We start from the raw sequence: 57,671 nt of genomic DNA, 5'->3' as shown, positions 1-57,671 counted from the left end.
GTGGGAGCTGTATGGATCCACAGAGGTTCCGGGAGTACTTATGCACAGAGCAGGGGATGGTATGCCGGGATCACTGGGCGGTAGCTGTGACAGAACAAATGCATTTCTCTATGATGACGAGGGAAATGCGATAGCTGATACAGATATAATTGGGGAGCTGCGGGTATCAGGCTCATATGTGGCACTTGGATACTGCGGCCTTGAAGAAGAAACGAAAAAAAGGTTTTTAAGAGATCCTGAGAATAAAGAGCATGCGCTGTTCTGCACAGGAGACTACATGGCATATGGCGAAGATGGCAGCTTTATATTCCATGGCAGGAAGGACCGCATGGTGAAGATCCGTGGATACCGTGTAGAGCTTGGAGAAGTGGAACAGGTACTTAGAAACTATGATGGGATGGAAGAGATCGCCTGCGTTGATGCAAGGGTTAACGGCAATGATAATATTTGCTGTTATTATACCGGGGCAGAGGCATCCCCGGAGGCTGTTAAGAATTATGCAGGCAAAACTCTTCCTGAATACATGATACCGGAGTTTATTGTGCATCTGGATGAGATGCCAAGAAATGAAAGAAACAAAATAGATTATCCTGCCCTTAAGAATCGGGAAATAATTACCGCTGAGGCTGAATACGAACCGCCATGTACAGAACTTGAAGAGATAATCTGTGATGCCTTTGCGTCTGTTCTTGAGGTGGACAGAGTCAGTGTCCTTGCGGATTTCTTTGAATTTGGCGGAACATCCTTAAGCGCTGCCCTTCTTATCAGTAAGCTGGGTGAAAAGGGTTATGCTCCTTCATTTCAGGATATATTGGCGAATCCCACACCGAGAGATCTTGGCACTTTTCTGGATTCACACAGGTCAGCCTACAGACCGTCCATGGACAGAGAGTATTATCCTCTTACAAAGACTCAGCTTGGAATCTATCTTGAAAGTCTGACAGGTGGTAGTAAGGAGACCTATTCTTCTTCATATCTTGCAAGGGCTGCTGAGGGAGTTGAAGCTGGAGCACTGATAAATGCAGTTCGCAGGGTTATAGAGGCACACCCCTGCGTAAAATATATTATTAAGAATGATAAAGATGGTATGCCCCATATGGTGCTGGCACCTGATGCGCAGATAGACATACCTGTTATAGAAGGCAGGGATGAGGACAGGCTGGATTTTATGAAGAATTTTATACCTGTTGTCCCCATGATGAATGAGCTTTTATTCCATTTTGCGGTATACAGGACAGAGAGCAGATGCTATCTGGCGATAAAGTCCCACCTTATTTTCTTTGACGGAACAGCTATCAGCCTCTTTATTGCGGAGATGAACAGAGTCCTGTCAGGAGGTGAGCCCATAGGTGAGGATTTCTCCATACAGCAGGTTGGTATGTATGAAGAAAGGCTCCTTGCTGATGGTTCCCACGATAAGGCAAGGCAATACTACCTGGATCTTTTCAAGGATTTTGAAGATGTTCCTGCTCTTATGGGTGACCTTAATGGTCAGCTTACCCCCGGCGTTAGTGAAAATCTAAGGTTTGAGCCGGGAGACCTTAAGGCTTCAGAAGTGAAGGCATTCTGTGACAGGCTTCATATATCTGAGAGCAGCTTCTTCCAGGGGGCTATGGCAATTTTGCTTGGCAAATATCTAAACAGTAAATATGTGTCATTTTCCACCGTATATAATGGCAGAGGTCTCTCTGAGATGAATAACACCATGGGTACGCTTATTAAACGTATTCCGGTATGCGGTGATCTAAGTAAGGACATTCCCGTAGACGAATTCCTTAAGAAGATCAGTAAGCAGCTGTTTTCATCCATGTCAAATGACATATATTCTTTTGATGAAGTATTAAAGAACTGCCCTGTGAATGAGGATGTGGAATTCATATATCAGGGTGATCTTTTTACGGATAAGATGGGTACAGCTGCAGGAAAAAGCCTTCTTGAGGGCGACAAGTGGTTTATGGAGCATTACCATACAGGAATGGTAACAGGCTGCATGTCTATCCAGTTTTTCTCTACAGACGGGCTCTATAACATGACCTTGGAATATAGGAATGAAAGGTTCTCTGCTGATTATGTGAGACGATTTGCAAAAGATCTCTTTGCAGTTGCCAGGGGGCTTATGAAGGCTCACTCTATAGGTGAAATATCTATTTTATCTGATGAGGATAAAGGGAAACTTGCATCCTTTAATGACACGGCCGTTGATATCGGCTTTAAGCCTGTGCATATACAGATTCATGAGCATGCTGTAAATAAGCCTGATAAGATTGCCGTTATAGCAGATGGTAAAAAGCTATCATTCCGTGAACTTGATCTTATAACTAACAGGTTATCTCAGATTCTGCGAAAAGAGAAGGTTCAGGCTGACAGTCTTGTGGGAGTTCTTTTTGACAGGCAGATATGGGCATATGTGGCTGAAATTGCAATACTTAAGGCAGGCGGAGCCTTTGTGCCCTTTATTACGGATTATCCGGATGACAGAATCCTTTTCTGTATGGATGATGCAGACAGTAATACACTGCTGACCACAAAAGCTGCCGTGAAGGATCGTGACCTTGATAATAAGGGCTTTAAGCTTCTGACTCTTGAAGCGCTGCTTGGATCTGAACTGGAAGAGATAGCTTGTGATGATAGCTATGATAATGTAGAACTGGCAGATTCAGATAAAACAGATCTTGCATACTGTATCTATACCTCCGGTTCCACAGGTCGTCCTAAAGGTGTAATGATAGAACACCAAAATATAGCTAACTACGTGCACCGGAATGAGAAATCCCTTGAGATCATGTATTATGCAGAGCCTGAACGGGTGAATCTGGCTATAGCGGCATTTTCCTTTGATGTCTCCGTTGTGGAGGAATTTGTTCCCCTTTGTAACGGCAATACGGTTGTTATCGCTACAGAGACGGAGATCCATAATCCGGGCGACTTTGCAAAACTTGTCAGAGAAACAGGGGCAAATGGTATAACCTGTACCCCGACTTATCTTCTAAGTCTCCTGGAGATTCCGGAAAGCAGAGAGGCTATAGGTCAGTTTACATTTTTTGATATAGGAGCTGAGGCTTTCCCTATACAGCTATACAGTAAGCTCAGGGAACTTAGAGATGACAGTGTAATACTAAATGTCTATGGCCCGACGGAATGTACTATGGGCTGCGCTGCTGTAGTGATGGATGGAAGCGAAGTGGTAACGGTTGGACCACCTATAGCCAATACATATTTTTATGTATCAGATACCTTTGGAAATGAGCTTCCTGTGGGAATGAAGGGTGAGCTCATAATATGCGGCGATCAGGTTGGAAGGGGATATGTAAAACTTCCGGATAAGACGGCAGCAGCCTTCTTTACCCATGACGGGATGAGGGCGTATCACAGCGGAGATCTGGCTGCATGGACTGAAGACGGCGAAGTAAGGATATTTGGAAGACTTGATAATCAGATAAAACTAAGAGGCTTCAGAATCGAACTGGATGAGATAGAGAAGGTTATGTCTGAGTATCCCGGAGTTGCGACAGGTGCTGCGGTAGTTAAAAAGAATGGAAGCCTGGAGTATCTGGCAGGCTACTATACTGCTTCTGCGTCAGTTTCTGAAGCAGAGTTAAAAAAGCATATGATGGATAAGCTTCCGGAGTATATGGTTCCGTCAGTTATCATACAGCTTGATAAGATGCCTCAGACCAGTAATGGCAAGGTGGACAGGAAGGCTTTGCCTAATCCTGATATTCAGGAAATGAAAGCTGAATATGTTGCGCCGAATACGCCTGAGGAAAAGGCCTTGTGCGCTGCATTTGCAAAAGCGCTTTCTCTGGAGAATGGCAGCGTTGGCATACTGGATGATTTCTTTGATCTTGGCGGCGATTCACTTAAAGCTATGGTAGCTCTGGCGGAGAGTCACCTTGATGGACTTACTGCAGCAGATATCTTTCAGCTTAGGACTCCTTCAAACATTGCCAGGGAACTGGAAAACAGATCTGCAATGGAAAATCTTGATGACAGGGATACCAGAGCCAGGGGAGAATCTCATATGCTGACTCCCATGCAGGTGGAAATGGTTGATCTGCAGTTGTTTAGCCCTGATTCTACCATGTGGAGCAATACTCATTTCCTTGTGAGGTTCGATGAAAGGATTGATGCAGACAGACTTTGCGATGCAGTAAACAGAGCAATTGATAATCATCCCGGATTGTCCGTTAAGTTTTATTTTGATGAAAACAGCGAACTGAGGCAAAAATATGAGCCAGGGCTTGTACCTAAGGTGGTGGTTAAAGATATCATGCCATCTACAGAAGAAAGTCTGTCCCAGGTACTTGTGCTGCCCTTTAGAAAAATACTGGATTCATGCCTTTGCAAGGTTAATGTATTTAAGGGGCAGAAGGGAACCTACCTGTTTATGGATGTGCACCATCTTCTTATGGATGGTGGATCCCTTGGAGTCATACTGGGAGATATAGTTAATGCTTACTTTGGAAGAGAACTAAAAAGAGATTACTATTTTGCTCTGATTGAACAGGAAGAAGAGCGCATAAAGTCCGGAAAATATGAAGAGGACAGGAAATATTATACGGAGCGGTACGGACAGGATAAGTGGTGCAGGAGTCTTGACACAGATGAGGGCACCAGGGATATCAGTTTAGAAAACAGAATGAAGAGACTTTCTTTTGATGCTGATAAAGTCCAAGCTGCCGAGAAGAGGAGCGGTGTCACCATATCAGTCATGGCAATAGCAGCAGCTTTAAAAGCACTTTCTAAGGCCACAGGTAAAAATAATGTTATGACAAACTGGATATTTAATAACAGACTTTCGCCGGAATCAGAGAGCAGCGTCGGAATGCTTATTAAAAATCTTCCGGTGGCTGTGAGGATGGATGAAATAGAATCTGACAGGGAACTTCTATTGACGGTTAAGGAGCAGGTTGCATCGGGAATTGCCCATAATTCATACGATTACCTTGCAAGTGATCTTCAGCCCTTTAAGAATGAATGGATGGAGGTTAACCTTCAGCTTGGTATTAATGGTTCTGAGCTGGATGAACTTGATCCGGAGCTGATAGAACTGGAGGATGAATTCTCTGTAGCGGCAGGATGCCTGGAACTTGAGCTTCTTGAAAATGAGTATGGAGATGGAGGATATGATTCAGAGATGGAATATGCAGGAAAAATGCATGACAGGGCTGTTATGGAGAGGTTCCACGATCTGTATGTAGAGATTCTTGAAAACATGGTTAATGGTTGATTCACAGAAAAAGTGCCGATGCTGGATGCATCGGCACTTTTGATAGTGCGCCTAGCGGCGCACGTTTATGGTTTATTTTACAGTACCATTTTTCCGGATTGTCTGATAGGTTTCGCCCTTATCATAAAAGATTACATAAGAAGCACTGGTTCTATTGCGCTTTCCGTTTTCATCTCTGTAAGCAGTAACAGCAATCCAGTATTTTCCTTTGGGATTGAATTTCTTCTTATTGTATCTAGCGATGGTTGCCTTTTCAGTGTTCCTGTTTTTTATGGTCTTAACTTTGGTGTACTTGCCGTTCTTCTTGGTTGCAACCCAGATTTCATAGCCGTTTGCATATTTTTCTTTCCACCACTGAACTATCAGCTTCTTTTTCTTGATAGTAACAGCATAGCCATCCTCAGTTTCTTTAACTGTGGGCTGTGCAAATGACTTATAGGAATCTGAATATGCACTGTAGTACTTTGTGCCGTCATATTCAACAATAGAACGAACCTTCACATTTATATATGAGACGTCCTCTGTGTCAAACTCCATCTTCTTTTCTGTTGTATCCTTGGTATAGCCGTCATCTTCGGAATCCTTGACAGCTACTTCAAATCTGTCATATTTATCTGCGCAGTCCCATTCGATTATAAGCTTGTCAGTTCCAAGAGACCAGAATGTAGAATGAACGTTAGTAGGTGTTGGCGGGATAGTAACAGCGGTTGCATTCTTGTACTTGGTATCTACTAATGTTTCATCTTCTGTCGCGTATTTTAAAACTATGAAGTATTTATTACCGGGCTTTAAATTTGTAAAAGTATAGGAAGTTGTGGTTACTACAATTGCTTTACCTACAGCGCAATTAGTAGTAGCTTCGTCCTGAGTTGTGCCGTACCCAATAAAATATTTAGCTGCAGCTGGATCTGCAGGCCAGGAAGCTGTAATGGAATCTGTGGTCGTTGCTGTGATTGTGATAGGGGTTGTGCCTTCTGCTTTGACCTGCATATGCGGAATCAGCAAAAGAGCAAACATCAGGACCGGTAAAATCAGATACTTTAGTGCTTTCTTCATAAACTATTCTCCTTTTTTTGCATGGGCAGTTTATCTGCCCTCCCTCAATAAGTAACACTTTAATTTTATGCTATTAATTTAAAGGAAAAAAGAAAATAAAGATAAACTTTTTATAACTTTATAATGCATTTATGTTCTTGCATGTTTCATGTGATAGAGATCTGAGTCAGCTCTTGCAATAAGAGAAGGGATAGGAACAGGGTTAGCGTAATCGTATTCAGCTATTCCCACACATACGGAGAGGTTATAGGGAACCTCTGCCTTATCGTTGTAGAGCTTAACATTTGAGCGGATCTTTTCAGATAACCAGTTTACTTCGCCTTTGTACTCGGTCTCGGCAATTACTATGAATTCATCGCCGCCAAATCTTGAAACGAAGAATCTGTTGCGGTGCGCCTGACATGCATCCTTCATGGCATTAGCTACTCGTACGAGGGCCTTATCACCTTCAATATGACCATAGGTATCGTTGATCTCCTTGAAATGATCGATATCGATGATCATCAGATACAGCGATAAGTTCGGAGATGGATTCTTCATTTTTCGAATAAGATATTTATGCATCTGATTTCTGTTATTGACCTGTGTCAGTGAATCCATGGAAATCAGATTCTCAAGCGTCGCCAGATAGATCAGCATAATGGAAAAGGTGGCGCCGTAACACATAAAAGGAATATAGATAAATATTACCTGTAAGACGCCTGTTATAATAGGAATAAAAGGGAAAACACCAATTGTGAGATATACGATGTGATCCATGTAGCGTCCCTGAGTAAATGCTCTGTAGAAACCCTTAATGGAAGCATACGCCATGTATCCGAGAGGAACCAGCACAAGTATTCCGTAAAGAGGTCCGTTTTTAATGTGATTGTTCTCATCAAAGTAGAAGACTATTCCTGTAAAAGATGCGGATATAATAAGTATTACGGTAATAAGAATCGGAATTGAAGAAATAAACGCACCCTTTCTTGTCAGAATAAGCTTGTCCTGCTGGAGTATCTCACAATACACAAACCAGAAATATGAACTGCATACTATAAGGACAAATGGAATGATCGAAACAACAATCATTACAGGATGAGGTATATTTACAACACCGCTGTCTAAGAATATCCATATGCTGTCTGAGAAAAAATAAGTCATCAGAACGATAATAAGTCTTCTGAGAATGACAGTAGAAGTCTGCCTGTCGATTCCATGATTTATCTTATAGAGAATAAGTCCTAAAATTAAAAAGCATGCAAGATTTGCCTGAATGTAATAAAAAACTTCTGTCACAAGAATTCTCCCAAATAACGTTTAATTATTTAGAAAATATTTTAGCACGATTAGTATTTGTTTTTTAGATGACCACAAAATATTTTATACAATTTTTATGATTATATCAGGAAAATGAAAAGATATGTAAATTTACGAAATTGAGTTTCGTAACTAACGAAAATTTTCGCAGACAAAAAGAAAAAATTTACGAAAAGACTTTTTCCATTGTACAATAATAGATACTTGTAAAAAATAGGGAGAAATTTTTTAGAAAAGAGGGTATTTATGGGACTTAAAATTGTTGAATGTAAGACGGAGTACAGGTCAAATCCGCTTGGAATTGACACTTCTTCGCCTCGTTTTTCATGGAAACTTGAAAGCGATGAGAACGATACCTTGCAAAAATCTGCGAAAGTTATCGTAAAAAATGAAAATGGGGAGATTGTATGGGATTCAGGTGAAATAGATAGTTCTGAACTGTCAGAAGTGTGCTATAAGGGAAGTGCGCTTAAAGCTAAGACCTGTTACAGCTTTGATGTGACTGTTAGGGATAATCATGGAAGAAGCTCAGAGAGTAAAGGAAACTTTTTTGAGACTGGCTTCATGATGGATCATGAGGATACATTTGGAGGAGCAAAGTGGATTGGACCTACAAAGTGTTCACTCAGCTCAGATGTATATGGTATTTTCGGGCTTACAGCCAGATTTAGGATCCACGAAGGATCATCGGTTTTTGCTGTGGTACTTGGCAGAAACGATAAGAGAATTAAGGACAGGGAAAACTACTTTAAGTTTGAACTTGACGTAAAAGAGATTCCTGCATTGCTCAGAATTTACAGAGTTGGAATACTTCCTGAAGATATTGCGGATAAGCCTCTTGTGGAGGTGCCTGTTAAGGACTGCGACGATCCTGAGAAAAAGGACGTTTTGACAGAAGCCAACAGATATGAAGAGCATGAGCTTTTTCTTGATGTAAGAGGAAATGGCGCATACACAGTCCTTGACGGAAAGCGTATCGACGTATCCAAGGACAGATCATTCTTTGGGGAGATTGAGGCTCCAAGAGCACTTAATCCCATAGGAACAAATGATGTTAATACGTTCCCCAGACTAAATGAGATAGGTGTATTTGTACCAAAGGGACAGGGAGCTGATCTCTATAGTCTTGAGGTTAAGAACCTCAGAAAGCCCTACAGCGTGGTATACAGTGATACGAACACTTATGTTTTTGATGAGAACAGAAGTGATAGGGATGAAGATTCACATATCTACGGAACAGCTAATGATGATCTTATGCTTACCAAGGACCCCAGCCACACTTCAATTCCTATGTTGAGAAAAGAGTTCGATATTGTGGATAAGAAGATTAAAAAGGCAAGGCTCTATGCTACCGCAAGAGGTATCTATGAGTGCAGGGTAAACGGAAATAAGGTTACTGATACCTGGTTTAATCCGGGAGCTACTCAGTACGACAGACATCTTTACTATCAGACCTATGATATTACAGAGCAGATAAAAGAAGGCAAAAATGCCATCGGTGTAATTCTGGCATCAGGCTGGTGGAGTGATGCTCAGACCTTTGTACTTGGCAATTACAACTACTATGGCGATAGGGAATCCTTCCTTGGCCTTATTGAGGTTACATACGAGGATGGAACCGTAGTAAGTATTCCTACAGACACAGATACCTGGAAATACTATGGCGAAGGTCCATACACATACGCAGGATTTTTCCATGGTGAGCATTATGATGCCACAAGAGATGAAAAGGTTAAGGGCTTCTCTGAAGCAGGTTTTGCAGATGGCGATTGGGAAAAGCCTGCCGAGATAGAGCCTACACCCATTTATCATGAAGAAACCATGTCATCAGGACCTGTAGTATGGCCCGAAGTTAATATAGATAAGACTTCCCTTATAGGACAGGTGGGAGATGGGGTTAAGGTATCCTACGAGCTTACAGCACTTTCAGTAAGCGAGGTTTCAGAGGGCGTCTATATCTATGATATGGGTGTAAACGTAGCAGGTGTTCCAAAGCTGCGACTCTATGGAGAAAAGGGAGCTACAGCTACCCTGAGATATGCAGAGCTTCTGTATCCCGATATCCCTGAGTTTACAGGTAAAGCCGGAACCATGATGGTTGAGAACCTGCGTGATGCTGATTGTACAGATCTTTATACCTTTAAGGGAGATGATAACGGCGAAGAGTATACACCGGCATTTACCTTTAGAGGTTATAGATATATAGAGATATCAGGAGTCTCAAAAAAGCCGGAGCTTTCTGATGTGAAGATGCTTGTTTTATCATCGGCATTTGATATGACATCATCTCTTGAGACTTCGGATGAGCTTACTAACAAATTTATACAGAACGTAAGAAGGTCGCAGCAGTCCAACTTTATCAGCATTCCCACAGATTGCCCTCAGAGAAATGAGAGAATGGGATGGGACGGCGATACTTCCATATTTGCAAGAACAGCAATGTTCCATGCTGACACCAGACTTTTCTACGAAAACTGGCTCATGTGTATGAGAGACCTTCAGGATAAAAACGGAAAATTCCCTGATATTGCTCCTGTAGGCGGAGGCTTTGGCGGCTATACCTATGAGAGCTCAGCTATTCATGTGACATGGGAGCTGTTCCAGCAGTACGGCGATGTGAAGGTGATTCGCGATAACTATGATGCATTAAAGCTTTACATGGACTATTCAGCAGGCTTGTGGGAGCAGGGAGACCTTGGGGGAGGCTTTACTCTTGGAGACTGGCTGGCTCCTGAGGAGACGGATATTTTCCTTATCTGCCATGCATTCTATGGATATAATGCCTACACAATGGCCCGTATGGCAAAGGCTATAGAAAAAGATGCTGATGCGAAAGCATATCAGGCCCTTTACGAGCAGCTGAAGGTTTCCTTTAATGAGAAATATTTTGATAAGGAAACAGGAAAAACAAAGGATGATACCCAGTGTTCCTACGCGCTTCCTCTGTCATTTAAGATGGTTACAGATGAGATGAAGAAGCTTGTGGGCGACAGATTATCAGATGCCACAAAGAAGACAGGATATCTTGTAAAAACAGGATTCTTTGGAACAGCACCGCTTAATCCCATGCTCACTGAGACAGGTCATAGCGATGACGCATATAAGCTCATGTCTCAGACAGGATGTCCTTCATGGCTTTATCCCGTTACCCAGGGGGCTACAAGTATATGGGAGAGATGGGATTCCTTCACAATAGAGAATGGTTTTGGCGGTCACAACAGCATGAATTCCTTCAATCACTATTCACTTGGTGCGGTTATTGAGTGGTTCTACATGTACGCTCTTGGAATAATGAGAGATGAGGATGCGCCGGGTTACAGACATTTTACTGTAAGACCTTACATGGATAAGTCTTACTCTTTCGTAAAGGGACATTTCACAACACCTTATGGTGTCATACGTGCAGGATGGGAACTGTCAGAAGACGGAAGCTATGTATACAAACTGGAAGTTCCTGCAGGTAGCAGCGCAACAGTTATTATGCCCGGAAAAGAGCCTGTAGAAGCAGGAAGCGGTATACACGAATTTAGATAAGAATGGGAGTTATTTCGAAATGGGTTCAGCAGTACTTGAATGTATAAAAGGGGAGAATGGCAACTACGTGTTGCCGTTTTTCTGGCAGCACGGCGAAGATGAGGCTGTGCTTAGAAAATATGTAAATGTAATACATGAAGCCAACATTAAGGAGATGTGCCTTGAAGCAAGGCCCCATCCTGATTATGCAGGAGATGGATGGTTCCATGATGTTGACATAATTATGGATGAAGCTAAAAAGCTCGATATGAAGCTGTGGATTTTGGATGATGCTCATTTTCCCAGCGGACAGGCAGCAGGCAAAATGGCAGATGCTGATCCGGAGCTTTGCAAGCAGTTCCTCGAATATGCCTGCGTTGATGCTGCAGGACCAAAGAAGCAGGTTACGATTGATATTGCAACAGCCGCAAAGCATTACGACAATCCATTTGCACCTGCAAGCCCCTTTGGCGGCGGTGAGAAAAGAAAGTTCGATGATGATGAACTTTTTGCTGTGATCGCATCAAGGGTTGATGGCAAAGAGGATGACATTTATCACTTGGATGACAGCCTTATCGATCTTACCGATGAAGTAAAGGATGGCATGCTTAGTTTTGACGTGCCTGCAGGTGTATGGCGTATTTTTATAATCTATGCCACAAGAAACGGCGGCGGAAGAGGTGGCTATGTTAATTTCCTCAGCAAAAAGTCCTGCCGAATTCAGATAGATGCCTGTTATGAGCCTCATTATGCTCACTATAAGGACGAATTTGGCAAGACGATTCTCGGATTTTTCTCAGATGAGCCTGAAATCGGTAATGTGGCAGGTTATAACGGAAGTGACGCTGCAATAGGTAACATGAATATGCCTCTTCCCTGGAGTGAGGAGATGCCCGGGGAGATGACAGAGAGGTTTGGAGCTGATTACAGAAAGTTTATCCCCGCGCTTTGGATGCCTGTTGGAAGTGATGAATTCACTGCAGATATCCGTACAGGCTTTATGGATATAGTTACAAAGCTGTGCAGCCGGAATTTTGGCGGGCAGATAGGACAGTGGTGCAGAGAGCATGGAGTTAAGTATATCGGTCACATAGTTGAAGATAACGATAACAGCACAAAGCTTGGTTCATCACAGGGACACTATTTCCGTTCACTTTGGGGACAGGACTTTGCAGGTATTGATGATATCGGAGGTCAGGTTACTGAAGGTGGTGCGGATATAAGCCATAAGGGACTTATGGGACTTGGCGCTGACGGAGAGTTCTATCATCACGTTCTTGGAAGACTTGGAACATCCTTAGCTGATCTTGATGAGAAAAAGCATGGTGATACCATGTGCGAGATATTCGGAGCTTACGGCTGGGAAGAAGGAACAAGACTCATGAAATATGAGCTTGATCATTTCCTTGTAAGAGGTGTGAACCACTTTGTACCTCATGCCTTCAGTCCCAAGGATTTCCCGGATTTTGACTGTCCGCCGCATTTTTATGCCCATGGTAAGAATCCTTTATATAAGCCATTTGGAGAGCTTATGCTTTACCTTAACAGGGTGGCTCACCTTATTTCAGGTGGAAAGCATCTTACTGAAACAGCGGTTTTATATCATGCTGAGGCTGAATGGTCCGGAATGAAATACATGGACTGCGCAAAAGTGGCTAGAAAGCTTGATGAAGCTCAGATCGATTTTGACATTATTCCCGTGGATGCCCTTGCCTTTGATGGAGAGTATAAGCCGGAGCTTAAAAAAGAGGGGCTTTTGATAAACGGACATCTGTTTAAGACACTGATAATTCCGGGAATGGAATTTGTTCCTGAAGATCTTTTGGCATTTGTCAAAAAGGCAAAAGATACTGACCTTGATGTGGTATTCGCAGGCTTTGGACCAGAAGGCGAAAAAGTATGCAAGCTTACAGACGTAGCTGATATAGCTGCAAAGAATCTTACAGAAAATGCTTCTGTTACATCCGATACCTTTAAAGATCTTAGGATATACAACTACGAAAAGAATGGTGAAAAGCTTTATCTTATTTCTAATGAGAGTATATGCGAGACCTTTGATGGAGAGGTTAAGCTTCCTGTATCAGGAACACCCTATCAGTATGATGCATTTAAGAACAGGATACTAACCACAAGTCACAACAAGGGAGAAGTAAATCTTACACTGCATCCCTACGAGATGGCGATAATAGTGGTTCCTGAGGATAATGCGGAGTTTGAGGCAAAAACCATAACTCTTCCTGAAGTTAACGAAAATGGAATTAAGATAGAGGGACCTTTCAAAGTGTCCTTTACAACCAACGAGGATTATCCTGACTTTAAGGATGAGATTACTGCTTCAGAGCTTAGGAATGTTCTTGAAATACATCCTGATTTCTCAGGAATCATCAGATATGAGACAAGCTTTGAGGGTAAAAAAGAAGCAGCATATCTGCACCTTGAAGATGCATTTGAAGCTGCTGAAGTCTGGGTGAACGATGAATTTGCAGGATCTGCACTCTGTCCGCCCTATGTATATGAGATTGGCGGTCTTGTTAATGACGGTACAAATACCCTCAGAATAGAAGTAAGAACTACTCTTGAGCGCATGGTACATAAAATGACAGGCGGAAGAGGATTCTTTGGCCCTGATATCAAGGCTGTTTCTCCCAGCGGTATCGTGGGAGACATCACTTACTTCTTGTGCTCTGACCGATAAGCATTGGGAGTAAGCCCTGTTGTTTTCTTAAACTGCTTACTAAAATATGATACGTTTGAAAAGCCGGTCTTGTCGGCTATTTCCTGTGAAGAAGCTGCTGTGTTTAACAGTAGCTTCTTTGCTATTGCGATTCTCTCACCATTTATGTAAGAGGATAATACTTCACCTGATTCCTTATGGAAAACATAGGAGAGGTAGTCAGGAGAAATATGAACAGCTTCAGCTATGGTGGTTCTTGAAAGATCGGTATCGTCGATATGATCTTTTATGAAAAGCTTAACCTGTTCTACAACATTCTCCTCAGGACTTTGACTCGTTAGAAGGTCAGAGGCGCTGCGAAGAAGAGAGTTGGCCCACTGAAGAAGTCCCTCGGCAGAAGTGGTGATGGTGCGGGGGTCAGTGGCGTGAGTCATCTGTGATGATACATTCATAGGGGAGCAGTTTTTCTGGACAAGCACGGTAAAGACTGCTGACATAAGACCGTAGTAAATTGACCTTAGAAGTCTTGCTGAAAAGGTTGAATCTGTTTTCATGAGAAGTCCCCTGATGTCTAAAAGAATGTCATCTGCTCTGTTCATGGATAGGAGTTCTTCCCATTTTTGGATATCGATCTGTTCTGAGTCTGATGCAGTCTTTGCAGAGATGGAATCCATAGCCACATTTGTGATGGAGATAACCTTATTCTCTGATGTAAGTATGTTTTTGGAGTAGTGATCCAGGAGTTCAAAGGCATAGGGCGCTGCTGACAGAGGTGCGCCTGAGAACAGATAGAACACGAACCTGAAACTATCATGTTCTTTTTGGAGCTTATCAAGTACAAGTGAAAAGCTGTTATATATTTTCTTTTCCAGTTCGCTGTCAACATCTGCGTAGTCACTTAAGCTTATATTTATCATGAAGCGATTTTTATCAACGGCTGTAACATAGATGCAGGAGTTAAACTGATCCTCCAGGGCGGACAGAACAGCATTGGCACTGAAAACTTCATCAATAGATTCAGCGCGAAGGTAAGCGTAGTAATAGAATATCTCTGCCATTTCTTCAGGGATGGAGTTCATTGCCATGAAGTTTGAAATGGAATCCTGATCGGCGGGAATCGTTCCGTTATATAGACATCTCCATAATTCCTGCTTTGCAGTCTGCAAGCGTTCAGTTTTTTGTTGCTGGTTTTCTTTTACCTTATTAACAGCTCTTTTCATAACTTCACGAAGGCTGTTTTCCTCAACAGGCTTGAGGATATAATCAAGAATCTGAAGAGAGATTCCTTCTCTTGCGTAGTTAAAATTGGCATGACCTGTCAGAAGAATGTTAATGGATTCATAGCCGTTATCTTTTACCCACTTAATCAGTGAAAGACCGTTTTCTCTTGGCATCTCTACATCTGAAAGCAGTATGTCCACGGTATGTTCTTCATAAACAGCTCTTGCCTGATCTGCGCTGTAGGCTGTATATATCTCGTCTATTCCAAGTGCTTCGAAATCGATGGCGTTTTTTACACCCTGCACTAAGTAAAATTCATCATCAACTATAAGTAATGTCATTTAGTCCTCCGGTAATAATCAGGATATAATTCCTTTCATTGTAGTCTTTTCATCTTTTTGCTTCTGATATTCCACATAAGGAATGTCCAGGTCAATGCGGGCACCCATGCCCGGTTCATTTGAGAGCTTCATCACAGCAGACTCATCATAATAGAGTCTGAGTCTTGATACAACATTTTTTATACCTACATGATTTCCATCTTTGTCAGTAATAAGTATGTATTGGTCATTGTTGAACTGCTCTAAGAACTCCTCAGAGAAGCCTTCTCCTGAGTCTACATGGGATATGTGAAGTCTTTTTTCATCATTTTTAAGGTAGACATTTGCACTTACTTTTACGATAAGTTCTTCTCCCATAATAAGATTGAATTTGAAGGTATTCTCCATGAACATAATGAGAATTAAAGGGAAAACTTCAGCGCTTGGTGCCATTTCGTCGATATCCTTTTCATAGGTTATACAACCCGGAAAGCGTATCTTGGTAAGCTCCACATAATTATCAAGATATTCAAGCTCTTTAGAGAGAGGTACATGCTCTGATGTGCTGAGGGTGTAGCGCAGATGTTTGGAAAGAGTCTCGATCATCCTGCGGAGAATAGCTGTATTTTCCTTAGTGCCGTCTGCCAGATAAGTGATCATATTGAGGCAGTTTATAAGGAAGTGAGGAGCAACTTGCGATTTGAGGAAAAACAGCTGGAAGTTTTTCTTATGAATTCGTTCTTCATAAACATCGAGCTTAAGCTTTTGTATATGGTCCACCATACTGTTGTAGGTAGTTGCAACCTCAAGGACCTCATCACATCTTTCATCCGTTACATCTATTCTGTGATCCATATCCCCTGACATAATAGCGTTGTTCATGGATGTAAGCATTTTCATGGTTCCGCCTACAAGCTTATTAAAGAAATAGACCACTATTCCAAACACGATAAGAATGAGGATCATGAACAAAAGAGCATAGCGCCAGAAGGTGTTTACGGACTGGGATATTATCTTCATGGGTATCATGGCTGTTATGTAGTAGTCGCAGTAATCAAGCTCCTGTGTGGTCACCATATATCTTTTGGAGTCTACAGTTATCTCAGAAGATCCATTCAGAGATTTTTTTAATGGAAGCCTTAGCTGGTCCTTTTGTTCTGCAAGATTAGCTGCCATATCCTTCGCAACAGAGGAAGGACTTTCGATACTTATAACGTTACCTTCCTTGTCTGTAAAAATAATGACTGCTTCCATATCATCAAGAGATGTAAGCGATGAGGAGAGGGCGTTTAGGTCAGTCCATGCTCCAATCATACTGTTATCATACATGAAGGTTTTAACAAGGTAGGTCTTATTTTCATAATTATATGGAATCCATTTAAGACCATTGGCATCTTCGATATATCCAAGTATTTCTTCATTCTGAAACTGATTTTTTAAAAATGGCTGAAAGGTCTTTTGAGATTCAGCGGTATTACTGTACCCGACCCAGGTGTTGCTCTTTGGGAAATATGCGTACATACCCTTAATACTGGGAAAAGACCGCAGATTAAATTCAAACATCTGAGAGATGCGAAGGATGCTGCTATAATGACCATTAATGCTTTCGAGTGTTGCGGTGGTGGCAACTTCTGTGCTGTAGTTTTTAAGCTCCATAAGATAATAGTCAACACTCTTAAGGTCCTTGGAAGTTTCTTCATTATATAGGGAAAGAAGCTGGCGTACATCCTTATAGGTACGCTGCTGCATGGAGTAACTGAAAAAGGCTGAATAACCGATCAGTCCTGCCAGTGTTACCCCGAAAAGAAGGTAGAGAATCCTATATAGTCTTTTTCTAAAAGAATAGTTTTTCAAATTGTTTTTTTCTTTTTTCATAATCTAAGAAATTTACATAAACAGCTAATAAAAGTACAACATCCGTGTAACCATTATATTCTATAATTTGCATTAGGTTAAGGCAAGTTGTGTAGAAGGATGGCTTGCACTATAAGATTTAGGAATTGAAAGGGAGGTAACTATTAATGAAAAAACGGTTAATGGCTTTACTTTTAACTGGCGTAATGACTTGTGGAATGCTCGCAGGTTGTGGCGGTGGAGCCGCAGAGAGTACCGGTGCTGATGAGGCTGTAGAAGAGACAGCTGATGAAGCAGGAGAGGCTACTGAGTCCGATGGCGCTGCTGAAGCAGCTGACAGTGCTGAAGCAGATGCAGCTATCCAGGAGAGAAAGGATTCAGGCGAGACACCCACAGTTGTAATCGCATACATGAACTTCGCAGGATCACCTGCAGGTATCGACAGAGTAGCATCAAAGCTTTCTGAGATCACAGAGGAGAAGCTCGGTGTTAAGGTTGAGCTTCAGATTATGGATGCAGCTTCATATTCACAGAACATGAACCTTATGCTTGCATCCGGTGAGCAGGTTGACCTGTTCAACGCAGTTTCAGTTGGATTTATGCCTTGTGTAAACAAGGGTTACACACTTGATCTTGAGGAAGATGACCTTATCCAGAAATATGGTCAGGGAATCCTCAGCGCATTCAGAGAGGATGAGATCAACGGATGCCGTGTAAGCGGAACATTATATGGAACACCTGTAAAGAAGGATGATGCAGCCGGTAAATTTGGCATTTCAATCCCTAAAGCTCTTCTTGATGAGATCGGTTTCGATTACGCATCTCTTTACAAGGATGGCGAGGAATGTATCTATACTGATTTCGATACAATTGAGGATATCTTAGGAAAGCTTCACGAGGCTCATCCCGAGAAGACAACATTCTACATGGATACCTCTTCAGTTGTGAGCCAGTGTCTTGCAATCGATATCCCTTCAGATGTATTCGGTGTACTTCTTGATCCTGTAAACAGCCTTGAGGTTGGTGATCTTTTCACAAGCGATCAGTACAAAGAGCTCTGCTCAAGAATGTATGACTGGAACCAGAGAGGATGGATCTCACCTGACGCTATCACAGAGACAACAGCTACAACAGTTCAGGTTAAGTCCGGAAGCCTTATGGCTTACAAGACAGCTACAAAGCCCGGCATCAAGCAGCAGGAGTCAAACCTTTGCGGCGAAGAGATGATCATCTTCCAGCTTGGTCCTGATTTCAAGGGCTCTAGTGCATACAACACAATGCCTTGGTGCATCAACCAGAACACAGATGATCCGGTTGCTGCAATGCAGGTTCTCAATCTCCTTTACACAGATCCCGAAGCTTCAACAATCCTCTGCTGGGGTGAAGAAGGAAAAGAGTGGAAAGAGACAGACGATGGACACATCACATATGCTGATGGTATCGATGCAAACAGTTCAGAGTACTTCAACAACGTTAACTGGGAAATGCCCAACCAGTTCATCGCTAAGATCTGGGAAGGTAATGAGCTTACAATCTGGGATAGAATGCAGGACTTCAACGACAACGCTACAGCAAGTAAGGCTATGGGCTTCACCTATGATAACAGCGATTACTCAGCAGAGTACACAGCTCTTGCAAACGTTTACTCAGAATATCAGTCACAGCTTGAGCTTGGATTCCTTGATCCTGAAGTAGGTATTCCTGAACTTGAGAGCAGACTTAAGGAAGCAGGTCTTGATGATTATATTGCAGCTAAGCAGGCAGCTCTTGATGAGTGGGCAGCAGCAAATGGTGTTCAGTAATAAGTAATAAATTTGAGAAGGTAATTTAGTATATAAAACGCCATCTCGGATTAAAGAATATTCTGAGATCCGGGATGGCGATTTTCATGGAAAAAAAGAGGAGAAGGGGCTATGGCAGAGCAGAAAAAGTACAAACAGAAATTGTCACCCGCAAAACGCAAGTCACTTTTAAAGCGTTCTATACCGATCTATATCATGGCACTCCCGGGCCTTATTTATATGTTTATCAACAACTATATGCCGATGCCGGGAATCATATTGGCATTTAAAAATTACAAAGCTAAAAACGGAATTTACGGCTCCAAATGGGCGGGCCTTAAGAATTTTAAATATTTGTTTTCAACACAGGATGCATTTATCATTACCAGAAATACTATTTGTTACAATCTTGTGTTCATAATAGTCAATACAGTGTTTGCAATTTTGATCGCGATAATTCTTTCAGAGCTTACGCATAAGATCAAGAAGGTATATCAGTCAGTGATTCTTCTTCCTTATCTGCTTTCAGCGGTTATTATCAGCTACCTGGTATTTGCTTTCCTTTCAGCAGAGAACGGATTTATAAATAACTCAATCTTTAGACTTCTCGGTAAAGATCCAATCAGCTGGTATCAGGAAAAGCAATATTGGCCTTTCATCCTGGTATTTGTAAATCTCTGGAAGGGTATCGGATACAACTGTATCATTTATCTTTCAACCATCATTGGATTTGACAGAAGCTATTATGAGGCAGCAGCTATTGACGGTGCAACCAAGTGGCAGCAGATAAAGAGCATTACACTTCCTTTGCTTAGACCTACGATCATAATGCTCACACTTATGGCTATCGGTAGAATTTTCTATTCAGATTTCGGCCTTTTCTACCAGGTACCTCAGAACTCAGGTGCCCTGTTACAGGTAACAAACACAATCGATACCTATGTATACAGAGGACTTATCGAGCTTGGTGACATCACAATGTCAGCAGCAGCAGGTGTTTATCAGTCAATTGTCGGATTCATTCTTGTTATGGCAGCTAACCTTGCTGTTCGTAAGCTTGATCCCGATAGTGCATTATTCTAAGAAAGGAGGAAATAGTTATGGGACAGGAAAAAAGATTTCAGATCTTTGGTCATATAATAATGACAATCGTTACTCTTTGTGCAGTAATACCGCTTATCCTTCTGGTTATTTCTTCTTTTACAGATAATGCGGTGCTTGTCAGAAACGGATATTCATTCTTCCCTGAAAAATGGAGTTTGGAAGCATATAAGTATATTTTCACCAGCGGTGATTCAGTACCTCATGCATATCTGATTTCAATAGTGCTTACAATTGTTGGAACAACTCTTGGACTTTCTATAACAACACTTATGGGATATGCTCTTTCAAAGACATTCCTTCCCGGAAGAGGAGTACTTACTTTTATCGTATTCTTCACAATGTTGTTTAATGGTGGTCTTGTTCCTACATACATTAACTATACGAATGTTTTCGGACTTAAGAACACATTCTTCGCACTGCTTGTACCCGGACTTCTTATGAATGCATTCAACGTAATGATGATGAAGTCTTACTTCGTAACAGGTGTGCCGGAAGAGATTCTTGAAGCAGCATACATCGATGGAGCCACAGAGTTCCAGGCATTCTTCCGTATAGCTCTTCCTCTTGCAAAGCCTATTGTTGCAACAATTGGTCTTTTCATAGGAATCGCTTATTGGAACGACTGGATGAATGGTTACATTTATCTGACAAAGAGAACAGATCTGTATTCAATTCAGAATCTGCTTAACAGAATGATTCAGAACATTCAGTTCCTGACACAGAACAGTTCAGTATCAAGTAATGCAAGTACAGCGCTTGCATCAATACCGAGTGTAGCTGTTCGTATGTCAATGGCAGTTGTTGGTGTTCTGCCCATCATCATCGTGTACCCCTTCATCCAAAACAATTTCGTTAAGGGCATTACCCTCGGCGGTGTTAAGGGTTAATACGAAAGATACGGCTCTGTATATATATATTAGTGCTCTGCGGACGCCTCTCGGCTCCGTGAAAAACGTAGCGGTACTAAGATGGCAAAAAACGCCATCTAAGTGCCGACGTTTTTCAAGGCCGCTTCGTCCTAATATATATATCCAGAGCCTATTTTTGAATCAGTCCTTAAATCATGTAAGGGCGATGCATTATACCATGTGAGGGTTAAGTAGCTGAAAACTACGTGTGAAATCTGGAAAAGCTATAACATACACGTAAGTACGTATATAGAGTAGGTAAAAACTACGTGTGTAATAAGAATAAGTCGTAGATTCCACGTAAAGTAATGGAAAAATTAAGAAAGTGAGTGAAGAGTATGGAGAGTTTACTTTATCCGGTTAGGAATAGGTTTAGAGATGAGAGGAAGCTGGACGGACTTTGGAGGTTCAGCTTTGATAGAGAAGAAAAAGGTGAAAGTGAAGGCTGGACTAAGGGGCTTCCTAAGAGTGCAATAAATATGCCTGTGCCGGCTTCGTTTAATGACTTTTTTACTGATAAGGAGTCAAGGGATTATTGCGGAACCTTCTGGTATGAGTGCGATTTTTATGTTCCGGCGAAGCAGGAAGGTAAGAAGACCTATATCAGATTTGGAAGTGTTACACACAGGGCAACAGTTTATGTAAATGGCGTAGAGGTTGGAAGTCATGAAGGTGGTTTTCTTCCTTTTGTTCTTGATGTGTCAGATGCGGTTAATTTTGAGGGAAATAATAAACTTGTTGTAAAGGCTAATAATGAGCTGGATGAGACTACGCTTCCTTGCGGAAATGTAAGCACTCTTAAGAATGGTAAAAAGCTGGTAAAGCCCTATTTCGATTTCTTTAACTATGCGGGAATCCATAGATCTGTATGGGTTATGAGTATAGGTGAAGAGAGTATCACCGATTATGATGTGATTACAGATTTAAATGGCGATACTGCTGTTGTAAAGGTAAGACTTGAAGCTGCATCAGCTAGCGGGAAAGCGCTTAAGGGAAGCGCATATCTTACAGACAGATCGGGATGTCAGATTTGTGATGCTGTTTTTGAAATGAAGCATGATGAAGAAAAAGGTGTTTATTCTGGTGAAGCATGCTTTGAAGTAGATGAGCCGAACCTTTGGGATATAAAGAATCCATATCTGTATGGAATAGAATTTAATTTATTGTCTGAAGGACAGGAGATTGATTCATACGAAGATAAGATAGGTATCAGAACAATTGAGGTAAAGGGCACAGATATTCTTCTTAATGGTAGCCCCATTTACCTGAAGGGCTTTGGTAAACATGAGGACTTCGATATTATCGGAAGGGGATTTAACTACGGCATAGCAAAGCGTGACTTTGAGTGCATGAAATGGATAGGTGCCAACTGCTTTAGAACAAGCCATTATCCCTATGCAGAGGAGTGGTACAGATTCGCTGATGAAGAGGGCTTCCTTATTATCGATGAGGTTCCCGCCGTTGGCATGATGCGTTCCTTCTTTAATTTCATGGATGCAGGAAAAGGTGGTAAGTACACATATTTCTTTGAAACTGACACGGTACCGAAGCTTAAGGAAAATCATTTAAATGCAGTAAGGGAGATGATAACAAGAGATAAAAATCATCCTTCGGTTATTTCATTTAGCCTGTTCAATGAGCCTGAGACCATAAGCACTTTTGCGCATGATTATTTTAAGGATATTTTTGAATATGCAAGAGAACTTGATCCTCAAAAGCGCCCTCTTACAGGAGCTCTTGAGAAAACATCTTCTCCGGATAAATGTCAGTGTTATCCTTTCTGCGATTTTATCAGCCTTAACAGATATTATGGCTGGTATATCAGCGGAGGCTCCGAGCTTTCGGATGCAAGAGAGCTTTTCATAGAGGAGATGGATAAGTGGAAGGCGCTTAATCTGAATAAGCCCTTTGTGTTCACAGAGTTTGGTGCAGATACCCTTGCTACGGAGCACAAGCTTCCGTCAGTTATGTGGACTCAGGAGTATCAGAACGAGTACTACGACATGAACTTTGAGATTTTCGATAAGTACGATTTTGTTAAGGGTGAGCTTACCTGGAACTTTGCAGATTTCCAGACTTCTGAGGGAACTTTCCGTGTTGCTGGTAACAAGAAGGGAGTGTTCTCGCGTAACAGGCAGCCCAAGGATATCGCATTTAAACTGAAAGACAGATGGGAAAACACAAATAATCTTCAGTAACAGAACCATCAACTGATGTTACTGCATGTTTGCCTAAGACAATCGAACATAATTGAAAAAGAGGATTGATATTATGAAATATCAGGATGAAAAAGTAAGGTTAAGTTTAGCCAGAGAAATAGCAACAGAGGCTATGGTGCTTCTTAAAAATGATGATGCGGTACTGCCGCTCGAAGCCGGAAAGAAGGTGGCTTTACTTGGAAGAACTCAGAATGCCACGATCATTGGTGGTGGCGGATCAGGGGCTTCTCACAGTGATAATACGCTTCAGATTAGGGATGAGCTTGTAAATGCAGGACTGAAGCTGGACAAAGGTTTTGATAAGTATTATCAAAATGTCCATGAAAAGGAAGTGGAAGAACTTAAGAATAAAGGCGCCGATTTTGCAGCAATGGATTTAGAGGGACTTGTTGCCAGCGGAATTATTTATGAGCTTTTTGGAAAATATCAGGCTGTTACACCTGAACCTGTGCCGGAAAATGAGCTTTTTGAAAGTGCAGCAAAGGACACAGATACGGCTATCATGGTAATAGGCAGACAGACCGGTGGTGAAGAGTGCGACAGAAGAATAGAGGATGACTATCTTTTAACTGATGCGGAAAAATCTCTTGTTGATGCTACCTGCAATAGTTTTGAAAAAGTGATCGTTGTTCTTAATGTAAACGGAATGATAGATACCAGCTGGATTAAGAGTAACGATAGAATCAAGGCTGCAATTTTCATGGGAACATCCGGTGAACAGGCGGCAGGAGCCCTTGCTGATCTGATTTCCGGAAAGGCATATTTTAGCGGAAAGCTTTCTCAGACTGCAGCGTTAGCCTATGAGGATTATCCTACTGCAGAGCATTTTTCTTTTAATAAGGATGAAGGCGGAAATATCAAAACCTACGAAGATTACGGACTTTCCGCATCTGAGAATGGAAGTGAAGGAAAGGATGTAAGCCCTGTCACAGTCTATGCAGAAGATATGTATGTGGGATACAGATATTTTGACAGCTTTGAGAAGAAGGTTGCGTATCCCTTCGGATTTGGACTTACATACGCTGAGTTTGACACTGAAGTTGTGAACTTTGTTAATGTAGGCGGAAGAGCGCTGGTTTCTTGCAATGTTACAAATAAGTCAGATCGTTTTGCAGGAAAAGAAACGATTCAGCTCTACGTTCATAAGCCCTTTGGAAAAGAGAAAAATCCATATAAGGAGCTTGTAGATTTTGAGAAGACTTTTGAACTGGCACCCGGCGCATCAGAAAACATTGCACTTTCTTTTGACTTAGGCGAACTGGCCGTTTTTGTAGAAGATGAAAAGGGCGGCAACTATGTAATAGAAAAGGGAGAGTATATTCTTTTCCTTGGAAACAGCTCTGATAGTGCTAAAGCTATTGCGAAAATTGTTGTCGCAGAAGAGATTGTAACAAAAGAACTTTCTGCTGACATAGGCATGAAGGCCTGCAACAAAGATAAGATTAAGCTTATCTGTCCTGAAAAGGAAAAGACTGTAGAAGATACAGGAAATCTTAAAGAAATCACCATCTCCAAGGATGATGTGATCATTGAAAAGTGTGAGAAAAAGGAATACAGTTTTGAGAATGATTCTCAGGACGCTTCAGGAAAAACAGCAGAAAACGGTAATGTAATACACGCTAATGAGGATAGCACTGATCCAAAGAGCTTCATAACACTTGCAGATGTAATTGCAGGTAGAGCATCTATGGAAGCCCTTGTTAGTCAGATGAGTGTTAAGGAGCTGGCAGTTTTATGTAACGGCTTTGGCCCCGGACTTCCCTTTGGAGGAATTGGTCAGAAGGCTCCTGTTACCATTCAATATGATGACGGAACCGATATAGGCAGAAATTCTCATCCCGAAGCAATGCCCGGATACATAAATCCTGCCATTGATAAGTACGGAATCTTTTCCTGCTATTATAAGGACGGTCCCGCCAGCGTCGGCAAAACTGCGTGGCCTACAGGAATGATGATCGCGTGCACTTTTAATAAAGGACTTGCTTATGAATTTGGAAGTGCATGCGGTAGAGAAGCAGAGGAACTTAAGGTTAGTGCATGGCTTGCTCCCGGACTTAACATAATCCGTAATCCCATCGAAGGAAGAGCTTTCGAGTATTTTTCAGAGGATCCTTTTGTCTGCGGAACAATGGGCACACAGATCTGCAAAGGCGCCATAGAGAATAATCAGGTGACAACCTGCCCCAAGCATTTTGCTTTGAATGAGCAGGAGACCTACAGACGAGGAAGTCTTAAGAAAAATATCGATGCAGTTGACAGCATCGTTTCAGCCAGGGCCGCAAGAGAGATATATTTAAAGCCCTTCGAGATGGTTATAAAGAACTCCGATCCTGTAACTATAATGAGTTCTTTCAACAAAATAAACGGAACATTTGCAGGTGGCAACCACGTGCTGTGCACGGAAATACTGCGCGGTGAATGGGGCTATGAAGGCGTGGTAGTAACAGACTGGGGCGACATGGATTTTGTAGTGGATGGCGCTGATGCGGTTGCGGCAGGAAATGATGTTGTTATGCCCGGTGGACCGCCTGTAATTCAGCAGGTTCTTAAGGGCTACGACGAAGGAAGAGTAACATTGGATGAACTTAGAATTGCTGTCATCCATCTTCTTAACTATGTTAAAATGATGAAGGACTACTCAAAATAGAGTAGGTATAGGGATTATTTTATTGAAGGTATAAGGCAAAAATTTTTTCACAGGAGGAGTTACAGATGAAAATTCGTACAATTATTACTCAGGATGCTGAAGTAGATGATCAGAATTCCTTAAGACATTTTCTTTACTATGCAAATGAAGTTGAGCTTCAGGGTATAGTTCAGACATCTTCAAAATTCCACTGGGTTGGAATCCCCGGTGCTGTTAAGCCTGACAAAAAATCTGATGATGATTTTAGCGGTGAATTTGCTAAAGTTTCAGGACCTTTTGATCAGCCCTACAGATGGCCGGGAACAGACTGGATGATGGAAGAGATTGATGATTACGAGAAGGATTATCCTAATCTTTGCAAGCATGCTGAAGGTTATCCTACACCGGATTATCTAAGGTCAATCACCAAGATCGGAAACATCGGCTACGAAGGTGAGATGGAAAAAGCTACAGAAGGTTCTGATCTTATCAAAGAGCGTATTCTCGATGATGATGAGAGAACTCTTTACATTCAGGTTTGGGGCGGAACCAACACAGTTGCAAGAGCGCTTAAGGACATTCAGGAAGAGTATGAGAATAAGCCTGAGTGGTCAGAACTTTATGCAAAGATTACCAAGAAGGTTGTAATTACAGCCTGCGGCGAGCAGGATCCTGCATACAAGGAATATGTTGCGGAGAACTGGCCCGGCATTCAGTTTGTAAAGACTCTTCAGATGCAAAGCTATGCTTATCCCTGGTTTGTAATGCCTGAGGGCGAGAGCAAAGACACTCTTAAAGCAGACTTTATGGAAAAAGAAATTTTATCTAAAGACAGTGCTCTTATTAAAGGTTACTGCACATGGCTCGACGGACATGAGTATGAAGGAGAGGGTCCGGAAGGTCAGTTTGGAGCAAATCCTAATATTGTTAATGAATGGTTTGGAGCAAGATTCATGAAAGTAGTTCCTCAGAAATATGACTTTTTATCTGAGGGTGATTCTCCTACATTTTTCATACTGCTTCCCTGGGGCACAAGAACTCTTGAGGATGTGACCTATGGCGGTGTAGCAGGAAGATATCACAAGGTTGATTTTAAGAATTCCAAGGGCGAAGCTTGCAATCTGTGGGATGTTTCAAAGGACATCTATACAGATAAGGATGGAAATGAGTCTGAACAGGAATCCATGTGGCTTTATGTTGCAGACATTCAGAGAGATTTCGCAGCAAGAGTTGCCTGGGCTGCAGATGGAAGCTATGAAAAGGGCGAACATTCTCCAAAACTTTCAATTGAGCAGGGCGTTGATATATCCGCATCAAAAGGTGATGTGGTTACCCTCACTGCAAGTGCCGAGAATCCGGATAATCTGGATACAAATATCAGCTTCAGAGTTTATAAGGATGCCAGTGCAGACTGCGCAGCAGAGGTTACCCTTGAAACTACAGATAATACAGCTAAAATAACCATTCCTGAATCAGCAAAGAGCGGAGACTTGATCCACATTTTGGTAAAGGCTGAATCAAAAGGACATTACAGACTATTTGACTATAAACAGGTTATCATTAAAATAGACTGAGGGGGATTACTGTTTATAGGGAGGTTTTATAATAGTATGAAAAAGGAACGGGTATTTGTGCGGATTTTTTCTGCATTTTTGGCAGTCATGTTTTTAGTCATGTCAGTGCCCGGAATGTCAATGTCAGCAAGAGCTGCTGATAACGATTCAGGTGAACTTGTCATTGATATGACAGATGGTTATGCGATGGTTGTTGGTGATTCAGCTATAGGTTTCTCAGCTACTAAATGGTATCTGGGTTTGGAGGGACAGATAAAATACAAATATACCAACAATGGAGATAACATTGATTTGGATGTTGATGGCAATCCGGATATCAGGGTAAAAGAAGGTGAATTATGCTATTTTACTGTGCTTCAGGGGAAAAATATAAGTGGCAGATATTCATTGCAAGTTAAGAATCCAAGAAAAAATCAGGATGAGTACTATTCGAAAGTTACATTTATATTACCTGAATCCGATATTCTCCAATGTGACAGGGGAGTAAAAATTGTTGATCTCAGTAAGGGCAGACAAAACTATTATAAAGATGAAATGCTCATATTGCTGGATACGATTTTTGATGGGATGGATTATTTGGACGAAGTAGTTACAGAATCGGATAAAAATCAGATAGATTTCTATAGGTATAGTGGCAAATTTGATTTTGATAAAACTGCTCCCCCTGAGATTTCTGTTACATATGATATATATGATTTATCATCAAGTATCATTCCTCTGGAAACAAGATCCTTTAATGGTACCTATAAGTATGTGATGAGCGAAAAGGCTAAGAAGTTCCTGGTAGAGGGAGCAGTAGTATTCTATAATACTGTATATTTTGTTTTCACAGCTGAAGATATGGATCAAGTAGAAAAAGAGACTCAGACAGGGAAATATGCACTTCGTCAGATTGGTGAGACTATTATATATGAAGGTGCGTATTACGAGATCACATCTGTAGCAGAGTCAAACAGAACGGTTAAATACTTAAGACCTGAGTCAAAGAATATTAAGAACGGTATTGTTCCTGATGAAATTCCTATTGGTGCGTATAAGTATAAAGTAACCGAGATAGCTGAAAAAGCCTTCAAAAATCACAAGCAGATGACAAAGGCCACCATAGGTAAGAATGTCAAAAAGATTGGAACTAATGCCTATAACGGATGTAAGAAGCTTAAAAAGCTTACAGTAAAGACCACGCTTCTGAAAAAGAAGAATGTGGGAAAGAATGCCTTCAAGGGACTTCATTCAAAAGCAAAGGCAAAGGTTAAAAAGAATGTTGTCAAAAGCTATACAAAGATCTTCAGTGCAAAAGGATTTAACGGAAAGAATCAGAAAGTAACAAAGTAAAATAAAGACTTCTTGTGGGATAAGAAAATGTCCTCAAGAAGTCTTTTTACGTGTATTTAAAATAGGAATTCTGATTGTTGTGATATGGCTAAAAAAGGTATGTTATTCTGTTTTTTAATTTTAAAATCATACCGAGTATCTGTCCACCAGACTTGAGGTAATCTGAATTCTGGTGTAGGCAAGCTTTGGATCCTGAATCCTCATAATTAGTCTTTTAACAGCTTCACCGCCAAGGGCTGCTTTGGGGACATTGATTGTTGAAAGTGAGGGTTCAATAATCTGGCTTATTGGAAGATTATCAAAACCTACAACAGCGATGTCATCCGGTATGCGGTAGCCGAATTCTTTAAAGGCCCTGATGGCTCCGGCAGCGATAAGGTCATTATCAGCGAAATAGCATCTGGCAAGATAGTCTTTGTTTTTTAAAATGTCGCACATATCAAGATAGGCGCCTTCGATAGAGGGAGAGAGTTCATGGATGATACTTTGAGAACGGGACATGCCATTTTCGTGGACTGCTTTTCTAAAGCCTTCCTGGCGCTCTTTAAAATTTTGTATGCGATAGCTGCCCATAAGATAACCGGGCTGAGACTTTACTTTTCGTATTAAATATTGAGTGGCCCTGTAGGCTCCCTGCACATTGTTGATGGTGACAAAATCCCTGTCTATGGTCTCGTAGTAGCTGTCCAGTATTACCACAGGAACAGGCAGTGTGAGAAATGGTTTTAGATCAGAAGGTGTCAGCTCTGTTGCAAGAATTATTACGCCTATACAATCAGAGTATTGTATAGCTTCAAGGTCTGCCGTTGTAAAATCGGATTCATAATAGTATTGGACTTTAAGCTTATAACCCTGAGCTTTACATTCATTGGAGATACCTTCAGAGAGCTCAGCATAAAAAGGCGTATCAGCAACAACTACGCCGTTCTTTTTGTAAATCACAAAATATATGCTTCCGTTCTTGATGGCGGAAGCTTTTATTTTACTGAAATCATATCCGTATTTTTCAGCTTCATGCTTGATCTTCTTCCTTGTAGCTGCACTTACTCCCGGCTTATCATTAAGCGCCATACTTACCGCAGCAGCACTTATCCCCATTTTCTTTGCCAGTTCTTTTGCCGTAATTCCCATGATCGTTCCTCGATAGTGTTTATTTGCTACATTATAAGGTGCTTTGCGTTTTGTATTTATCCTATGTGTCGTCGATATTTCAGTTTTTGACGTAATTTTCAGGTGATTTTCATTTTGCGTGTCGGCTGCAAAATAAGATACTAAAATATGTGACGCATATTTTTATTGTGCGCTAAAATGCGTGTTCTGTAATAAGCTATCAGACACGCATTTTGCAAATAATCATAAAAGGCGTGCAAGATAATAGAGATTTATACACGCATATTTCTTAAATGTATAAAAAACGTGTCAAGTCATTGAAAACGTTACACGCAGAAAGAACAAATGTCTGAAATGCGTGTCTGCTTCTGGAAATATAGACACGCAGAATGCACATATAGTAAAAAATGCGTGCTGATATGTGGATTTGGTAGTACTAATCCTTGGACGATGACACGCGAGTATTACAAAACTGTCTAAATACGTGTTTTTAATTTAAATCATACTCTACTAAGTACTATTTAATTCACTTAATTCAATAATAATGGCAAATGTAGAAAATATCAATGTTTACATGATGAATTAAGCAAATAATTAAGTTAATAATACTTAATTATTTGCTGAAATTAAGTTGCCTGTATTCTATATTTATCTAAGTAAAAGAAATGAAATCAGAAAGCGATAAGAAAGAAAAAGGAAGCAACAAGAAAAGCAAGAAGTAGTTGCGTGTGAAACAGAGCGAGAGCGTCAGCCGAGCGACCTATATATGTTAAAATGCCCGGCCAAATAGGAGGTAGAAATGAACGGGATTTATTATCAGTTGATTGATGTGACCGATTTTGGTCCGTATGTAACAAAGCTTATTTTGGGCATGCCCAGAGAGATTGGAACTGAAGAACTTGAAAAAGATGCATTCAGCGTCTTTGTCACTATCAGAGATAAAAAAGGCGACGTGGTGGAGATGCCAAAGTCCTTTATCGAACGTGATCAGTTCGTTCCAAGCATGGGCTACAGAGTTATAAAGGATGCTTATGCCAGCGACATGAAGGGCAACAAAGTTTCAGGGAAAAGCAGATTTGCTGCTCTTGAACTTGAATTCGGTCCTGCATATAAGTGCAGCTCAGCAATTGCTGCAGACTGGAAAAACATTAATGGACACGAGAGATATACAGTTAATGATTACAGAATTGAGCAGTTAAAAGAAATCGGCGATGGCGATGATAAGATAATCGGTCTTACCTTTGATACCTGCGCAGGAGTATTTAATCCCGATAAGGAGAGATTCCAGGAGTTTGATTCAGAGGATGAGACCAAGGTTCTCAGATACGGATACTTTACTCCTAATCTCAAAGGCGGCAAAAAGCCTCTTATCGTATGGCTTCACGGCGCAGGAGAAGGCGGAGATGAGACATCAATCTCATACAGCGGCAACAATGTTCCTGCTCTTACAGAAGACTGGGTTCAGGAAAAATTCGATGGAGTATTCGTTCTTTCACCTCAATGCCCCACAATGTGGCTTGATGATGGAAGCGGAGAGTACGGCGACAGCGGTAATTCCAAATATGTAGAAGTATTAAAGGCGACGATAGATCACTTCATAGACAGATTCGCTGATGCAATTGATACGGACAGAATTTACGTAGGCGGAGATTCAAACGGCGGATTTATGACAATGCGAATGATCATGGATTATCCTGATTTCTTCGCTGCAGCATTTCCAATCTGCGAGGCAATGATAGACAACCAGATCACAGATGCCCACATCGATAAGATGAAGGATCTGCCCATTTGGTTCACCCACGCTAAGAACGATCCCGTGGTAGTTCCCGATAAGTACGTATCACCTACCTACGATCGTCTCATGAAGGCAGGCGCAAAGAACGTTCACTTCACCTTCTGGGACAAGATAGTAGATATGCACATGGGCTTTAAGGATGAGAATGGTAATCCCTTCGAATACCTTGGACACTTCGCATGGATTCCCATGCTTAACGACGACTGTAAAGTAGACTTCGACGGTAAACCGGTGGTAGTAGACGGCAAAGAAGTAACCCTACTTGATTGGCTTGCACTACAGAAAAAGTAATTCAAATAAAAAGGAGATTATGACTATGGAAAAAGCAAAGATCAGAATTGGCCTGGCACCTACAAGAAGAAGTATTTTCAGTGCACCTGATGCAATTAAGTTCGCGAACCTCACAAGAGATAAGCTTGATGAGCTTGGCGTAGAGTATGTAGATATTAAGGATATTAACGAGGAAGGCCTCCTCTATGATGATGAAGACAGAATCAAGATCGCTGAGAAGTTCAAGAGAGAAAAAGTTGACGGACTTTTCCTTCCTCATGGCAATTTTGGTACAGAATATGAGTGTGCAAGACTTGCTAAAGAACTGAACGTTCCGGTACTTCTCTGGGGACCTCGAGATGAGAGACCCGAGCACGATGGAATGAGACTTCGTGATTCTCAGTGCGGACTTTTTGCTACAGGAAAAGTTCTCAGAAGATTCGGCGTTCCCTTCACATACATGACAAACTGCAGACTTGACGATCCTGAATTTGCAAGAGGCGTAAAGGATTTCCTTGCTGTTTGTAACGTTGTTAAGAAGTTCAGAAACATCAGAATTCTTCAGATCGGTCCCAGACCCTTCGATTTCTGGAGCACCATGTGCAACGAAGGTGAGCTTCTTGAAAAGTTCAACATTCAGCTTGCACCTATTCCGATACCTGAGCTTACAGCTGAGATTAAGACAGTAAAAGAGAAGACTCCCGATCAGGTTGCAGAGGTAGTAGCATACTGCCATGAAAACATGACCTGCGATATTTCAGAGGATCTTCTTACAAATGTAGCTGCTCTCAAGATCGCTATGAAGAACCTTGCAACAAAATATGGCGCAAGTGCAATCGCTATCCAGTGTTGGAATGCACTTCAGGGCGAGATCGGAATCATGCCCTGCGCAGCAAATTCACTACTTAATGAAGAAGGCATTCCTGTTGTATGCGAAACAGATATACACGGTGCCATCACACAGATTCTTGTTGAGGCTGCAGGCATGAATGAAAAGAGAGGCCTCTTTGCAGACTGGACAGTTCGTCATCCTGACAACGAAAACGGTGAGCTTTTGCAGCACTGCGGCCCCTGGCCCATCTCTGTTGCCAAGGAAAAGCCCACAATCTGCGTACCTGTTGCTTTCGAGCATAACGGAGCAGTATCAGCTGAAGCTAAGCATGGACTTCTTACACTGGCTCGTTTTGATGGTGACAATGGTGAGTATTCAATCCTTCTTGGACACGCTAAGGGTGTTGAGGGACCTTTCACAAAGGGAACCTATCTCTGGGTTGAAGTTGCAAACTTAAAGCGTCTTGAAGCAAAGGTAGTTGAGGGACCCTACATCCATCACTGCGTAGGTATCCACGAGGATATCGTGCCCGTAATCTACGAGGCATGCAAATACATCGGAGTTAAGCCCGATCTCTATGATCCCATCGAGGATAAGGTTAAGGCTTATCTTCATGGTGAAGACGTAGTTTTTGATGAAGTATGATCAGGAGGCAATACGTGAGTAATCTTAAAGCATTAGCATACAAATTAAGAAAAGATACAGTAGACATAATCATGGAAGGCGGCGGTGGTCACATCGGCGGAGACATGAGTGTTATGGAGATTCTTGTATCACTCTATCTTGATAGAATGAACATCTCTCCGGAAAATCAGGATGATCCTGACAGAGACTTTTTCATCATGAGTAAGGGACACTCTGTTGAGGCTTACTATGCTGTTCTTTGTGAAAAAGGCTTCCTTGATTTTGATGAAGTAAAAAGTAAGTTTTCCAAATTCGGATCACAGTACATCGGACATCCCAACAACAAGCTTCCCGGCATGGAGATGAATTCCGGATCCCTTGGACACGGACTTCCTGTAAGCGTAGGCATTTCTCTTGGAAATAAGATGAATGGCAGAAAGAACCGCACTTATGTGGTTATGGGGGACGGTGAACTGGCAGAGGGCTCCGTTTGGGAAGGTTTCATGTCAGGCAGCATGTATAAGCTTGATAATCTCTGTGCCATCATCGACAGAAACAGACTTCAGATTTCAGGCAGCACCGAGGATGTAATGGCCCATGAGGATCTTTTCCAGAGAGTAAAAAGCTTTGGCTGGCATGTAATAAGTGTTGATGGTAACGACCTTGACGCACTTAAAGCTGCTTTTGATGAAGCTGAGGCTACTAAGGAAAAGCCTACCTGCATAATCGCCAACACCACTAAGGGCAAGGGCTCAGCAGTTATGGAAAACAAGGCATCCTGGCACCATCACGTGCCTACTGCCGAGGAGTATGAGCAGATAATGAAAGACCTTGATGAGCACATTAAGGCACTTAGCTAAAATCTGGAAGTATATGGCCAATGCCAATAACAGGCGGCGGTTTGATTTGGAGGTCATTTAATGAATAACATACCCAATAGAAAAGTAATCTGTGATGTGCTCATGGAACATGCAAAGGATGATAAGGATATCGTGGTTCTTTGCAGTGATTCCAGAGGTTCAGCATCACTTGCACCATTTTTTGAAAATTTCCCTGAGCAGTCAGTGGAGGTCGGAATAGCAGAGCAGAATCTTGTAAGTATCGCAGCAGGTCTTGCAAAAACAGGTAAAAAGCCCTTTGCAGCGTCTCCTGCAAGCTTTGTTTCAACAAGAAGCTATGAGCAGGCAAAGGTAGACTGCGCATACTCCAACATGAACGTTAAGCTCATCGGAATAAGCGGCGGCGTAAGCTACGGCGCACTTGGAATGAGTCATCACAGTGCACAGGATATCGCTGCTATGGCAGCTATACCCAACATGAGAGTTTACCTGCCTTCAGACAGACATCAGACAAAATATCTCGTAGAGGCTCTTTTGAAGGATGAAAAGCCCGCATATATCAGAACCGGCAGAAATCCTGTAGAGGACACTTACACAGAGGATAACTGTCCCTTTGAGATGGATAAGGCAACCATTGTGAATGAAGGAAGCGATGTTACAATTATCGCTTGCGGTGAGATGGTTAAGCCCGCAGCAGATGCAGCAAAACTCCTTGAAAAAGAAGGTATCAGTGCTGAAGTTATCGATATGTACTGCGTAAAGCCTCTTGATACCGAAGCAATCATCAAGTCAGTTCAGAAGACTAAAGCAGTTGTAACAGTAGAAGAGCATGCACCCTTTGGCGGCCTTGGATCAATGGTTGCTCAGGTTGTTTCTGCAAACTGCCCTAAGAAGGTTCTTGAGATCGCACTTCCCGATGCACCTGTTATCACAGGTACATCCAAAGAAGTATTCGATTACTACGGAATGAATGCTGAGGGCATAGCTAAAAAAGCAAAGGAAGCACTGGCATGAGCAAATATATTTTAGGTATCGATCAAAGTACCCAGGGCACAAAGGCTATTATTTTTGATGAGAAGGGAGCTTTGGTTGCGAGAAAGGATCTTCCCCACAAACAGATAATTAACGATAAGGGCTGGGTTGAGCATGATCCTGAAGAAATTTACAAGAATACAATAGGTGTCGTGAAGGAAGCGGTTACTTCCTCCGGCATCGATAAATCTGAAATAGCAGGTGTTGGAATCAGCAATCAGAGAGAGACTTCCATAGCCTGGAAAAAGGATGGCACACCTGTATACAATGCTATTGTATGGCAGTGTGCAAGAGCAGAGAGTATCTGTGATGAGATAATGCAGCAGGGTCATGCAAACCTTATAAGAGAGGCCACAGGAATAAATCTCTCACCATATTTTCCTGCAGGCAAAATTGCGTGGATCCTAAGAAATGTTCCGGAAGCCAAAAAGCTTTCGGAAGAAAATGCACTTCGCTATGGAACGGTAGATGCATACCTTGTTTACAGACTGACCGGTGGAAAGGTATTTAAAACCGATTTTTCAAATGCATCAAGAACTCAGCTTTTCAATATAGGAAAGCTTTGCTGGGATGAGGAAATCTGCAAGATTTTTGACATACCTGTAACCGGACTCCCGGAAGTTACTGATTCTGACGGAGACTATGGCGAAACGGATTTTGAGGGATTTCTTGATAAGCCTGTACCGATCAGAGGTGTTCTTGGTGATTCCCATGGAGCATTATTCGGTCAGGGTTGCCATGAAAAGGGAATGGTCAAAGCCACTTATGGCACAGGTTCATCTGTGATGATGAATATCGGAAAAGATAAAGTTTTAAGTGACCACGGTCTTGTGACATCTCTTGCATGGAGCATGGGCGGCGAGCCTATGTATGTTCTTGAGGGAAATATCAATTATTCCGGAGCTGTCATCACCTGGCTCAAGGATGACCTCGAGCTTATAAGCTCAGCATCTGAGACAGAAGAGCTTGCAAGAAAAGCATCTGAGGATGATCATTCATATCTTGTTCCTGCTTTTTCAGGACTTGGTGCACCTTATTGGGATGGAAAGGCAGAAGCTGTAATTTGTGGCATGACCAGAACTACCAGAAAAGCTGAGATAGTTCGTGATGCTCTTAACTGCATTGCATATCAGATAACAGATATCGTAAAGGCTATGAATGATGATGCCGGCGTGCCAATCACAGAGCTTAGAGCTGATGGCGGTGCCACCAAAAATGGCTACCTCATGCAGTTCCAGTCAGATATCGTGGGCGTTCCTGTAATGGTTCCGCCCGCAGAGGAATTATCTGCAATGGGTGCTGCATACGCAGCAGGACTCTCACTTGGAATCTATAACAAGGCAGAGCTTTTTGACGGAGTAGAGAGAAAAGCCTTCACACCGTCAATGGATAAGAGTGAAGTTGATAAGAAATACAATGGCTGGAAGGCTGCTGTCAGAAAAGTGCTTCAGCCATAGTTCGATGTTTTGTGCTATGAAGAGGGGATGAAAATGATACTTCGTGAAATCAGAGAAAATGAATATGACATTTTGAAGAATTTTTTGTACGAAGCCATTTTCATTCCTGAAGGCGCAAAGCCACCTGCGAGAGACATAATAGAGCGGCCTGAACTGAAGCTGTACTATGAGAATTTCGGAAAAGGTGAGGCAGATCACTGTATTGTGGCAGAGGATGATGGCAGAGTCATCGGCGCTGTCTGGACCCGAATCATGAACGATTACGGACATGTGGATGATGATACTCCGTCAATGGTAATTTCTCTTTATAAGGAATATCGAGGTAAAGGCATCGGAACAAGACTAATGGAAAACATGCTTAATCTGCTAAAGGAAAAAGGATTTAAGCAGGCTTCTTTATCTGTTCAAAAAGCAAACTATGCTGTTAGGATGTATGAAAAAGTCGGCTTTAAAACAGTGGCTGAAAACAGCGAAGAATACATTATGGTTTGTATTCTGTGAGGTGATGTTTATATGAGGAAGAAGTTTTGCTGATTGAACATACAACGAGAAAGAAGAGGCTTATATGCTTAATTGAGAAAAGCGTATAAGCCTTTTTCTATATGGATTATTACTTGACATATGAGTATTCCAAATGTAATATATTATCAAGAAATGTGGTTGGCATTTATGCCGAGCCGTACAGCTATTGCTCAAGCGGGGTGCTACGTTTCTTTTTTATTGTCACAATGTCATATAAGTATAACTTATTTTCGGAATCACACCTTATTACCATTCTTCCACGGAATGTATTCGTTCCTATAACCTCTCCTTTGTCATTTGTTACAGATAAACAGAAATGAACTGTTCCTCTCAACCAACCATTGGGTGAGTCTGATTTATGCTTGTCATCTAGATTTGAAAAATACTTTATTTCAGACAAAGTTTGGATTAACTCGGGAATAGCTTGAGCAGCGTTTGCTTTTGCTTTCCCTATAGTGCCATGACTTTTAGTAGAATCCTTACTGTTAGCATATTCATCAGGGAAATCAGAAGCTATATTAACAGTTTTACCATTTTCTTCGACAATAAATTTTTTACCGATATACTTTTTTAAGTATTGCTCAACCCCATCCCAGTCAATTTTTCGTTTTCCACTGATTCGGATATTCTGTATTTCAACAATCTTTTTACCATCATCAGAAATAATAATTTTGGCATCGGGATTGTTCTCCTCCATGTGGGTAAGAATTGTGCGATTTTCGGATATCATTAGTGTATATATTCCTCCAAAATGTTTCTTTTTTGTTCCTCGAATATGCTTATACCAAGGACATAATTAATTTTCTCATAGAAGATGTCCGATAAGATGTACTCTAATGAAGATACGAAGAGATAAGAAGAGGTAAGAAGGTGCAATAGTGGCATTGGCACAAGATACATGAATGTAGAGGGTATGCTACCCTATGAAAATATGGTGGCTTCATACATTAAAGGTAGCGGAAATCATGTAATGTATCGAGTGACTCCGGTTTTTAATGACAGTAATCTGTTGTGCAATGGAGTTATTATTGAAGCACTTTCTGTAGAAGATAAAGGGAAAGGGATTAGTTTTAATGTCTTTTGTTTCAATGTACAGCCAGGAGTTATAATTGACTACAAGGATGGTAGTAATCAAGCGGATCCCAATTATCTGGCAGATACTTCAGAAAAAGATAATGAGTTTAATGAACAAACTCCGGAACAACCTTTGGATTCAAATGTTATCACAGGAAGTTATGTAGCAAATAAAAATACTAAAAAGTTTCATTATTCTTGGTGCAGTAGTGTTGAAGCTATGAAAGAAAAGAATAAGCTTTATCATAATGGACCAAGAGATGAACTTATCAATAATGGTTATGTGCCTTGTAAAAACTGTAATCCATAGAAAGGAAGATTTTCATGATAAAAAAGATATTGTTGTGTGGAATAACGTGCTTTATTTCGTTGATGGCGCTTGTAGGATTTGCCACAAAAGGTGGCATAATTAGTGGAGTTCTATTTCTCCTTTTAGCTGTAGTTGTTTCACCATTGCGTGAAAAGGTATTGCAGTTTATACCTGAACAATTTAGAAAAAAATGGATTACTGTAATCGTGAGTATAGTGTTATTTATTGTTGGAACTATGTCATTTCCTACATCAGATAATACAAAGGCGGTAGATGATAAGCAGATTGAAGCAGAAGTTTTAAGAATTATACCGGAGAAGACATTAGAAGATAATAAGAAAGATGATTCAGGCAGTGATAAGTTGAAGGACAGTGATTTAGTAAAAGTATCTGATGAGAAATGCGTGAACGAAAATAAGAAAGATTCAGCTGGTGTATTAAATACCTCCCAAAAATCCGATGAGAAGAAAACAACTGAAGCCAAAGACGATAAACCCTTGGATGAGGATAAAAACAATATAGTGACAACTGAGATTTCGCCAGATCAGGCTGCTAAGGAAGAGAACAAAGCCAAAACAGATATCGACGAAAAAACAGATGCTTTACCTAAAGATGAACAGTCTAATGAAGTAGTTCAACAAGAACAAGAAAATAAAGTCTCTGAAGAGGCAGAAGGAATTGCGAGTGAACCCGCTGCTTCAACTGAAGTTGTATCAGATACTTCAAATGTGGAAAATGTTCAGGAGGAAACAAGTCAGGGCGGTGGAGGAAATGGCGATAACTTTAATACATATGACATTCCTGAACAACAAAATACAGAAGAGACATATGTATTAAATACTAATACAATGAAATTTCATTATCCGTCTTGCAAATCTGTGAAAAAGATAAAACCAGAGAATTATGCTACTTCATCTGCTAGTCGTGATGAACTGATTTCACAAGGATATGATCCGTGTGGTAATTGCCATCCATGATAAACAGTTGTTTATCAATATTCGAGTATTCGACAACAGGTTTTTATTCTCGACAACATTATTCAACAGAAAATATTAGATTATAATAAGAGTCATTAAAAGTTCTGGCAGAAATGTCGGGACTTTTTATTTGAGCAATTTTTAGTACTTATTATTCAGCTGTTAGCATCGGGTGATAATCGCCAAATATCATCGGAGAAATTTGACCATTTATCATCGGATTAAAACAGCCATAATTCATCGCAAGAAAATAACCAAAAAGTCATTACTGAACTTATCTTTTGTCCTAAACTGATGTTAGCCAACGCATCAGATAGGAGGAAAATGTATAGAAAAAGCATCAGTAATGACTTACAAGAAATCTTAACACAAGCAGTGGATAAGATGAAACAGGAAATGGGGGATTCTTACAGCATAGACAAGGTCAACATTGCTGAGTTGGAACGCAGAACTGGTATCAGCCGCTCAAAACTCAGACGTTATAAGAAGGATGGTTTTATAATCAAACCTCATGGTAATACAGGAAAGAAAGCTGAGGTGACCGTCCTTACTGGGTATACCGGTGTTATCGATGAGTATCTTAAGAATAACATAATAAACGCTGTGGTTATTTATGACAGAATAAAAGAGCTGGGATACCAAGGCGGTCAGACACAGGTCAGGGTCTATATGGAGGAACATAAGGATCTGATTCCTCCCAAGCGTCAGATAGTTTCTCAGCAGGGTAACCGGGGCAGACGCTACGAAACAGGTCCCGGTGAGTCTTACCAGATGGACTGGGGATTTGTGAATGTAGATGCCAGTGATGGATCCACATATAAGGTTGCCTGCTTTGCCATGATCTGTCATCACTGTGGACAGCGATATATAGAGTTCTTCCCAAATGCCAAGCAGGAGAATCTCTTTATAGGTATGATACATGCCTTTTTTTACATGGGAGTTCCTGAGTATGTTCTTACAGATAACATGAAGAGCGTTGTTATCAGACGTGATTCTGATGGGAATCCCATATGGCAGCATGATTATGAGGCTTTCATGAAGCTGGTCGGTTTTAAGACGAAGCTGTGCAAACCGAGACATCCATTTACGAAAGGCTCTGTAGAGCGACTTGTACGTTTTGTAAAAGAGAACTTTGTTGTAGGAAGAGTTTTCAGTAATGTAACAGAGCTCAACATACAGGCCCTGCAGTGGTGCAATACGCAGAATACCAGATACCACAAGGCTGTAGATTGTGTCCCTGATGAAAAACATCAGAAAAGCTGCTGGATGGTCGCAAAGGTTCTTGAACTAACACATGAGCTGTCGTTTTATTTATGCCCTCTCAGATTAATAAGCTTTGACGGTTTTGTTAATTATGAGGGAAGACGTTTTGGAGTGCCTTACTGGTACCACAAAAAGGCATGCCGCATAAACCGTAAGGATTTCGAGATAACTATATATGACGATGAGTTGTCAAAAGTCCTTACCAAGCATGATGTCACATGGAGCCGCAGAGACCAGTTCTGTAGGGATCAGTATGCCATTTCACAGCCTGAAGAACATCCATCAATGCCGGTAACCGCCAAGATGTTTGAGCTTGAAACCAGGGAGTCAGAGCCGGATCCGGGATTCTCAAAATACAACTTTGGGGAGGGACTGTGGAATGAGTGAATCTCTGATTGAAAGCATCTTTTCACATGCGGATGAACTAAAGATAGGTACTTATGCATCAAATCTTCCGGGCTTCATAGATTCCGAGAACATGAGCCCTGAACAGCTTGAGGCAGTAGACAAAGTACTTAGCCACCTCTGCCAGCAGAAGAATGAGACCATCATAGCGACATTGCTGAAAATGAGCCGCCTTCCATTAAAGGAGCCGAAAACTTTTGAAGGCTTTGATTACACGATAATCCATGGCAAACAGATGGATGCACTGAAAAACCTGAAATCTCTGAGTGCTGTATATGCAAGAAAGAACCTTGCTTTTATAGGACCTCAGGGAGTGGGCAAAACACACCTTGCAATGGCATATGGAAGGGAATGCTGTAATAACCGTCTAAAATCCTACTTCATTAAAGCCACGGAGCTGAACCAGAAATTTGTGGATGCTGTTAAATTCGGGCACGAAGGATCTACAATTAACGGACTTGTCAAACCATCATGCCTCATCATTGATGAGATAGGAAGATGTGTGTTCAATAAAGAAAGTACCCGTATGTTTTTTGACATGGTTGACCGAAGATACAATAAAGAAGGTCCAAACACTATGATCTTTACGAGTAACAAGAGCCCTGATAAGTGGGGCGAGTTCTTCAGTGAAGATTCTTCTCTTCTATGTGCACTTGATCGTATTTTTGATGATGCCACAGTATTCATGATAAAAGGGGAAAGCTATAGGGGCAGAAAGCTGGAAACCATAGCCATAGAGACCAGCAGAAGTAAGCAGCAAGCGGTAAAGACAAAGTAACATTTTTGTATGATGCGTTGGCTTTAAAAACAGTATCTGCTTTATTTATGGTACAATTCGGAGCAGAGTTTATTTATATATAACCAGACTTTAGGAGCATTTCGATGAACGCCAAAGAATATCTTGCAGATCCATGCAAAGCCTCATCATTGCCATTTTGGAAAGCAGAGACGATAAACATTCCGAAACATATGAAAGTATTGCGGGATGATGAGTTTTCCAACTGTAAATATGATGGCTTTGATGATCAGTATTTTAGACTTATACATGATTTAAAAAATCTTAAAGAAGCAGTTCTTCCTGACAGATTTGAACTTGTTCAATGTGAAGAGAAATCTTTTGCAGAACACATAAATTCCTGCTACGAGCATGAACACATGTCGATTGAAGAAATGTTAGCATACAAATCACATCCGGTTTATGATCCTGATTTATGGGTTTCTGTAATTGAATCAGACAGTAAAAAGATAGTCGCGACCGGTATTGCCGAGTTGGATACCCGTATTGGAGAAGGTGTCTTGGAATGGATACAAGTTTCATCCGATTATCGAAAACTGGGATTAGGTAAATACATAGTATGCGAATTGCTGATAAGACTGGAAAATAAGGCAGATTTTGTCACTGTGTCAGGACGTGTGGCTAATAAAAGTAATCCTTATGCATTATACAAATCCTGCGGATTTGTTAATCCGGTTATTTGGCATGTAGTAACAACATAAAAAGGGGATTAACCACCATTGGCTACTTTGAATCGATGATTATTGGTCAAAATAGTCCGATGCTGAATGGTCAAAGTCCCCCGACGCTAACACAGCACAGTATATGCTATTATAAAATTAATAAAATTTTAATAATTTCTTTCTGTGAGGGATGACAAGAATGAATGCGATATGCGTCGATGACGACGACCTTATACTGGATCTTACGATTTCCTTTATGGATGAATCGGGTTTCTTCGATGAAGTGATCGGATTCACGTCGGCAAAAGAAGCTATTGAATACGTTGAAGATAACAATGTAGGCGTGGCACTTCTTGATGTTGATATGCCTGAGATGGACGGCGTTACACTGGCGGCTAAGCTCAGGGAGAAAGATCATAAAATTTCTATTGTGTTTTTAACCGGATATGCACAGTATGCCCTTGATGCGTTTTCGGTACACGCAGACGGCTATCTGCTTAAGCCCATTGAAAAAGAAAAGTTGTTCAAAGAGCTGAAGTATATAGTCGAGAATAAGGAAGAAGAGACACCTTACCTTATTAAGGCAATGACCTTTGGGAACTTTGATGTTTTCAAAGATGGAGAGACAATAGTATTTAAAAGATCCAAATCAAAAGAACTGCTTGCTTATCTGATTGATCAGCGAGGCGGAACAGTGACAAGACCTGAAGCTTTTGCGGCATTGTGGGAGGATGGATTTTACGATCGCTCAATGCAGAAGCAGATGGATGTTATAGTGCGAAGTCTGAAGGAGACACTGGCCAAATATGAGATAAGTGACATTCTGGAAATAAAAAGTGGATCAATGCGAATAAAACCTGAATTAATAGATTGCGATATGTACAGGTATTTGGACGGAGATAAGGATGCGATATCAGCATTCAGAGGAGTCTATATGAATTCCTATTACTGGGCCAGCCTGACAGAAGCAGAGCTTCTGGATGATTTTTAATGAAAAAAAATGAACCCGGATGCAGGAGAGAGTGCATCCCGGTTCACTTTATCGCAGCACCTATATTCAATACAGATACTTTATTTCACTTTAAATCTCCCCCTCAAGAAATCTAAATGAATTTACGATACGTCTTCAGTATAAGTACCTATGTCCAACATATGTCCAACAAAGGATTGGTATTTATAAAAATATTTTTTTAATGGGAGATTTATTATGATTTTACCTGTATCTGACGCTTCGAAAGCAAAGATAATGGTCGTGGATGATGACCAGTTTAATTTGCAGTTTGTCAGGAAATTACTTGAAGGAGTAGATGTCCAGCTAAGGATGGTCACAGGTGGGGAGCAGTGTCTTAAACGCCTTGATGACACTTTTGATATGGTGCTTCTTGACCGAATGATGCCCGGAATGGATGGAATAGAGACCCTTAAGGAAATCAGGAAGCTCTATGCCGACATGCCGGTACTTGCTGTAACTGCAAGCGCTGAGGAGGATGGCAAGGAATTCTACACAGACCTTGGCTTTACGGATTTACTTCAAAAGCCCATAGAGGGCGATAAGCTTAAGGATGCTTTGCAAAACTATCTGCCTTCTCAGAAGAATCCATATTCTGAGAAAGCTTCTGCTGAAGTTAAGGAAACTACAGATGATGAAGACCAGGAGCTTTTGCAGGAGATATCAAAAATAGAAGGTATCTCTGTTGAGGATGGTCTTAAGTTCTGCGGAAGTGCCAAATCTTTAAAGAAATTCCTGAACAATTTTGCAACGGCCATAGATGGCAAATCCCTTGAAATTGAGGATGCTTACGACAGAGGAGATAACCTGTTTTTTACAACCAAGGTTCATGCTCTTAAGAGTACATCCAGAATTATCGGTGCTACCGAGCTTGCGCAGCTTGCTGAGGCAGTTGAAAAAGCAGGCAAGGAAGAAGATTTTAATTTCATAAATGAAAACAAGGATAAACTCTTGACTCTTTATCGCAGCTATAAAGAAAAGTTAAGGGTTATTTGTGATATAATGAAATAAGTGTCAGATTGCTAAAAGACGAAAGTCATGGAGCAATTCGTATTTCATTTATTTGTTAAAAATAATATGCCTGCAGGGGGACCTGCGGAAAGGGGAGTTGTCATGCAGATTTATGTTTCGGAAAACGTAGTTCGAAGTGGCGACGGAACGAGAAATCACCCGTTCCGCTTTATTCAGGAGGCTGCAGATATCGCAAAGCCCGGTGATGTTGTAATAGTTGCACCCGGTATCTACAGAGAGTATGTTCATCCGGTCAATTCCGGAACAGAAGATAAACCAATTGTTTATACCTCAGTGGAACCTCTCGGAGCAGTAATTACAGGCGCTGAGAGAGTTACCGACTGGGTTCATTTTAACGGAGACGTATGGAAGGTCAATGTGCCGAATAACATTTTCGGCAGCTACAATCCCTTTACTGTTCCTGTAAAGGGCGACTGGTTCTTTTCACCCAAGGAGGTTCATACTGGTGATGTCTACCTTAATGGCAGATCCATGTATGAAGTTTCTTCTATTAGTGAGTGCGAGAATCCTCTTGTTTTCAAAGCTTCCTGGGAGCCGGATTTTTCTGTATTCACATGGTTTTCAGCGCAGGAGTCCGGAGATACGGTTATCTTCGCCAATTTCCACGGTCTCGATCCCAATGAAGAAAATGTAGAAATAAGTGTCAGAAGAAACTGCTTCATGCCTTTGGAAAACGGCATAAACTACATTACTGTTTCAGGCTTTTCACTTAGGCAGGCTGCTACACAGTGGGCTCCGCCTACGGCATATCAGGATGGTCTTATCGGACCTCATTGGGCAAAGGGCTGGATCATTGAGGACTGCGAGATTTCAGAGTCCAAGTGCAGCGGTATTTCTCTTGGAAAATATTTACAGCCCGGTAATGATAACAAGTGGACTACGACTTTTCATAAGGATGGCACACAGACAGAGAGGGATGCAATCTGTCAGGCTGTAAATGAAGGCTGGAATAAGGAAAATATCGGGTCTCACATTATCAGACGCTGTGATATTCACGACTGTGGTCAGACCGGTATTGTAGGTCACCTTGGCGGTGTTTTCAGTACAATAGAAGATAACCATATTTACAGGATAAATAATAAGCAGAATCTTGCAGGTGCAGAGATCGGCGGCATTAAGATGCATGCTGCAATTGATGTTGTGATCAGAAGAAACCACATCCATAACTGTACAAGAGGTCTGTGGCTTGACTGGCAGGCGCAGGGTACAAGGGTTACTCAGAATTTCTTCCATGATAATACTCCGCCCCAGGGCTGCGAGATTTCAAATCCCCTTAGTCTTGGCGAGGATATCTTTGTTGAAGTGTCTCATGGCCCGACGCTTATAGACCACAATCTGATGCTTTCAGATATTTCCATGAGACTAAGCACTCAGGGAATTGCCCTGGTGCATAATCTTATAAACGGATCATTTTCCTATGTGGGAAGCGGTACTGACAATGGCGGTCTTAAGTTCCAGAGCTGCAGATATACTCCGTACCATGTACCGCATTCGACGGCAATTGCAGGATTCATGACGATCCTTCACGGAGATGCCAGATTCTACAACAATATCTTTGTTCAAAAAGAGATACGCCAGGATTTAAGAGACTATGTGAACAGCATGGATATGGGAACCATGGAGGAGTGCAATCTTATCTGTGGAACTGTGCCCTATAACGGTTATCCCACTGCAGCGAAATATTTTGAGTCCCTTAAGCCTGATTTTACTAAAAAATTCGGCCCCGGCTACAATGACAAATACTATGATCATCTGCCTGTTTGGGCTTACGGCAACGCGTATTTCAATGGCGCTAAGCCCTGCGATAGCGAGATAAATCCTCACATCGAAAATAACCATACAGTTAAGATTATGGTTTCAGAAGAGGAAGGGAATTTCAGACTTCACACCAATCTCTATGAGTATCTGCCCAGGGCTATGACAAGGATGATTTCCACGGAGATCTTGGGCGAAGCCTTTGAGCCTGAGCAGCGATTTGAGAACAGAGACGGTACTCCGATTTTATTCGATACCGATTACTTTGGAAGAAAAAGAGGAATACACCCTCTCTGCGGACCCTTTGAAGAGGGTGCAGGGGACAGATTCACCGTATTTTTCAGCAGCAATGATGACAGGTCGATCTCTTTTCATCAGAAAGATCGTCTTGAAGGCAGACCAAGGAAAAGAATCGTTCAAAAAGAAGAGCCTGAGGCTGTAGAGATACAGTCCAATATAACCATGACTAATTGCGAAAATGTCTCATTCCCTTATAATGGATCACTTTTCCAGGTGCAGGACATTTTTGTAAAAGGAAATACAGCGTGGCTTCGCGACCTGAAAACGCAGAAGCTTATTGAAGTTGACTGTGAATATGGCATATACTCTGAAAAGACGAAATGGAAAGTTAATTCACTTCAGTCAATTGATGCTTCCATGGATATGAATATGGGCGGACTTGTTCAGACAGTTGGAACTTTATTGTGTATACTAAGTAAGAGCATGACACATGATCCCGTTGATGCCTGCAAGACTATCAGCGACAGAGTGAACAAGGAATTAGAGCCCAGGATCACCATGAGGCTTACACCAAAATATTTAAAATTTATACAGGAGAAGAAGTTTATTTCGCTTGAAGATGTAATCTACAGAGTCAAAACATCACCTATTGAACCGGTGACAGAAACTGTAGAGAATCTTTGATGCTTTTTGCGAAATATAGTAAGAAATGGAAAAAAGAACTAATTGGTACAAACTTGATAATGCGGCAAAAATCATACCATCTACGGTAAGAGGCGCAAATACCAGGGTTTTCAGAATCTGCTGCGAGCTCTTTGAGGATGTTGATGGTGAGATTTTGCAGAGAGCTCTTGATGAGACCATAGATGAATATCCATTTTTCAATTGCATTTTGAGAAGAGGGCTGTTCTGGTATTATCTGGAGGATTCCAATCTGAAATGCGTGGTGGAAGAGGAGCATCTGCCTGTTTGCAGTGCACTGTATCTTCCCGGGAAAAAGAGCCTTCTTTACAGGGTTATCTACTATAAAAAGAGGATAAGCATGGAGATGTTCCACGTACTGGCAGACGGTACCGGAGCCTTCAGCCTTTTTAGAAGAATTGTCACAAGATATCTGGAGATCGCCCATGATTTCCACGTTGACGGAGATTTCTTCGGAGCAGAGATCGCATCACTTCAGGAGATGAATAATGATGCCTTCAAACATTTCTATCAGAATGTTAAAGGATTAAAGCAGCTTAAGAGCCTTTCATCCAATCACGCATATCAGCTTCACGGCGAGACAGATGCCAATAATGAATCTCACGTTGTTGAGGCGACGGTTTCAGCTAAGGCATTCAAAAAGCTGGCAGAGCGTTATGGCTGTACGGTAGGTGTTCTTAGTACTTCTATTTATATAGCTGCAATCATTGATACAATGTCTACGGCTCAGAAAAAGAAGCCCATCATTGTCAGCGTGCCGGTTAACTTAAGACAGTATTTTAAGTCAAACACCGCAAGAAATTTCTTTGGTGTAATCAGTATCAGATTTGAGCCTTTGGATTTCGACAATACACTGGACAGCATAATCAAGGTGGTAAGCGAATCCTTTAAGAAGCAGCTTGAGCCGGAGAGAGTAAATAACACCATGAATTCATATGCGGCTCTTGAACACAATCTTGCTATCAAGGTTGTTCCGCTTTTTATAAAAGACTATGCCATCGGCAGATTCGATGCAGCTGCCAAGAGCGGCGTTACCACATCCATTTCCAATATGGGTGTTATAAAAATGCCTGCGGAGGTTACTCCTTTCATCGAGAGATTCAGCGCTTTCATGACCGCCTCCAAGGAACAGATTACAATCTGCAGCTTCAGAGACAAGATGGTATTTGGTGAGTGCTCCGCATTTACTACGCACCCCACAATGCTGAATCTTTGCAGAAGAATTACTGCAGAGGGAATAGGTGTTGAACTTGCAACCAATGATTTTGACATTGTTCCCGAAAAACATAGTTCTCACGAGGTGAATAAGTAATGTTATATTGTCCGAAATGTAAAATTGCCATAAGAGGCAAAAAGCAGTGCTGCCCACTTTGCGAAGGCAAGATCCTTGATAAGGATGGCATGAAAAGAGCAGCCATAGATGAAGATATTTATGATATAGATGATTTTGAAGATGATGACGAAGCATTTCCCATTCTCAATGAGAGGAAAATCACAGGCGTTACCTTCATGAGAATCTGCACCTTTATACTTGCTATTGTTATAGTTGTCTGCATCACTCTCAGATACCTTTTTGGTGAGATGATGTCCTGGACAGGAGCTACCATTCTTGGAAGTATTGTGGTGTGGCTTGATATAATCGCCATAATGAAATACCGCTACAATATTCTTAAGGTACTGGCAGTGGAAGTAATGGTGGCCATAATCGTTGATTACTACATAGATAAGATGACGGGCTTCTATGGCTGGAGCGTTGTATGGATGATTCCGTTCTGCCTTATCGGTCATACCATTGTGACCTATATTATTGCTAAAGCGATGAAGCTCAGATTTGAAGAATACATTTCTTATATTGCTTTTGACGCAGTACTTTCCTTTGCTCAGATATTCTTTATCTGGAGAGGTGAAAATCATCTTCCTTATGCTGCTGTTTTCACCATGGCAGGCTTTGCCATCGTAATGGTTGCAGCCATAATCTTCAGGTTTAGAGAGCTTAGAAGCGCTGCGGGAAGAATGTTTAACGTATAAAATGATGATCTGCTTTTCATAAAAAATTGCTTTTGAGGGGGGATACCTTTATGGGTATTCGTGAAAAAAGACAGATTCGAAAACAGATGTTGGAGCTTCATCTAGGGGATTTTGTAGAGAACTCCATCGGAAAAAGAATTGTTGAAAAGGATATGCTGGCGCCTGAGCTACCGGAAGAACCTGAGAAAAAGGTCTGGTACAGGGTGCCTGTTCCAATGGGGATATCAGGGGATGGCTCCGAATACTATATCTATGTCAAAATAGCTGATCCCAAAAAGCTGTGTATATTTTTCTCCGGTGGGGGCGTAGCCTGGAATGAATATACGGCTGCAAGACCCGTTTCAGGCGGTAAGGTGGCAGCTGCACTTCCCAATTATTATTGGAATAATCTAAGACCTTTCACACAGATAATGAATATTGATATGGGAATAATGAACATGAAGGATACCGGCAATCCCTTCAGGGACTACAGTATCATCGATATTCCCTATGCCACAGGCGATTTTCATGTGGGTAACAATGAATTTCCATATAAAGGTGAGGACGGGGATAACCATGTCCTTTATTTTCATGGATATTTGAACTTCATGGAAGGTATGGCAAGAGCAAGGAATCTTTTTGGAAGTCCCAAGAAGCTCCTTATAGCGGGTAACAGCGCAGGCGCTTTTGCGGTACCTGCACTTACGGATGAGATTTTAAGCGTGTGGTATCAGGGTGTAAGCGATGTAACAGTCCTTTCAGACAGCGCGCTACTTTTATATAAAAAGTGGGCTTCTACAGCAAGGGAGGTCTGGAAGGCGCCGCAACCGATTTGTGAAGCAATAGATTCAGATAATATAACTCTTAGCTGGTATAAAGCTCTTTATAAAAAGTATGGAGAGAAGATCAGGTATCTGTACTCCAGCTCCACGAGAGATTATGTTTTAAGTGCCTATTATAATGATGTTACCTATAAAAAATACGCCACTGATGAGGATGTACAAAAGGCATATTTTGAGCAGCTAAAGGAAATGGTGGCTGAACTTAAAAAGATAACTCCCAATTTCCACATGTTTATAAATAACTGGGAAATACCGCTTATAACCAAGGGAGGAACGGTACACACGGCTGTCAGGGAGCCTTATTTTACAAGGTTTACTCAGGATGATGTGACAATGGCCAGATGGCTTTATGATGCGGTGAACGGGAATTTATATGATGTAGGCATGGAACTTCTTGAGTCAGACTAAATTTTATCGTATTTTATGCCGAAATATCATTTGTAAAATGGTAATGAAAACACTATGGGGAACTGCTTATGCGAAGGGGGACTATAGCAAAAACAATTAGAAGAACCATTCTTGCATTGTCCTGTATCACTTTTATAGCCGGTACAGGTGTTTTTGCTGTTCAGATGTATTCTGAGCAAAAGAGCAGTGCCAATATGAAAAAGGTCCAGGCCATGGCGTCCGTATCTGTTCAAAGGACAGGGACAGTAAGCGCAGCCACAGAGGATCCCGCAGAAGAAAATACCAACCTGGTTACCCTTAAAATGGAGTATCTAACAAAAAAGAATTCCGATATGAAGGGATGGCTCAGGATCCAGGGAACGAATATCGATTATCCCATTATGTTCAAGGAGGATGATAATGACTACTATCTTGAACATGATTTTTTCAAAAACTCAGACAGGAACGGGCTTCTTGTTCTTGATAAGAGATGTAACAGTGATATGAACGACAATCACCTCCTTATTCATGGTCACAACATGAAGTCGGGGGCAATCTTTGGAACGCTTAAGTATTTCAAGGATGAGCAGTATATGAGAAAGCATCAGGCCTTCGAGCTTGATACGGCAACAGAGCAGAGATTTTATGAAGTTATCGCTGTCCTTGATACATCGGCCAACGGTGAAAATGGCTTCAAGTATGCCGATTACATTAACTTGGATGATAAAGAAACTTTTGATACATACGTTGCCAATCTTAAACACAGGTCACTTCACAAGATTGCTGCAACAGCCACTTACGGTGATGAACTTTTGACATTATCGACCTGTGACTACACTATGAAAAATGGAAGACTTCTTGTGGTTGCAAAAAGAGTCTGCTAGAGAAAAGGGGAGTTTACTATGAAGAAAATCAGGATTTTACTGGCAATTCAGGTATTTGTGCTGATGCTTATGGCACCTGCCATGGGTCAGAAGGCTCTGGCTGTAAAAGTTGATATCAAGGACAACTATGATGCGGGACTTCTTGATGATGAGAAGGACACCGATAAAGAGAAAGCTGAGGAAGCAGCTGCAGCGGAAAGCGCGAGCTCAGGTACATCAGCAAGTAAGGCATCAAATAACGCATCAAGCAAAGCCAGCACAACAACCAATAACAATAATAATGCTACGAGTACATCTGCATCCTCGGCGTCATCAGCAGCTTCAACTCCGACTACTTCAGTAAGCGCAGCATCATCTGAATCTACTTCAGTTGCGGCAACTGTAGCGACCACCACCAACGATCTGCCAAAGACAGGAGATGACAACAGGATTGCCATTACCTTTATAGTGATGCTGGCAAGTCTTTCCGTATTCCTTACAACTCTGCTTGCCGGGCGTTTTGGCAAAAATGTTTAAGATTTAATTGAAAAATACTTATAAATTGGCTATAAACTTTCCATAAATTATCCGATATAATGACAGTAAGTGAAACCGAATATGAGGGGAGTTAGATTTATGGTTCATGTTTTAGCAGCGATCTTCTTTTTGATCGCAGTAGCTGTTATCTGGTTCGTTCCCAGAACAGCTCCGGAAGAATAACTATTAGACGAATGACCGCAGCTTTGGCTGCGGTTTTTGTCTGTCTAAAAATAATTCAAGAATATACTTCAAAATAAAAATCCTAAAATACATTACAAAATTAATGTCAAAAGAGATTAATTTTACCATCTTGCAATAACGCGTCAAAGTGATAAAGTTTTTCTAAGTTGTTTTTATAAAACATCAAGAAACTTGATTAAGTTTAATTGATTTATGAATCAGGTTTCGGGGAGAGAGAAATGTTATCAAAAGGGGAATATCTGAAAGATCTTCTTTACCGTTATCAGGTAAATTTCGATATAAGTGAAAATTATAAATTAGGAAATGTGACTTATCCTGCTTATGCGTATTTTCATTCCTTCAGTGAGAAATATGTACTAAGGAAAGAAGCACAGCTTTGGGCTGTAAATGCATTTGAGCATGTGTTTTTCGTGACAGAGGACGAGTTATCCGAAGCTACTCTTGATTCCATAAGAGAGCACATTACGGAAATCATAGAGCCGCAGCTTGTAAGAAAGGGCGGCAAATATCCGCAGAAGGATCACATGTGCAGTTATATCACCTTTGTGCTTCTTACAGATGGCGAACTTTCTGATGATGTGAAAAAGGCAGTTAAGAAATTCAGATTCGATAAAGGCTACATGTTCAACTTCAGAGGTCACAGCGAAGCCAGAATAGCAGCGGTTTCAATGAAGACAGAAGAGATTGTTACCAATTCCAATGCAAGGGATATGAGGAAGCTTTTGCAGGATGTTTTTGATAAACAGGGGAGAGAGGAAATAAGCCCATCTTCAGGTGAAATAGCCTGTTGATATACATAATGGGGAATAAGGAGGAGAGAAGTAAATGAATGCAGCAGTACTTTTGATCGCAAGTTTAGCCATTCTTGCCGTAGGTTACGTGGTATATGGCGGATATCTTGCAAAACAGTGGGGAATTGATCCTAAGAGAAAGACACCGGCTCACGAGCTGGAGGACGGAATGGATTATGTTCCTGCAAAGACCCCGGTGGTTATGGGACATCATTTTTCATCAATAGCAGGTGCAGGCCCTATTAACGGACCTATTCAGGCAGCGGTTTTCGGCTGGGTACCTGTTTTACTTTGGGTTCTTATCGGTGGAATTTTCTTTGGTGGTGTGCATGATTTCGGTGCACTCGTAGCATCCCTTCGTCACAAGGGACAGTCAATCGGTGAGATCATCGACGATTCAATGGGAAGAAAAGCTAAGAGACTTTTCCTTACATTCGGTTATCTGACACTACTTCTTGTTGTTGCAGCTTTCAGCTCAATCGTTGCAAGCACATTCGGCAGCACAACATCAGCAGGCGCAGCAGTTGAAGGAGCAGCTCTTGCAGCAAATGAGTCAACAGCAATGATTTCTATTCTGTTCATTGCACTGGCTATGGCTTTTGGATACTTTGTTTACAGAAAAAATACCAACATCGTTGTAGCATCAGTTCTTGGCGTAGCCGGAATTGCAGCAATCGTGGCAATCGGTCTTAATTTCCATCCGATTTCACTTACATACAATTCATGGATGTGGATTGTTGGCGCATACATCCTTGTTGCCAGCGTAACTCCTGTATGGATTCTGCTTCAGCCCAGAGATTACCTCAGCTCATTCCTGCTTTACTTCATGATCGCAGCAGGTGTGATCGCAGTTATCGGCGGTGTAGTAAGCGGAAACGGAAGCTTTTCAGTTCCTGCTTTCGGCGATGCAGCACTTAAGGGAACAGGCGTATTTACAACAGGTACAGCTTTCCCTGCACTTTTCGTAACAATTGCATGTGGAGCTATTTCAGGTTTCCACTCACTTGTATCTTCAGGAACAACAGCTAAGCAGCTCGACAACGAGAAGCATGCACAGCCTGTAGCTTATGGTTCAATGCTTATCGAGTGCGCAGTTGCAGTTATTTCACTTTGCGCTATCGGCTTCGTATGGAGCGCAGCAGCAGAAGGCGCTTACGCAAGCCCTACTCAGGTATTTGCAGGCGGCTTATCAGCGATGATCGGATCCTTCGCACCCGGTCTCCAAAACATCATGTATCAGATGCTGATCCTTGCAGTTTCAGTTTTCTGCCTTACATCGCTTGATACAGCTACACGCCTTGCAAGATATATGTTCCAGGAATTCTTCGTGGATCAGGATGTAGACAAGAAGGATCTTGCAGGCTACAAGAAGGTTCTCGCTAATCCTTACGTAGCAACAGCTATCACAGTTGTACTTGGTGTAAGCCTTGGTATGACAGGTTATACCAAGATATGGCCTCTCTTTGGTGCAGCTAATCAGCTTCTTGCAGCAATCGGACTTCTTGCAGTATGCACATGGCTTGGTCAGGTTGGAAAGAACAACAAGATGTTCTATGTTCCCATGGTATTCATGCTTGCAGTAACTATCTGCTCACTTGTTCAGACAGTTATGGCTAAGATGACAGCATACCTTAGCGGAGCAGCTGATGTTTGGGCTCTCATCCAGTCAGCTATCGCAGTTCTTCTGATCGCTCTTTCACTGGTGCTTGCAGGAATTGCAGCAAAGACACTTTATGGTCAGTATGTTGAAAAGAATGCAAAGAAGGCAGCATAAGTAATTTCATAATTTGAAAAATGTAGAAAAGGTGCATGAACCTTATGGAACATGCGCCTTTTTTATTGTGTAGCATCTTTTAATAAACCCCCTGCTATGCAGGGGGACAACAGCTGCTTTAGCTTACAGTAAAATACCTCCCGTGTTAGAATTACTTACGGTTCGCCAACCAAAGTAAAACACAGGAGGTAGTCCAAAATGGACATGAATAGTTTATCACACACAAAGTGGGACTGTAAGTATCACATTGTGTTTGCACCAAAGTTCAGAAGAAAGATTGCATACGGGCAGTTAAAGGCTGACATAGCAAATATTCTCAGTACATTATGCAAAAGGAAAGGTGTAGAAATAGTAGAGGCGGAAGTGTGCCCGGATCATATACATATGCTTGTGAGAATCCCTCCAAGTATGAGTGTTTCGAGCTTTGTAGGGTATCTAAAAGGAAAAAGTACGCTTATGATATTTGAAAGGCACGCGAATCTTAAGTACAAATTTGGAAATAGGCATTTCTGGTGTAGAGGATATTATGTTGATACAGCAGGAAAAAATGCGAAAAAGATTCAAGAATATATAAGAAATCAATTAAAAGAAGATTTAGAGTATGACCAGATGACATTAAAAGAGTACATCGACCCGTTCACGGGTAAGCCGGTAATACAAAACAAATAATACGAGCCCAGGGGGCTCAGTAGATAAATGATGTTGCGGCTGGCGAACCATTCGGCGAGTCTTTAGACTCAGTGCCGGTAACAGGCCCTTATAGGGCCAGAACAAACCACCGGCTAAGCCGGTGGTTCTGATTGCGTATATTCAGACGGAATGCTAAAATTTATTCTGTTGTGTTCTGCAACATTCAATATTTTTGTTGGGAGAAAAATCTATGAAAAAAATCAATTATTTTTTAGCAAGGCTCGTATTTGCAGCTGCTTTTTTGTTATGCATTTTTAATGCATGGAATATGAGCGCAAGGGCAGCTGTTAAGTGCGATGATACTGTTGAGGTTATTTATTACAAGGGTGGTTACTACGCTACAGGTAATGATTACCTTTTTGATTTGGAAACAGACGCAAGAGGTGACGACATCATTAACCTCAAGACCAGCTGCAAGCATCTGAAGGTTTTTCGGGTTAGCTATGAAGAATATACAGAAAGTACCAAGATGGGAATTGGTATATGGACCGATAAGAAGGGCAAATATACTTTTGAGTTTGATGTTATTACAAAAAATGGTGTGATAAAGGATCACAAGGTAATTACCGTAAAAGTAAGAAAGCCCAAAACGCTTGAACAGCAGGAGCCCTGCAAGAAGGTTATGTATGCGAAAAAAAATCTTCTAAGCGACAATTTCTACAGTCTTTTACGCATCCCCAAAAAGGGAAAACTTAAGATTACCATGAAAAAAGGTTATAAGCTTCTTGAGGTATGGTATGGAGAGACAAATCTTGAGGACTCTAATAAAGCTGACTGGCACCGGATTAAAAACAATACGGTTATAAAGTTAAGTAATCGTCACTATCAATATCACTCTTCAAATGGTAAATTCAGAAACGATCTTGACAGAATGGAGGCTGATACCTTTATCTGGATAAAGTATCAGAATAAGAAAACAAAGGAAATATCAAGTACTTACTATACCATCAGCAGATTGGTGAATTTCGCAAAATAAGATATTACAAACAACGAGAGGATTAAAAATGAAAACCAGGAATAAATGGACAGGACTATTAGCCTTATTATTTGCAGCGATATTACTCGTAACCGGGAACCATGCCATTACTGCTAAAGCAGTTCAGTTTTCGGTGAGAGATACCTATCCGCCCCGTAACTATACACCTAAAAGAATAAGGATCAGAGTAGATTCTGCTTTCAATCACGCTATGGAGGCAGAATATGATGGAGCAGTACATGTAGAGAACATAAAAACTTATAGTAAGAAGTTTAAGGCTTTCAATACTCAAACATTAACCGCCTACAGAAATAACGAGCTGATCACTGAAATTGATATGGGATTTTACGCTTTAAAGGCAGGAAAATACAAGGTCACCTTTGATATTGTAAAAGAGGATGGAAGTCGTGAGAAAAAGAAAATCATGGTCTATGCTTACGACGATTACCCCATTAAGAAGATAACCTTTGGAGGTAAACAGATTCCGTATCCTGCACTTGATGAGTTTCCAAGAATGAACTATCCTGCAAAAGGAAAGTTTAAAGTTACCATGACTCCGGGATACAAACTTGTGCGAATAGAAAAGATATCCTATAAGCATGCGACAAAGGAAAATGGCGAAATAGAAACCGTAAAAGATATTAAAAAGGTAAAAAACGGATCATCGGTAGCTTTGTCAAATGTGGCATATAAAGTCGCATTTAAGTTCTATGGTTATGAAGTTTCAAGCCATGAAATGAATGCGCAGACCAAATTCCGTATCTATTACAAGGACAAGTATTCAAAGACTCTTGAATACAGAGACTTTGTCTTATATAAGCTTGTGAACTATGAGAAGTAAGATTGATAGAATCCCCCATCTGATGGGGGATTTTTGCTAGTGTGCCCGACGGCGCACGTTTCTAATGGGTGAAAGTCCCTAGCCCGCCCGACAGTGGGAAGGGCATAGCTGTACACCAAGGGTGTCCTTTCGTGGTATAACCACGTTAACGTGAGGGGAATCTGAAGGAAGGTGTAGGCAAATCTCCGACCTTACGAACAGAAACCATATATGAGGCTATGTTGATATGGGGGTAAGGCTACTAGACAAGTCAAAGCCCAATAACTGTACGGAACCGCGCATAGTAAATTTGGTTGGTGCATGGAGTGAAAGAAACGTGTGGTACTCGGGGAGGTCTCGTCA

Annotated in this window: 40 protein-coding genes (1 of these 40 running past the window's edge); 34 read left to right on the top strand and 6 right to left on the bottom strand. The window is 41.4% G+C overall.

What is annotated here, in order from left to right; all coding sequences use genetic code 11:
- Positions 1–5,230 carry the 3' portion of a non-ribosomal peptide synthetase gene (locus tag G603_RS0110670; RefSeq protein ID WP_026670219.1) on the top strand. 827 nt of this gene lie to the left of the window's left edge, so 5,230 of the gene's 6,057 nt are visible here — the last part of the coding sequence; its start codon lies beyond the left edge, outside the window; the stop codon is at positions 5,228–5,230.
- Between the two features lie 72 nt (positions 5,231–5,302).
- On the opposite strand, the gene G603_RS0110665 is transcribed toward G603_RS0110670, so the two are convergent.
- A complete protein-coding gene (locus tag G603_RS0110665) occupies positions 5,303–6,286 on the bottom strand; it encodes a fibronectin type III domain-containing protein (RefSeq protein ID WP_026670218.1) in 984 nt (327 codons plus the stop codon).
- A 129-nt stretch (positions 6,287–6,415) separates the two neighbouring features.
- Entirely contained in the window at positions 6,416–7,564 is a 1,149-nt protein-coding gene (locus G603_RS21515) for a GGDEF domain-containing protein (RefSeq protein ID WP_051207729.1), read from the bottom strand.
- Positions 7,565–7,831: 267 nt separating this feature from the next.
- Between G603_RS21515 and G603_RS0110655 the strand changes: the two genes are divergently transcribed.
- Together G603_RS0110655 and G603_RS0110650 are read left to right on the top strand one after the other, a co-directional pair.
- Positions 7,832–11,119 (top strand): alpha-L-rhamnosidase, encoded by a 3,288-nt coding sequence (locus G603_RS0110655; protein ID WP_026670217.1) that lies wholly within the window; start codon positions 7,832–7,834, stop codon positions 11,117–11,119.
- Positions 11,120–11,138: 19 nt separating this feature from the next.
- Entirely contained in the window at positions 11,139–13,793 is a 2,655-nt protein-coding gene (locus G603_RS0110650; RefSeq protein ID WP_026670216.1) for a hypothetical protein, read from the top strand.
- Here G603_RS0110650 and G603_RS0110645 read toward each other — a convergent pair.
- Both G603_RS0110645 and G603_RS0110640 read right to left on the bottom strand, forming a co-directional pair.
- Entirely contained in the window at positions 13,769–15,334 is a 1,566-nt protein-coding gene (locus G603_RS0110645) for a response regulator transcription factor (RefSeq protein ID WP_026670215.1), read from the bottom strand. The two genes, G603_RS0110650 and G603_RS0110645, sit on opposite strands and share 25 nt — an antisense overlap.
- A gap of 18 nt (positions 15,335–15,352) precedes the next feature.
- The gene (locus G603_RS0110640; RefSeq protein WP_026670214.1) at positions 15,353–17,167 is read right to left on the bottom strand and encodes a sensor histidine kinase; all 1,815 of its coding nucleotides are present in this window, start codon (positions 17,165–17,167) and stop codon (positions 15,353–15,355) included.
- A gap of 167 nt (positions 17,168–17,334) precedes the next feature.
- Between G603_RS0110640 and G603_RS0110635 the strand changes: the two genes are divergently transcribed.
- From G603_RS0110635 to G603_RS0110605, 7 genes are all read left to right on the top strand, one after another.
- Positions 17,335–18,969 (top strand): ABC transporter substrate-binding protein, encoded by a 1,635-nt coding sequence (locus tag G603_RS0110635; protein ID WP_081669897.1) that lies wholly within the window; start codon positions 17,335–17,337, stop codon positions 18,967–18,969.
- 111 nt (positions 18,970–19,080) lie between these two features.
- On the top strand, positions 19,081–20,031 hold the full coding sequence (locus tag G603_RS0110630) for an ABC transporter permease (RefSeq protein WP_051198097.1): 951 nt from the start codon (positions 19,081–19,083) through the stop codon (positions 20,029–20,031).
- 17 nt (positions 20,032–20,048) lie between these two features.
- Positions 20,049–20,939, top strand: a complete 891-nt coding sequence (locus G603_RS0110625; RefSeq protein ID WP_026525784.1) for a carbohydrate ABC transporter permease — start codon at positions 20,049–20,051, stop codon at positions 20,937–20,939.
- 359 nt (positions 20,940–21,298) lie between these two features.
- Positions 21,299–23,158 carry a beta-glucuronidase gene (uidA, locus tag G603_RS0110620; RefSeq protein WP_026670212.1) on the top strand — a complete coding sequence of 620 codons (1,860 nt, stop codon included), beginning with the start codon at positions 21,299–21,301 and terminating at the stop codon, positions 23,156–23,158.
- 73 nt (positions 23,159–23,231) lie between these two features.
- The gene (locus tag G603_RS0110615; protein ID WP_035792855.1) at positions 23,232–25,826 is read left to right on the top strand and encodes a glycoside hydrolase family 3 protein; all 2,595 of its coding nucleotides are present in this window, start codon (positions 23,232–23,234) and stop codon (positions 25,824–25,826) included.
- Between the two features lie 65 nt (positions 25,827–25,891).
- Positions 25,892–27,379: a DUF1593 domain-containing protein gene (locus G603_RS20025; RefSeq protein WP_051207727.1), complete on the top strand. Its 1,488-nt coding sequence runs from the start codon at positions 25,892–25,894 to the stop codon at positions 27,377–27,379.
- Positions 27,380–27,415: 36 nt separating this feature from the next.
- Positions 27,416–28,711, top strand: a complete 1,296-nt coding sequence (locus G603_RS0110605) for a leucine-rich repeat protein (protein WP_026670210.1) — start codon at positions 27,416–27,418, stop codon at positions 28,709–28,711.
- 126 nt (positions 28,712–28,837) lie between these two features.
- Here the strand turns inward: G603_RS0110605 and G603_RS0110600 are convergent, their stop codons facing one another.
- Positions 28,838–29,842 carry a LacI family DNA-binding transcriptional regulator gene (locus tag G603_RS0110600; protein ID WP_026525780.1) on the bottom strand — a complete coding sequence of 335 codons (1,005 nt, stop codon included), beginning with the start codon at positions 29,840–29,842 and terminating at the stop codon, positions 28,838–28,840.
- Positions 29,843–30,620: 778 nt separating this feature from the next.
- Between G603_RS0110600 and G603_RS0110595 the strand changes: the two genes are divergently transcribed.
- Genes G603_RS0110595 through G603_RS0110570 form a run of 6 tightly spaced genes read left to right on the top strand, consistent with a single transcriptional unit; the run spans position 30,621 to position 37,171 of the window.
- Positions 30,621–31,907 carry a prolyl oligopeptidase family serine peptidase gene (locus G603_RS0110595; protein ID WP_026670209.1) on the top strand — a complete coding sequence of 429 codons (1,287 nt, stop codon included), beginning with the start codon at positions 30,621–30,623 and terminating at the stop codon, positions 31,905–31,907.
- 25 nt (positions 31,908–31,932) lie between these two features.
- Entirely contained in the window at positions 31,933–33,363 is a 1,431-nt protein-coding gene (locus G603_RS0110590) for an L-fucose/L-arabinose isomerase family protein (RefSeq protein WP_026670208.1), read from the top strand.
- Positions 33,364–33,377: 14 nt separating this feature from the next.
- Positions 33,378–34,202, top strand: coding sequence for a transketolase (locus G603_RS0110585; protein WP_026670207.1), 825 nt, complete (start codon positions 33,378–33,380; stop codon positions 34,200–34,202).
- 60 nt (positions 34,203–34,262) lie between these two features.
- Positions 34,263–35,195, top strand: coding sequence for a transketolase family protein (locus tag G603_RS0110580; RefSeq protein ID WP_026670206.1), 933 nt, complete (start codon positions 34,263–34,265; stop codon positions 35,193–35,195).
- Positions 35,192–36,670: a glycerol kinase GlpK gene (gene glpK / locus G603_RS0110575; RefSeq protein ID WP_026670205.1), complete on the top strand. Its 1,479-nt coding sequence runs from the start codon at positions 35,192–35,194 to the stop codon at positions 36,668–36,670. The genes G603_RS0110580 and glpK overlap by 4 nt, the downstream gene beginning before the upstream one ends.
- Before the next feature lie 27 nt (positions 36,671–36,697).
- On the top strand, positions 36,698–37,171 hold the full coding sequence (locus G603_RS0110570; RefSeq protein WP_026525775.1) for a GNAT family N-acetyltransferase: 474 nt from the start codon (positions 36,698–36,700) through the stop codon (positions 37,169–37,171).
- A gap of 184 nt (positions 37,172–37,355) precedes the next feature.
- Here the strand turns inward: G603_RS0110570 and G603_RS0110565 are convergent, their stop codons facing one another.
- On the bottom strand, positions 37,356–37,922 hold the full coding sequence (locus tag G603_RS0110565) for a hypothetical protein (protein ID WP_242829675.1): 567 nt from the start codon (positions 37,920–37,922) through the stop codon (positions 37,356–37,358).
- Positions 37,923–38,105: 183 nt separating this feature from the next.
- Between G603_RS0110565 and G603_RS20020 the strand changes: the two genes are divergently transcribed.
- From G603_RS20020 to G603_RS0110470, 18 genes are all read left to right on the top strand, one after another.
- Positions 38,106–38,576, top strand: a complete 471-nt coding sequence (locus G603_RS20020; RefSeq protein WP_242829674.1) for a DNA/RNA non-specific endonuclease — start codon at positions 38,106–38,108, stop codon at positions 38,574–38,576.
- A gap of 14 nt (positions 38,577–38,590) precedes the next feature.
- Positions 38,591–39,553: a hypothetical protein gene (locus G603_RS0110555; protein ID WP_026525773.1), complete on the top strand. Its 963-nt coding sequence runs from the start codon at positions 38,591–38,593 to the stop codon at positions 39,551–39,553.
- 324 nt (positions 39,554–39,877) lie between these two features.
- Positions 39,878–41,203, top strand: coding sequence for an IS21 family transposase (istA, locus tag G603_RS0110550; protein ID WP_081669896.1), 1,326 nt, complete (start codon positions 39,878–39,880; stop codon positions 41,201–41,203).
- On the top strand, positions 41,196–41,999 hold the full coding sequence (locus tag G603_RS20015) for an ATP-binding protein (protein WP_196808064.1): 804 nt from the start codon (positions 41,196–41,198) through the stop codon (positions 41,997–41,999). The genes istA and G603_RS20015 overlap by 8 nt, the downstream gene beginning before the upstream one ends.
- Before the next feature lie 104 nt (positions 42,000–42,103).
- On the top strand, positions 42,104–42,718 hold the full coding sequence (locus G603_RS0110540; protein WP_026670203.1) for a GNAT family N-acetyltransferase: 615 nt from the start codon (positions 42,104–42,106) through the stop codon (positions 42,716–42,718).
- A 160-nt stretch (positions 42,719–42,878) separates the two neighbouring features.
- Complete coding sequence (locus G603_RS0110535; protein ID WP_026525772.1) at positions 42,879–43,670, top strand: response regulator; 792 nt, start codon at positions 42,879–42,881, stop codon at positions 43,668–43,670.
- A 216-nt stretch (positions 43,671–43,886) separates the two neighbouring features.
- Positions 43,887–44,699 (top strand): response regulator, encoded by an 813-nt coding sequence (locus G603_RS0110530; protein ID WP_026525771.1) that lies wholly within the window; start codon positions 43,887–43,889, stop codon positions 44,697–44,699.
- A 102-nt stretch (positions 44,700–44,801) separates the two neighbouring features.
- Positions 44,802–47,399 (top strand): right-handed parallel beta-helix repeat-containing protein, encoded by a 2,598-nt coding sequence (locus G603_RS20010; RefSeq protein WP_081667591.1) that lies wholly within the window; start codon positions 44,802–44,804, stop codon positions 47,397–47,399.
- 25 nt (positions 47,400–47,424) lie between these two features.
- The gene (locus G603_RS0110520; RefSeq protein ID WP_026525770.1) at positions 47,425–48,729 is read left to right on the top strand and encodes a hypothetical protein; all 1,305 of its coding nucleotides are present in this window, start codon (positions 47,425–47,427) and stop codon (positions 48,727–48,729) included.
- Entirely contained in the window at positions 48,729–49,445 is a 717-nt protein-coding gene (locus G603_RS0110515) for a DUF6320 domain-containing protein (protein ID WP_026525769.1), read from the top strand. The genes G603_RS0110520 and G603_RS0110515 overlap by 1 nt, the downstream gene beginning before the upstream one ends.
- Positions 49,446–49,495: 50 nt before the next feature.
- Complete coding sequence (locus tag G603_RS0110510; protein ID WP_035792850.1) at positions 49,496–50,674, top strand: pectin acetylesterase; 1,179 nt, start codon at positions 49,496–49,498, stop codon at positions 50,672–50,674.
- Positions 50,675–50,742: 68 nt separating this feature from the next.
- Positions 50,743–51,537, top strand: coding sequence for a class B sortase (locus tag G603_RS20005; protein WP_051207725.1), 795 nt, complete (start codon positions 50,743–50,745; stop codon positions 51,535–51,537).
- Positions 51,538–51,555: 18 nt separating this feature from the next.
- Entirely contained in the window at positions 51,556–52,053 is a 498-nt protein-coding gene (locus G603_RS0110500) for a hypothetical protein (protein WP_026670201.1), read from the top strand.
- Positions 52,054–52,475: 422 nt separating this feature from the next.
- Positions 52,476–53,048, top strand: a complete 573-nt coding sequence (locus tag G603_RS20000; RefSeq protein WP_051207723.1) for a hypothetical protein — start codon at positions 52,476–52,478, stop codon at positions 53,046–53,048.
- 34 nt (positions 53,049–53,082) lie between these two features.
- Positions 53,083–54,822, top strand: coding sequence for a carbon starvation CstA family protein (locus G603_RS0110485; RefSeq protein ID WP_026670200.1), 1,740 nt, complete (start codon positions 53,083–53,085; stop codon positions 54,820–54,822).
- 198 nt (positions 54,823–55,020) lie between these two features.
- Positions 55,021–55,491: an IS200/IS605 family transposase gene (gene tnpA, locus G603_RS0110480; RefSeq protein ID WP_026495039.1), complete on the top strand. Its 471-nt coding sequence runs from the start codon at positions 55,021–55,023 to the stop codon at positions 55,489–55,491.
- Positions 55,492–55,702: 211 nt separating this feature from the next.
- The gene (locus G603_RS0110475) at positions 55,703–56,488 is read left to right on the top strand and encodes a hypothetical protein (RefSeq protein ID WP_026670199.1); all 786 of its coding nucleotides are present in this window, start codon (positions 55,703–55,705) and stop codon (positions 56,486–56,488) included.
- A 28-nt stretch (positions 56,489–56,516) separates the two neighbouring features.
- A complete protein-coding gene (locus G603_RS0110470; RefSeq protein ID WP_026670198.1) occupies positions 56,517–57,329 on the top strand; it encodes a hypothetical protein in 813 nt (270 codons plus the stop codon).
- Positions 57,330–57,671 lie beyond the last annotated feature (342 nt).

The sequence above is a fragment of the Butyrivibrio sp. AE3006 genome, from assembly GCF_000424165.1.
GTDB lineage: Bacteria > Bacillota > Clostridia > Lachnospirales > Lachnospiraceae > Butyrivibrio.
This window is presented reverse-complemented; position numbering and strand designations above follow the sequence as displayed.

What these genes read in the sequence shown, in the direction of transcription:
- G603_RS0110600 (WP_026525780.1), bottom strand. Translation starts at nt 29,842, where the DNA reads ATGGGAATTACGGCAAAAGAACTGGCAAAGAAAATGGGGATAAGTGCT.
- G603_RS0110605 (WP_026670210.1), top strand. Translation starts at nt 27,416, where the DNA reads ATGAAAAAGGAACGGGTATTTGTGCGGATTTTTTCTGCATTTTTGGCA.
- G603_RS0110595 (WP_026670209.1), top strand. Translation starts at nt 30,621, where the DNA reads ATGAACGGGATTTATTATCAGTTGATTGATGTGACCGATTTTGGTCCG.
- G603_RS20025 (WP_051207727.1), top strand. Translation starts at nt 25,892, where the DNA reads ATGAAAATTCGTACAATTATTACTCAGGATGCTGAAGTAGATGATCAG.
- G603_RS20010 (WP_081667591.1), top strand. Translation starts at nt 44,802, where the DNA reads ATGCAGATTTATGTTTCGGAAAACGTAGTTCGAAGTGGCGACGGAACG.
- G603_RS0110650 (WP_026670216.1), top strand. Translation starts at nt 11,139, where the DNA reads ATGGGTTCAGCAGTACTTGAATGTATAAAAGGGGAGAATGGCAACTAC.
- G603_RS20015 (WP_196808064.1), top strand. Translation starts at nt 41,196, where the DNA reads ATGAGTGAATCTCTGATTGAAAGCATCTTTTCACATGCGGATGAACTA.
- G603_RS0110580 (WP_026670206.1), top strand. Translation starts at nt 34,263, where the DNA reads ATGAATAACATACCCAATAGAAAAGTAATCTGTGATGTGCTCATGGAA.
- G603_RS0110635 (WP_081669897.1), top strand. Translation starts at nt 17,335, where the DNA reads ATGAAAAAACGGTTAATGGCTTTACTTTTAACTGGCGTAATGACTTGT.
- G603_RS0110535 (WP_026525772.1), top strand. Translation starts at nt 42,879, where the DNA reads ATGAATGCGATATGCGTCGATGACGACGACCTTATACTGGATCTTACG.
- G603_RS0110515 (WP_026525769.1), top strand. Translation starts at nt 48,729, where the DNA reads ATGTTATATTGTCCGAAATGTAAAATTGCCATAAGAGGCAAAAAGCAG.
- G603_RS0110470 (WP_026670198.1), top strand. Translation starts at nt 56,517, where the DNA reads ATGAAAACCAGGAATAAATGGACAGGACTATTAGCCTTATTATTTGCA.
- glpK (WP_026670205.1), top strand. Translation starts at nt 35,192, where the DNA reads ATGAGCAAATATATTTTAGGTATCGATCAAAGTACCCAGGGCACAAAG.
- G603_RS0110540 (WP_026670203.1), top strand. Translation starts at nt 42,104, where the DNA reads ATGAACGCCAAAGAATATCTTGCAGATCCATGCAAAGCCTCATCATTG.
- G603_RS0110565 (WP_242829675.1), bottom strand. Translation starts at nt 37,922, where the DNA reads ATGATATCCGAAAATCGCACAATTCTTACCCACATGGAGGAGAACAAT.
- istA (WP_081669896.1), top strand. Translation starts at nt 39,878, where the DNA reads ATGTATAGAAAAAGCATCAGTAATGACTTACAAGAAATCTTAACACAA.
- G603_RS0110590 (WP_026670208.1), top strand. Translation starts at nt 31,933, where the DNA reads ATGGAAAAAGCAAAGATCAGAATTGGCCTGGCACCTACAAGAAGAAGT.
- G603_RS0110500 (WP_026670201.1), top strand. Translation starts at nt 51,556, where the DNA reads ATGAAGAAAATCAGGATTTTACTGGCAATTCAGGTATTTGTGCTGATG.
- G603_RS0110510 (WP_035792850.1), top strand. Translation starts at nt 49,496, where the DNA reads ATGGGTATTCGTGAAAAAAGACAGATTCGAAAACAGATGTTGGAGCTT.
- uidA (WP_026670212.1), top strand. Translation starts at nt 21,299, where the DNA reads ATGGAGAGTTTACTTTATCCGGTTAGGAATAGGTTTAGAGATGAGAGG.
- G603_RS20000 (WP_051207723.1), top strand. Translation starts at nt 52,476, where the DNA reads ATGTTATCAAAAGGGGAATATCTGAAAGATCTTCTTTACCGTTATCAG.
- G603_RS0110615 (WP_035792855.1), top strand. Translation starts at nt 23,232, where the DNA reads ATGAAATATCAGGATGAAAAAGTAAGGTTAAGTTTAGCCAGAGAAATA.
- G603_RS0110645 (WP_026670215.1), bottom strand. Translation starts at nt 15,334, where the DNA reads ATGACATTACTTATAGTTGATGATGAATTTTACTTAGTGCAGGGTGTA.
- G603_RS20020 (WP_242829674.1), top strand. Translation starts at nt 38,106, where the DNA reads ATGCTACCCTATGAAAATATGGTGGCTTCATACATTAAAGGTAGCGGA.
- G603_RS0110475 (WP_026670199.1), top strand. Translation starts at nt 55,703, where the DNA reads ATGAAAAAAATCAATTATTTTTTAGCAAGGCTCGTATTTGCAGCTGCT.
- G603_RS0110570 (WP_026525775.1), top strand. Translation starts at nt 36,698, where the DNA reads ATGAAAATGATACTTCGTGAAATCAGAGAAAATGAATATGACATTTTG.
- G603_RS0110555 (WP_026525773.1), top strand. Translation starts at nt 38,591, where the DNA reads ATGATAAAAAAGATATTGTTGTGTGGAATAACGTGCTTTATTTCGTTG.
- G603_RS0110655 (WP_026670217.1), top strand. Translation starts at nt 7,832, where the DNA reads ATGGGACTTAAAATTGTTGAATGTAAGACGGAGTACAGGTCAAATCCG.
- tnpA (WP_026495039.1), top strand. Translation starts at nt 55,021, where the DNA reads ATGGACATGAATAGTTTATCACACACAAAGTGGGACTGTAAGTATCAC.
- G603_RS20005 (WP_051207725.1), top strand. Translation starts at nt 50,743, where the DNA reads ATGCGAAGGGGGACTATAGCAAAAACAATTAGAAGAACCATTCTTGCA.
- G603_RS0110625 (WP_026525784.1), top strand. Translation starts at nt 20,049, where the DNA reads ATGGGACAGGAAAAAAGATTTCAGATCTTTGGTCATATAATAATGACA.
- G603_RS0110630 (WP_051198097.1), top strand. Translation starts at nt 19,081, where the DNA reads ATGGCAGAGCAGAAAAAGTACAAACAGAAATTGTCACCCGCAAAACGC.
- G603_RS0110530 (WP_026525771.1), top strand. Translation starts at nt 43,887, where the DNA reads ATGATTTTACCTGTATCTGACGCTTCGAAAGCAAAGATAATGGTCGTG.
- G603_RS0110485 (WP_026670200.1), top strand. Translation starts at nt 53,083, where the DNA reads ATGAATGCAGCAGTACTTTTGATCGCAAGTTTAGCCATTCTTGCCGTA.
- G603_RS0110520 (WP_026525770.1), top strand. Translation starts at nt 47,425, where the DNA reads ATGGAAAAAAGAACTAATTGGTACAAACTTGATAATGCGGCAAAAATC.
- G603_RS0110665 (WP_026670218.1), bottom strand. Translation starts at nt 6,286, where the DNA reads ATGAAGAAAGCACTAAAGTATCTGATTTTACCGGTCCTGATGTTTGCT.